Source organism: Liquorilactobacillus cacaonum DSM 21116 (assembly GCF_001436735.1).
GTDB lineage: Bacteria > Bacillota > Bacilli > Lactobacillales > Lactobacillaceae > Liquorilactobacillus > Liquorilactobacillus cacaonum.
The window spans coordinates 57,672-115,342 of record NZ_AYZE01000016.1; the positions used below are offsets into that span (position 1 = coordinate 57,672).

Annotated in this window: 52 protein-coding genes (2 of these 52 cut by a window edge); 40 read left to right on the top strand and 12 right to left on the bottom strand. The window is 34.0% G+C overall.

The features are described 5' to 3' along the window. The 6 genes from gatA to FC80_RS08360 form a co-directional block, all read left to right on the top strand. Window positions 1–260, top strand: partial view of an Asp-tRNA(Asn)/Glu-tRNA(Gln) amidotransferase subunit GatA gene (gene gatA / locus FC80_RS08335; protein ID WP_057829677.1) — the 3' end only. Its footprint begins 1,204 nt before the window's first position; 260 of the gene's 1,464 nt are visible here — the last part of the coding sequence; its start codon lies off the left edge, out of view; it ends in the stop codon at window positions 258–260. Continuing rightward, window positions 260–1,690 (top strand): Asp-tRNA(Asn)/Glu-tRNA(Gln) amidotransferase subunit GatB, encoded by a 1,431-nt coding sequence (gene gatB, locus FC80_RS08340; RefSeq protein ID WP_057829678.1) that lies wholly within the window; start codon window positions 260–262, stop codon window positions 1,688–1,690. Before gatA ends, gatB begins: the two co-directional genes overlap by 1 nt. A gap of 36 nt (window positions 1,691–1,726) precedes the next feature. Continuing rightward, window positions 1,727–2,767 carry a diacylglycerol kinase gene (locus FC80_RS08345; RefSeq protein ID WP_057829679.1) on the top strand — a complete coding sequence of 347 codons (1,041 nt, stop codon included), beginning with the start codon at window positions 1,727–1,729 and terminating at the stop codon, window positions 2,765–2,767. A 347-nt stretch (window positions 2,768–3,114) separates the two neighbouring features. After that, window positions 3,115–5,178 (top strand): MMPL family transporter, encoded by a 2,064-nt coding sequence (locus FC80_RS08350; RefSeq protein ID WP_057829680.1) that lies wholly within the window; start codon window positions 3,115–3,117, stop codon window positions 5,176–5,178. Between the two features lie 113 nt (window positions 5,179–5,291). After that, window positions 5,292–6,467: a sensor histidine kinase gene (locus tag FC80_RS08355; RefSeq protein ID WP_057829681.1), complete on the top strand. Its 1,176-nt coding sequence runs from the start codon at window positions 5,292–5,294 to the stop codon at window positions 6,465–6,467. After that, window positions 6,460–7,086: a response regulator transcription factor gene (locus tag FC80_RS08360; RefSeq protein ID WP_057829682.1), complete on the top strand. Its 627-nt coding sequence runs from the start codon at window positions 6,460–6,462 to the stop codon at window positions 7,084–7,086. Before FC80_RS08355 ends, FC80_RS08360 begins: the two co-directional genes overlap by 8 nt. Window positions 7,087–7,224: 138 nt before the next feature. Here FC80_RS08360 and FC80_RS08365 read toward each other — a convergent pair whose 3' ends face one another. Then, on the bottom strand, window positions 7,225–8,193 hold the full coding sequence (locus tag FC80_RS08365; RefSeq protein ID WP_057829683.1) for an alpha/beta hydrolase fold domain-containing protein: 969 nt from the start codon (window positions 8,191–8,193) through the stop codon (window positions 7,225–7,227). A gap of 238 nt (window positions 8,194–8,431) precedes the next feature. Between FC80_RS08365 and rlmD the strand changes: the two genes are divergently transcribed. The 9 genes from rlmD to FC80_RS08410 all read left to right on the top strand — a co-directional run bounded on the left by rlmD (window position 8,432) and on the right by FC80_RS08410 (window position 19,160). Then, a complete protein-coding gene (gene rlmD, locus FC80_RS08370) occupies window positions 8,432–9,805 on the top strand; it encodes a 23S rRNA (uracil(1939)-C(5))-methyltransferase RlmD (protein WP_057829684.1) in 1,374 nt (457 codons plus the stop codon). 193 nt (window positions 9,806–9,998) lie between these two features. Continuing rightward, window positions 9,999–10,835 (top strand): GIY-YIG nuclease family protein, encoded by an 837-nt coding sequence (locus FC80_RS08375; RefSeq protein ID WP_057829685.1) that lies wholly within the window; start codon window positions 9,999–10,001, stop codon window positions 10,833–10,835. Between the two features lie 412 nt (window positions 10,836–11,247). Continuing rightward, window positions 11,248–13,137 (top strand): BglG family transcription antiterminator, encoded by a 1,890-nt coding sequence (locus FC80_RS08380; RefSeq protein WP_083486960.1) that lies wholly within the window; start codon window positions 11,248–11,250, stop codon window positions 13,135–13,137. Next, window positions 13,130–13,600: a PTS sugar transporter subunit IIA gene (locus FC80_RS08385; RefSeq protein WP_057829686.1), complete on the top strand. Its 471-nt coding sequence runs from the start codon at window positions 13,130–13,132 to the stop codon at window positions 13,598–13,600. The genes FC80_RS08380 and FC80_RS08385 overlap by 8 nt, the downstream gene beginning before the upstream one ends. Then, complete coding sequence (locus FC80_RS08390; RefSeq protein WP_057829687.1) at window positions 13,597–13,911, top strand: PTS fructose transporter subunit IIB; 315 nt, start codon at window positions 13,597–13,599, stop codon at window positions 13,909–13,911. Before FC80_RS08385 ends, FC80_RS08390 begins: the two co-directional genes overlap by 4 nt. Before the next feature lie 2 nt (window positions 13,912–13,913). After that, on the top strand, window positions 13,914–14,951 hold the full coding sequence (locus FC80_RS08395; RefSeq protein ID WP_057829688.1) for a PTS fructose transporter subunit IIC: 1,038 nt from the start codon (window positions 13,914–13,916) through the stop codon (window positions 14,949–14,951). Between the two features lie 15 nt (window positions 14,952–14,966). Next, window positions 14,967–17,573, top strand: coding sequence for a glycoside hydrolase family 38 N-terminal domain-containing protein (locus tag FC80_RS08400; RefSeq protein WP_057829689.1), 2,607 nt, complete (start codon window positions 14,967–14,969; stop codon window positions 17,571–17,573). A 320-nt stretch (window positions 17,574–17,893) separates the two neighbouring features. Continuing rightward, window positions 17,894–18,442 carry a GNAT family N-acetyltransferase gene (locus FC80_RS08405; protein ID WP_057829690.1) on the top strand — a complete coding sequence of 183 codons (549 nt, stop codon included), beginning with the start codon at window positions 17,894–17,896 and terminating at the stop codon, window positions 18,440–18,442. 28 nt (window positions 18,443–18,470) lie between these two features. After that, window positions 18,471–19,160 (top strand): DUF6994 family protein, encoded by a 690-nt coding sequence (locus FC80_RS08410; RefSeq protein ID WP_057829691.1) that lies wholly within the window; start codon window positions 18,471–18,473, stop codon window positions 19,158–19,160. A 44-nt stretch (window positions 19,161–19,204) separates the two neighbouring features. Here FC80_RS08410 and FC80_RS08415 read toward each other — a convergent pair whose 3' ends face one another. Further along, window positions 19,205–20,116 (bottom strand): DMT family transporter, encoded by a 912-nt coding sequence (locus FC80_RS08415; protein ID WP_057829692.1) that lies wholly within the window; start codon window positions 20,114–20,116, stop codon window positions 19,205–19,207. Window positions 20,117–20,517: 401 nt separating this feature from the next. On the opposite strand from FC80_RS08415, the gene FC80_RS08420 reads away from it, so the two are divergent. From FC80_RS08420 to FC80_RS08435, 4 genes are read left to right on the top strand one after another with little or no spacing between them, the layout of a single operon-like run. After that, window positions 20,518–21,231: an AAA family ATPase gene (locus tag FC80_RS08420; RefSeq protein ID WP_057829693.1), complete on the top strand. Its 714-nt coding sequence runs from the start codon at window positions 20,518–20,520 to the stop codon at window positions 21,229–21,231. 20 nt (window positions 21,232–21,251) lie between these two features. After that, window positions 21,252–21,560, top strand: coding sequence for a bacteriocin immunity protein (locus tag FC80_RS08425; protein ID WP_057829694.1), 309 nt, complete (start codon window positions 21,252–21,254; stop codon window positions 21,558–21,560). Window positions 21,561–21,603: 43 nt separating this feature from the next. Continuing rightward, complete coding sequence (locus FC80_RS08430; protein WP_057829695.1) at window positions 21,604–22,353, top strand: CPBP family intramembrane glutamic endopeptidase; 750 nt, start codon at window positions 21,604–21,606, stop codon at window positions 22,351–22,353. A 22-nt stretch (window positions 22,354–22,375) separates the two neighbouring features. Continuing rightward, complete coding sequence (locus tag FC80_RS08435) at window positions 22,376–22,834, top strand: hypothetical protein (RefSeq protein ID WP_057829696.1); 459 nt, start codon at window positions 22,376–22,378, stop codon at window positions 22,832–22,834. A gap of 56 nt (window positions 22,835–22,890) precedes the next feature. Here the strand turns inward: FC80_RS08435 and FC80_RS08440 are convergent, their stop codons facing one another. Continuing rightward, window positions 22,891–23,817 (bottom strand): LysR family transcriptional regulator, encoded by a 927-nt coding sequence (locus FC80_RS08440; protein ID WP_057829697.1) that lies wholly within the window; start codon window positions 23,815–23,817, stop codon window positions 22,891–22,893. 117 nt (window positions 23,818–23,934) lie between these two features. Between FC80_RS08440 and FC80_RS08445 the strand changes: the two genes are divergently transcribed. The 4 genes from FC80_RS08445 (at window position 23,935) to FC80_RS08460 (ending at window position 26,412) form a co-directional block, all read left to right on the top strand. Next, a complete protein-coding gene (locus FC80_RS08445) occupies window positions 23,935–25,098 on the top strand; it encodes a cobalamin-independent methionine synthase II family protein (RefSeq protein WP_057829698.1) in 1,164 nt (387 codons plus the stop codon). Between the two features lie 120 nt (window positions 25,099–25,218). Further along, on the top strand, window positions 25,219–25,755 hold the full coding sequence (locus tag FC80_RS08450; protein WP_057829699.1) for a P-loop NTPase family protein: 537 nt from the start codon (window positions 25,219–25,221) through the stop codon (window positions 25,753–25,755). A gap of 151 nt (window positions 25,756–25,906) precedes the next feature. Next, window positions 25,907–26,215 (top strand): hypothetical protein, encoded by a 309-nt coding sequence (locus FC80_RS08455; protein WP_057829700.1) that lies wholly within the window; start codon window positions 25,907–25,909, stop codon window positions 26,213–26,215. Then, window positions 26,215–26,412 carry a helix-turn-helix transcriptional regulator gene (locus tag FC80_RS08460; RefSeq protein WP_057829701.1) on the top strand — a complete coding sequence of 66 codons (198 nt, stop codon included), beginning with the start codon at window positions 26,215–26,217 and terminating at the stop codon, window positions 26,410–26,412. Before FC80_RS08455 ends, FC80_RS08460 begins: the two co-directional genes overlap by 1 nt. A 184-nt stretch (window positions 26,413–26,596) precedes the next feature. On the opposite strand, the gene lpdD is transcribed toward FC80_RS08460, so the two are convergent. Genes lpdD through FC80_RS08475 form a run of 3 tightly spaced genes read right to left on the bottom strand, consistent with a single transcriptional unit; the run spans window position 26,597 to window position 29,048 of the window. Next, entirely contained in the window at window positions 26,597–27,007 is a 411-nt protein-coding gene (lpdD, locus tag FC80_RS08465; protein WP_057829702.1) for a prenylated flavin chaperone LpdD, read from the bottom strand. Between the two features lie 2 nt (window positions 27,008–27,009). Beyond that, window positions 27,010–27,567 (bottom strand): UbiX family flavin prenyltransferase, encoded by a 558-nt coding sequence (locus FC80_RS08470; RefSeq protein WP_057829703.1) that lies wholly within the window; start codon window positions 27,565–27,567, stop codon window positions 27,010–27,012. Then, window positions 27,564–29,048 (bottom strand): UbiD family decarboxylase, encoded by a 1,485-nt coding sequence (locus tag FC80_RS08475; RefSeq protein WP_057829704.1) that lies wholly within the window; start codon window positions 29,046–29,048, stop codon window positions 27,564–27,566. The genes FC80_RS08470 and FC80_RS08475 overlap by 4 nt, the downstream gene beginning before the upstream one ends. Window positions 29,049–29,166: 118 nt before the next feature. Between FC80_RS08475 and FC80_RS08480 the strand changes: the two genes are divergently transcribed. The 6 genes from FC80_RS08480 (at window position 29,167) to FC80_RS08500 (ending at window position 37,367) form a co-directional block, all read left to right on the top strand. Then, complete coding sequence (locus FC80_RS08480; protein WP_057829705.1) at window positions 29,167–30,063, top strand: LysR family transcriptional regulator; 897 nt, start codon at window positions 29,167–29,169, stop codon at window positions 30,061–30,063. Between the two features lie 44 nt (window positions 30,064–30,107). Further along, entirely contained in the window at window positions 30,108–30,263 is a 156-nt protein-coding gene (locus FC80_RS09515) for a hypothetical protein (protein WP_157055610.1), read from the top strand. A 400-nt stretch (window positions 30,264–30,663) separates the two neighbouring features. After that, on the top strand, window positions 30,664–33,876 hold the full coding sequence (locus FC80_RS08485) for a type I restriction endonuclease subunit R (RefSeq protein ID WP_057829706.1): 3,213 nt from the start codon (window positions 30,664–30,666) through the stop codon (window positions 33,874–33,876). 38 nt (window positions 33,877–33,914) lie between these two features. Further along, window positions 33,915–35,141 carry a restriction endonuclease subunit S gene (locus tag FC80_RS08490; RefSeq protein ID WP_057829707.1) on the top strand — a complete coding sequence of 409 codons (1,227 nt, stop codon included), beginning with the start codon at window positions 33,915–33,917 and terminating at the stop codon, window positions 35,139–35,141. Between the two features lie 26 nt (window positions 35,142–35,167). Further along, on the top strand, window positions 35,168–36,772 hold the full coding sequence (locus FC80_RS08495) for a type I restriction-modification system subunit M (protein WP_057829708.1): 1,605 nt from the start codon (window positions 35,168–35,170) through the stop codon (window positions 36,770–36,772). A gap of 10 nt (window positions 36,773–36,782) precedes the next feature. Further along, the gene (locus FC80_RS08500) at window positions 36,783–37,367 is read left to right on the top strand and encodes a restriction endonuclease subunit S (protein WP_057829709.1); all 585 of its coding nucleotides are present in this window, start codon (window positions 36,783–36,785) and stop codon (window positions 37,365–37,367) included. Here FC80_RS08500 and FC80_RS08505 read toward each other — a convergent pair. Beyond that, window positions 37,356–38,288 (bottom strand): site-specific integrase, encoded by a 933-nt coding sequence (locus FC80_RS08505; protein ID WP_057829710.1) that lies wholly within the window; start codon window positions 38,286–38,288, stop codon window positions 37,356–37,358. The genes FC80_RS08500 and FC80_RS08505 overlap by 12 nt on opposite strands. A 218-nt stretch (window positions 38,289–38,506) precedes the next feature. On the opposite strand from FC80_RS08505, the gene FC80_RS08510 reads away from it, so the two are divergent. Then, complete coding sequence (locus tag FC80_RS08510; protein ID WP_083486961.1) at window positions 38,507–39,256, top strand: EcsC family protein; 750 nt, start codon at window positions 38,507–38,509, stop codon at window positions 39,254–39,256. A gap of 198 nt (window positions 39,257–39,454) precedes the next feature. Here the strand turns inward: FC80_RS08510 and FC80_RS08515 are convergent, their stop codons facing one another. Then, on the bottom strand, window positions 39,455–41,092 hold the full coding sequence (locus FC80_RS08515) for a peptide ABC transporter substrate-binding protein (protein ID WP_057829711.1): 1,638 nt from the start codon (window positions 41,090–41,092) through the stop codon (window positions 39,455–39,457). A gap of 568 nt (window positions 41,093–41,660) precedes the next feature. On the opposite strand from FC80_RS08515, the gene FC80_RS08520 reads away from it, so the two are divergent. Then, window positions 41,661–42,149 carry a PASTA domain-containing protein gene (locus tag FC80_RS08520; RefSeq protein ID WP_057829712.1) on the top strand — a complete coding sequence of 163 codons (489 nt, stop codon included), beginning with the start codon at window positions 41,661–41,663 and terminating at the stop codon, window positions 42,147–42,149. Between the two features lie 136 nt (window positions 42,150–42,285). Here FC80_RS08520 and FC80_RS08525 read toward each other — a convergent pair whose 3' ends face one another. Genes FC80_RS08525 through FC80_RS08535 form a run of 3 tightly spaced genes read right to left on the bottom strand, consistent with a single transcriptional unit; the run spans window position 42,286 to window position 45,201 of the window. Continuing rightward, window positions 42,286–43,473, bottom strand: a complete 1,188-nt coding sequence (locus tag FC80_RS08525; protein ID WP_057829713.1) for an ABC transporter permease — start codon at window positions 43,471–43,473, stop codon at window positions 42,286–42,288. Beyond that, window positions 43,463–44,155: an ABC transporter ATP-binding protein gene (locus FC80_RS08530; RefSeq protein WP_057829714.1), complete on the bottom strand. Its 693-nt coding sequence runs from the start codon at window positions 44,153–44,155 to the stop codon at window positions 43,463–43,465. Before FC80_RS08530 ends, FC80_RS08525 begins: the two co-directional genes overlap by 11 nt. Next, window positions 44,152–45,201, bottom strand: a complete 1,050-nt coding sequence (locus tag FC80_RS08535; protein ID WP_057829715.1) for an efflux RND transporter periplasmic adaptor subunit — start codon at window positions 45,199–45,201, stop codon at window positions 44,152–44,154. Before FC80_RS08535 ends, FC80_RS08530 begins: the two co-directional genes overlap by 4 nt. A 268-nt stretch (window positions 45,202–45,469) precedes the next feature. Here FC80_RS08535 and FC80_RS08540 point away from each other — a divergent pair, with 268 nt between their 5' ends. The 6 genes from FC80_RS08540 (at window position 45,470) to FC80_RS08565 (ending at window position 50,839) form a co-directional block, all read left to right on the top strand. Continuing rightward, entirely contained in the window at window positions 45,470–46,291 is an 822-nt protein-coding gene (locus FC80_RS08540) for a DUF2785 domain-containing protein (RefSeq protein WP_057829716.1), read from the top strand. An 81-nt stretch (window positions 46,292–46,372) separates the two neighbouring features. Beyond that, window positions 46,373–46,771 carry a VOC family protein gene (locus FC80_RS08545; protein WP_057829717.1) on the top strand — a complete coding sequence of 133 codons (399 nt, stop codon included), beginning with the start codon at window positions 46,373–46,375 and terminating at the stop codon, window positions 46,769–46,771. 12 nt (window positions 46,772–46,783) lie between these two features. Beyond that, the gene (locus FC80_RS08550) at window positions 46,784–47,107 is read left to right on the top strand and encodes a hypothetical protein (RefSeq protein WP_057829718.1); all 324 of its coding nucleotides are present in this window, start codon (window positions 46,784–46,786) and stop codon (window positions 47,105–47,107) included. A gap of 288 nt (window positions 47,108–47,395) precedes the next feature. Beyond that, complete coding sequence (locus FC80_RS08555) at window positions 47,396–48,766, top strand: glutamine synthetase family protein (protein WP_057829719.1); 1,371 nt, start codon at window positions 47,396–47,398, stop codon at window positions 48,764–48,766. Window positions 48,767–48,794: 28 nt separating this feature from the next. Beyond that, a complete protein-coding gene (locus FC80_RS08560; RefSeq protein WP_057829720.1) occupies window positions 48,795–50,135 on the top strand; it encodes an APC family permease in 1,341 nt (446 codons plus the stop codon). Between the two features lie 14 nt (window positions 50,136–50,149). Beyond that, window positions 50,150–50,839, top strand: a complete 690-nt coding sequence (locus FC80_RS08565; protein ID WP_057829721.1) for a cysteine hydrolase family protein — start codon at window positions 50,150–50,152, stop codon at window positions 50,837–50,839. A gap of 145 nt (window positions 50,840–50,984) precedes the next feature. Here the strand turns inward: FC80_RS08565 and FC80_RS08570 are convergent, their stop codons facing one another. Further along, the gene (locus FC80_RS08570; RefSeq protein ID WP_083486962.1) at window positions 50,985–52,913 is read right to left on the bottom strand and encodes a heavy metal translocating P-type ATPase; all 1,929 of its coding nucleotides are present in this window, start codon (window positions 52,911–52,913) and stop codon (window positions 50,985–50,987) included. A gap of 170 nt (window positions 52,914–53,083) precedes the next feature. On the opposite strand from FC80_RS08570, the gene FC80_RS08575 reads away from it, so the two are divergent. The 3 genes in view from FC80_RS08575 to FC80_RS08585 are tightly spaced (at most 29 nt apart) and all read left to right on the top strand, a layout consistent with a single transcriptional unit that may run on beyond the window. Then, window positions 53,084–53,524, top strand: coding sequence for a CopY/TcrY family copper transport repressor (locus tag FC80_RS08575; RefSeq protein WP_057829722.1), 441 nt, complete (start codon window positions 53,084–53,086; stop codon window positions 53,522–53,524). Between the two features lie 29 nt (window positions 53,525–53,553). After that, window positions 53,554–55,626, top strand: coding sequence for a heavy metal translocating P-type ATPase (locus FC80_RS08580; protein ID WP_235807265.1), 2,073 nt, complete (start codon window positions 53,554–53,556; stop codon window positions 55,624–55,626). Between the two features lie 9 nt (window positions 55,627–55,635). Beyond that, window positions 55,636–57,671, top strand: partial view of a heavy metal translocating P-type ATPase gene (locus tag FC80_RS08585; protein WP_057829723.1) — the 5' portion only. The gene runs 223 nt beyond the window's last position; the window shows 2,036 of its 2,259 coding nt (coding positions 1–2,036); the start codon lies at window positions 55,636–55,638; the stop codon falls past the right edge of the window.

The following is a 57,671-nucleotide window of genomic DNA, read 5'->3' on the forward strand; positions in this document are numbered from 1 at the left end:
CACCAACTACTGCTTTTGGAATTGGTGAAGATATCAATGATCCAATTACTATGTATATGAATGATATTTTGACAATTCCGGTTAATTTGGCTGGGCTTCCAGGAATGTCTCTTCCGGCAGGGTTTGCAGATGGCTTACCAATCGGTATGCAATTAATTGCCAATCGTTTTGATGAAGAAACGATGTATCGTGCAGGTTATGCTTTTGAGCAAGCAACTGACTTCCATAAAGAAATTCCAACATTTGGGGGGCAAGACTAATGAATTTTGAAACAACAATCGGACTAGAAGTCCATATTGAGATGAAAACGAATTCTAAGGCATTTTCAGCTGCACCAGTAAAATATGGTGTTGAACAAAACACAAATACAAATGTCGTCGATTGGGGATTTCCAGGTGTTTTACCTACGATTAATAAGGGAGCACTTGAGTATGGTATGCGTGCGGCCTTAGCATTAAACTGTGAAATTACAAAAGATATTCATTTTGATCGTAAGAATTATTTTTATCCTGATAATCCTAAAGCATACCAAATAACTCAATCACAAACACCAATTGGACGTAATGGTTGGTTAGAAATTGAAGTCGATGGAAAAAAGAAAAAAATTGGGATTGAAGAAATGCATGTTGAAGAAGATGCGGGTAAAAATACACATAATCCAGATGGCTATTCTTATGTTGATTTAAATCGTCAAGGGACACCATTGATTGAAATTGTCTCGAAGCCGGATATTGCATCTGCTGATGAAGCATATGCTTACCTTGTTAGATTGCGTCAAATCATTCAATTTACTGGTGTATCAGATGTGAAGATGGAAGAAGGTTCAATGCGTGCTGATGTTAATGTGTCGGTTCGCCCAATTGGATCTGATAAGTTTGGGACAAAGACAGAAATGAAGAATCTTAATTCATTTGAACATGTCAGAAAAGGTACACAGTATGAAGCTAAGAGACAGCAAAGAGTATTGTTGTCGGGTGGAGAAATTCAACAAGAGACACGTCGCTTTGATGAACCAAGTGGTGAAACAATTCTGATGCGTGTCAAAGAGGGTGCAAGTGATTATCGTTATTTCCCAGAACCTGATATTCCACCAATCCATATTTCAAATGATTGGATTGAAGAGGTTAGGAAATCCATTCCAGAAATGCCAGATAAGAGACGTGAAAAATATGTAGTTTCTTGGGGAATCCCTGAATATGATGCAGGTGTTTTGACACAGACAAAAGAAATGTCAGATTTCTTCGAAGAAACAGTTGCAAATGGTGCAGATGCAAAGCTTGCGGCTAACTGGTTGATGGGTGAAGTCAATGCTTATATGAATGCTAATAAGTTAGAACTGTTAGATACAAAGTTAACTCCAGAACATTTAGCAAGTATGATTAAGCTAATTGAGGATGGAACAATTTCTTCTAAAATTGCTAAAAAGGTCTTCCAAGAAATTATTGCAAATAACAGTGATCCAAAGACTTGGGTTGAAGAAAAAGGACTTGTTCAATTATCAGATCCTACAGTTTTAGAGCCAATAATTGAGACGATTTTGGATAACAATGAGAAATCAGTCGACGATTTTAAAAATGGTAAGGATCGTGCAATCGGATTTTTGGTTGGGCAAATCATGAAAGAAACACATGGCAAAGCTAATCCAAAAGTGGTTAACAAGTTATTAATGGGTAGTTTGAAAAAAAGGTAATGAAAGTTTTTTGTGGATTTTGAAGGAGAGGTAGCGATGAAAAAGCGTTGTCGGATTATTTACAATCCAACATCTGGACGTGAGGCAATGCGCAATGATCTTGTTGAAATATTAGATATTTTAGAGAATGCAGGATATGAAACTAGCGCATATCGTACGACCGCCAAGCCAAATTCGGCACGTGATGAGGCAGAGCGTGTAGCACGCGCTGGGTTTAATTTGATTGTTGCAGCTGGAGGAGATGGAACGATTAATGAAGTTGTCAATGGAATTGCTCCATTGAAGCATCGACCAATGATGGGAATTATTCCAGCAGGGACTACAAATGATTATGCAAGGGCATTGAAGATTCCACGTGAAGATCCAATTGCTGCTGCAAAAGTGATTGCCAAGGGCAAAACTGTTAGCATGGACATTGGACAGGCTGATAAAAAGTTTTTTGTGAACATTGCAGGTGGTGGGCTATTAACGGAGTTGACCTACGGAGTACCCTCTCAGTTTAAGTCTCTTTTTGGCTATCTTGCCTATTTAGTTAAAGGAGCAGAGATGTTACCCCGAATAAAACCAATTAATATGCATCTGGAATATGATGGTGGGATTTTTAATGGGAAGGCTTCAATGTTTTTTCTTGCCTTGACTAATTCAATTGGTGGATTCGAGCAGATTGTTCCGGATGCATCATTGGATGATGGCAAATTTACTCTGATTGTCGTTAAAACAAGTAACTTGGTTGAGATTCTACAACTGATGACAATGGTCTTGAATGGTGGACGTCACATCAAAGATCCGCGAATTTTGTATGTTAAAACAGCTAAGGTTGTTGCTAAACCTGTGGATGAGAAAATGATGATCAATATTGATGGTGAATATGGTGGAGACGCACCAATGGTTTTTAAAGATCTTAAGCGACATATTCAAATATTTGCAAATATTGATAAAATTCCCGAAAATGCAATTACCTCATCTAGCACAGCTGAGGCGATTATTGCGGAGCATTTTGTAGCAGAAGTTGAGGATTTATCGGATAAAGATCTCAATGGTGATGGTATCATTGGTAATCCCACAAAGCAAAGTTAAGTTAAATAACTGGCAAAAAAATAATTGCAGTTATCGATTTTAATCTTTTTTTGTAGTTGAGCTAATATTTGTGGAAACCAAAAGCTAAAAGGCTAGGTCAAAGTTTAATTTTGACTTAGTCTTTTTATTATCTAAAAAACTAGTTGAATTTTCATGCTAAAAGTACATGAATATGAGAAGTTATATTAACTATGTACTTCTTAATAATTATTTAAGATGTTTGTTTGAATTTAATTTCTACACTGATTTTGCACTTTAGGGCAGAGCAAATGACACTTTGATGAAAGATTTCTTTGCGCAATCATTGTTAAAATACATATATTATGAAATTTAGGAGATAATAAACAATGAAGAAATTTTTTACCTGGTATAGTGAAAAAGTCACTAACAAGCCAAAACAAGTTTTGCTAGTTGGAATACTTGTATCTTTAATTATTATTGTAGTTGGTTTCTCATTCGGTGGGGCACTGTCCACAAAAACAATGAGTGTTGGATCAACACCAGCAGATAAGGCTGCAAAAATTGTGACAAAACATTTTGGGTCTGAGAGTTCAGGAGCACAGGCGCAAATTGTGTTGAAAGCAAAAAATAAGTTAAGTTCTACTTCAAATCAAAAAATCCAAAATGAGATTGAAAGTAGAGCTAGTAAAATAAAAAATGTAAAGATCGTAATGTCACCTGTAATGCTCAAAAATTATGCACAAGGGCAAAAAGTTGGATACTTTACTGTTATTTTTAAAAACAAAACGATTACTACCAAACAAACTAACCAACTAAAAGAAATTGCAAGAAAATTTGGATCCTCTCAACTTGAAGTTGAATTGTCTGGAGTTTCAAGTCAAATTGAAGTAAGCGAATTACCTGAAATTATTGGAATTATAATTGCTTTTATAATTTTGACAGTGACATTTGGCTCATTTATTATGGCAGGTGTCCCGATTTTATCTGCAATTTTGGGACTTGTAACTGGTTTAGGTGGAGTATTCTTTGTTACAAAATACTTTGAAGTTCAAAGCTATGATCTTGCATTGGCAGCCATGGTATCTTTAGCTGTAGGTATTGATTACGCATTATTCTTAGTGGCACGATTTAAAGAAGAGATAAGGAAAAATGAAAGAAAGCAGGCATTAAAAAATACGGTTACTAGTACGGCTCCGTCAGTAGTATTTGCAGCATCGACAATTATCATTGCGTTGCTTAGTATGTCAGCTTTAGGGATAGATTTTCTTGGAGTAATGGGAGCTGTATCAGCGTTAAGCGTACTCTTAGTAGTAATAATCACGTTGCTACTGGTTCCAAGCTTGTTATACCTAATTCCGATAAAAGCAAAAAGTACTGACCAACATAAAATTAGGCCTGCAGAATTTTTTGCGAAAATTGTGCATAAAAAACCTTGGATTACAATTGTTACTATGATTATTTTTATTCTTTTAGTATCAATTCCACTGAAAAATATGAATTTAGGGTTGCCTAATGATGGTTCTAAACAGAAAAATACAACGGAACGTCGGGCTTATGATATTAAGCAAAAAGCTTATGGAGCCGGGAATGATGCTGTTTTAGTTGCAGTGACAAGAAACAAGAATGAAAAATCAGGAGTTTCCTTAACTGAGAAAATAACTAAAATTAATGGCGTTAAGACAGTTGGACAACCAACACCTTCAGCAGATGGAAAATATTTGATGGTAAGTATCATTCCAAAGACAGAGGCTAATGATAATCGGACAAAAAAGGTAGTTCAAAATGTCAGAAATATTCAAGGCAAAAACTTAAATAAGGTAATGGTAACTGGCTCAACGGCTATGAATATTGATATCTCGAATAAGTTATTAGGTGCACTTCCAGAATTTTTAGGATTAATTACAATATTCACATTTATCTTGTTAATGATTGCGTTTAGATCATTTTTAATTCCGCTAGTGGCAGTTTTAGGATTTGTTTTGTCGTTAGCTGCAACATTAGGGGTAATTGTATTTACAGTCCAAGAGGGGCATTTTGAGGGCCTGTTACATTTGCCTGGGAAAACAGCCATTCTAAACTTTTTACCGGTTTTAGTAGTTGGAATTTTATTTGGCTTAGCTATGGATTATGAAGTGTTTCTAGTTAGTCGAATTCGAGAAGAATATTTAAAAACGGGAGATAATAAACAAGCGGTGTACGAAGGGGTTCGACTAAGTGGAGGATCTATACTTGCAGCAGCTTTAATCATGATTTCGGTTTTTGCAAGTTTCTCATTTACAGACGAAATTATTATACAGATGATGGGTCTTTCATTAGCATTTGGCGTGTTTTTCGATGCCTTAGTAATAAGACTGATTCTAGTGCCGTCATTTATTAGCGTATTTGGTAAAGCAAATTGGTATTTCCCTAAATGGCTTGATAAAATCTTACCAAAATTCAATATTGAATAGTTTGTTTTTTAAGTAGGTATGCCATAATATAAATGGTATACCTTTTTTTAGTTAGGGTAATAGGTATGATTTATTCTTGTGGATGATTAAGCGAATATTTTTAGGAGTAAAACATGGTTAAATATGATAGGAAAAAATTGGTAATTCCACTATTTGTGTGGCTATTGTTGTTATTTTTAACAACGCTGTATCTGTATGATAATTTGTATAGTCCAAAAAATTCAATTTATTTATTGGAAACCTTTGTTTTGTTAATAGTAATTATTGGTATCTATAGGTATCGGGTGAAAGCAGGGCTAACTTTAAAATTTGTATTATTAGTGTCAATATTTTATTTATTGATTTGTTTTTTGTATCAAATGGCAGCTATCATACTAATAATTGGGCTTTTTCCGTTGATTTTAGCTGACTATTATTTGTTCTATAAAAAAAAGCCTACTACAATAGTTGTGTTGACAATAATATTATTTGGCTATACTTTTTTGTTCTTAGACTTCTTTTTCCACCTTGTTAATACACTTATTAGTGTAGACGCGATAATATTGCTTACATCAATTCTAATTTATTATTCAAAATTAATTAGACAGTTAATTGAAGAACGAGAAAAGAATCAACTTTTAAATCGTCAGATGAATCAAGCTTATCATGGATTAGAGAAGATGGTTGTGGCACGTGAACGGAATTCGTTTGCTACACTTTTGCATGATACAGCTACACAAGACTTAATTGCAGTAAGCGTACAGTTAGAAAGTATTAATGGTCAGATTGATGAATTAGAAATAAATGATTTAAGAAAAAAAATAAGTAAAGTGAAGAATTTTGCTGATGATTCACAAAGAAATCTAAGAAAAAGTATAGCGAATTTAAAATTGATGACTGACAAAGTAAAAAGAAATGAAGAAGAAATATTACAGCCCATAATTAGCAGCTTTGAGCAAAAATATAATTTACAAATTATCTATGCATCAAGTAAGCAAAATTTACGGTTAAAAGCTGCTTTAGAAATTAGCAAAATTTTGACAGAGTGTTTAAATAATGTGGTACGTCATTCAAAAAGCGAAGAGGTAGTAGTTGTTTCGAAAATTGAAAATGATAGGTATAAATTAATTGTTACAGATTTTGGAATTGGAATGCAGAAGAATAAATTACATCAAAAGGTTAATCTTGGTTTAGAAAGTATTAGAAATAGTGTCAGAGATATGGGAGGAATTAGTAGAATCAGTAGTTCACCAGGTGAAGGAACTAGTATAATAGTGGAACTACCAAAGGAAGTGGCAACTAATGGCTAGTTATAAGATGATGTTTGTTGATGACCATCCGTTAATTGTTGATGGGATTGTTAATATTACAAAAAAAATTTCTGATGTTGAGGTAATTGCGACCGCTAATGATGCAAATGAGGCTTTGGAGTTACTTGATAAATTTGCAGAACAACTTGATATTTTGATATTTGATTACAGCATGCCAGGAATGAATGGCATTGAATTATTAAGAGAGATAAAAAAACGCAATTATCACTTTAGAAAGTTACTTTTGACAACCTTTGAAGATTCAAATGTCTTTGACATAATGTTACAAGATGGGTTAGATGGAATAGTTCTTAAATCGGCAGCAGTCTCTGAAATTTTAGGAACAGCTAAATTTTTAGTAGATAACCCTCAAAGTACAGTTGTTGGTACAGAGGTTAAGCAACTGGTTACAAGAAAAGAATCCCCGCTTTCAACACAAGATAGTGAAATCTTAATTTTGATTGCAACAGGACATCATGTTAAAGAAATTGCAAAAGAAATGTCATTTAGTGAAAGAACAATTAAGTATCATCTGACAGAAATTTATAGTAAGTTGGGTGCGGTTAATCGTGCACAAGCAGTGGCAATTGCAATTAGCCAGAATTGGATTCAGCTTTAACAAAATAAAAAGTCTTCTTATAATTTCAAGATAGGGCTGAAGCACCAAATCTGAAATTTAAAGGAGACTTTGTGATTGAGAAAAAATAGTGATTTTTTCGATTAATGAAAGATTAACTTTTTCAGTTAGAAATGTTAATTATTTAGTATTTTTTATGATATCAGTAATCATTTTTAATGATTGGCGGCCTTCTGGGATTGGGAGTAATGAAAAGGCATGCGGCATTTTGCTAAAATAATGAGTTGAAATCTCATAGCCATTTTCATCAGCCAGGTTCTGCAATTTTAAAACATCCGCATAAAAAATATCATAGCTACCTACGAATTGATAGATTGGTGGTAAATTGTCTAAGTTGCCGTAGATTGGACTAACTTTTGGATCTTTGATATCCAAATTGCCTGCGTATTCACTACCTTGGAAAGAAAGCTCCTTATAATCACCCAACAAGAAATCATACTTGGAGATGCTTTCGATTTGTGGATTACTATTTGTTATATCAAGCCAAGGGGATAATAGGACTGCTAATTTAGGCAATTTAATTTGTTTATCCCGCAAGATTTGGATTAATGACAAGACCATTCCACCACCAGCAGAATCGCCCATAAGGATAATCTCACTTTCACCGCTATCTAATAGTGTAAGGTAATTTTTCTCAATAAATTCGAGAGTTTCAGTTGCCTTATGGTGAGGTGCTTTAGGATAGACAGGCATGATGATTCGGGCATTATTGGCTTCAGAAATTGTTTTTAGTGTTTTAAAATGAAAGGGTGTTGGATCAGACCAAAAAGCACCGCCGTGTAGATAAAAAATTGTACATGTCGGATTTTTCCCAGATGGAATTCTTTCGAGTGTCTCATCGTAGCCAGGATTGTAGTCGAACTGATAAAGCTGTTTGGCATATTTTGGCAGCTGAAATCCGATTATACTTTTGGTGAATGCTTTATGATACTCTGCAGGATCATGAAAATTATGAGTTTTAATTACATGATTACCAATATCTTGCAATATAAGAGATGAGAGACTACGGTTTTCTTTAACTGCTTGGATTTTTTTTGCTCCTAGAACACCAAGTGTTAGTAATGTAGCGATTTTAGATATTTTGTTCATACAAATCCCTCCTAATGTTTATTAAGTTAAGAAAAGGTGTTCTTAACAGTCATGATACCTAAAATATCGAGTTAATACTACTAAGTAATCTTAAGGACTGCCAGCATTTTTTAGTAACCTGATTTAAGCCGGAAAAATGTATTTTTGATGTGTATAAGTTATTTATCTGTTGATAAAGATTGCACTTATTCACAATTCAGTATAGAGTTGTATGAGAAACATAAAAAAGGAGAAATAAATGAGTAAACCACCAGTTACAAAGAATCAGAAACTTACGTTGACAATCAGCGATTTGACATACCAAGGAATGGGTGTTGGAAAAGTTGAACACTATCCGTTATTTATAGAAGATGCCTTACCAGATGAAGTTGTGGATATCACAGTAATAAAGGCAAGTAAGAATTATGGCTTTGCTAAAGTTATCAACAGACATAATGACAGTCCACTTAGGACAGATGGAATTAACAAAACTTATACACAAACGGGGATTGCACCATTACAACATTTGAAGTATGATGCACAACTTGAATTCAAGCGGAATCAAGTTGTTGAATTATTGAAAAAATCGCATTTGGAAGAAATTGCGGTCGCAGATGTTTTAGGGATGGATGAACCAGCTCACTACCGTAACAAGGCACAAGTTCCTGTGCGGATGGTAAAAAATCAACTTGAAACTGGTTTTTTCAAGAAGAATAGTCACACCTTTGTTCCGATGGAAGATTATCTTATTCAAGATGAGCGAATCGATGAAGTTATTAAAGCTGTTAGAGATATTTTGCGTAAGTATCTAATTAGTGCTTATGATGAAAAAGAACATAAGGGTGTTGTCCGCCATATAATTGTTCGCCGTGGACATTATTCACATGAAGTGATGGTGGTGTTAGTAACTCGTGCGAAGAAGATTCCTGAATCAGATGAAGTTGTGGATGAAATTTTGAAAGCTTGCCCTGATGTAAAAACAATTGTGCAAAACATCAATCAAGAAAAGACAAATGTGATTTTGGGTAAAACAGAGAAAATTCTCGCAGGAACTGGGCACATCACAGATAGTTTGAATGGTATTAATTTTGAAATTTCAGCACATTCATTTTATCAGGTGAATTCAATACAAACCGAAAAAATTTATCAAAAGGTTGTTGAAGCTGCAGGATTAACCGGTAAAGAAACAGTAATTGATGCATATTGTGGGATTGGGACAATTTCCTTAAACCTAGCACAAAAGGCTGCAAAAGTTTATGGGGTTGAGATCATTCCTGAGGCTATTGAAGATGCTAAGAAGAATGCGGCTGTTAATAAAATTGGGAATGCTGTGTTTGAAGTTGGAACGGCCAGTGAGTGGATGACTAAGTGGGCAGAAGATGGTGTCAAACCAGATGTTGTTGTTTTTGATCCACCAAGAAAAGGACTAGAACCTGAAGTTATCAACAGTACTGTTGAGTTATCCCCAGAAAAGATTGTATATGTGAGTTGCAATCCAGCAACTTTGGTCCGTGACATCCAGTTATTCACAGAACAAGGTTATGAAGTAACTCAGCCAATTCAACCGGTTGATCAATTTCCAATGACAGTACACATTGAAAGTGTTACAGTAATGAAACGTAAAAAAGCATAGATGTACCAAGATCAAGATATGGAGCAGTTCTGGCAGATGCTGGGGCTGCTTTTTTTGTGGTAAAATAACGATGTTAGAGGTAATCGTAGAGTTGACAGCTTTTACACCGCGAGGTTGATAGATTGATTGTGGTATTTTCGATTACATTTACATGATATAACATATTATCGAGTTCTCGAGGGAGACAAGGATTATGAAGCAGATTTTTATATTTTCAGATATACAAAAAGATAATATTTCATATTTTGAACGTGAACCAGCCATCTTGATTTCAATGAGTCGTAATGATTTACCATATTTGAAAGAACAAGATTTTGCGAATTATCCTGCAGTCTATGTTTTGATTGGTGGAAATAAGCGATATGTAGGTCAAGCTGCTGGACAATCCATTTCACTTCGTTTATCTCAGCATTTTCTAAAAGAAGATAAAGCCTGGGTTGAATCTGTCTTATTTTTTGCAAGAGCAGATGGAAAAATGTCAAAAGCAGATACTGATTATCTCGAGAAACGATTGATTCAAGATTTTCAAGAAAAATCCGATTATGAAATGATGAATTCAACAGCTGGAAATAATTCATATATTGATAAACTTCAAAAGGCGAAATCGGACCAATTATATGATACGGTATTTGAAATCATTGATGAGATTGCAAATATTGATTTATTTGGTTCCTCTGAAGGTAACGAGATAACGATTGGTGAAATTAGCGCGAGTAGTCAATTTCAAATAGCATATGATGGCAAAATATTAAAATCAAAATCAGCTCGTAGTTTATTGATTGATTTTGTATCACAGTTATTTGTTGATGAAAAGTACAATGATCAATTACAGGAATTAATTGTTGATGAAACACCTTCATTTGCGATGATTCTAGGGCGCAAACCTTCCACATACAAAGGAAGAGCTAATTCTGCAATTGTTGCTGACGGTGTATGGGTTTATGCAAATTTCAATAAAAAGAATGTTAGAATCAAAATTGAAAAATTGGCTCAGCAGTTGGATATTCCAGTTAAAATTAAGTGGAATTAGTTTCTATCGAGCAGCCTTCAGTAATAATTTTGCTGAAGGTTTTTATATTTTTTGTCTATAGACTTGGTTGAGCTCACTTACATGCGTAAAAAATGGTAAACCAAAACATTCCCTAAGATTTAAAATATAGGTGTCAAAGCTAAATACTTAAAAATCGAAAGAAAACGCTAAAATTGGCGAATAGTTTAAATAGGCTTGCACATAAAAAATGATTATGCAAATACCCATATTGTTTTCAAACAAAAGCATAGAAGAAAAGTCATATATAATGAATATCTAAGAGATTTGCGAAAGGATAAGTATACAGAAGTAAAGATTTTGGGGGTGTACTAACGATAGTTCACTTTTATAAGTATGATTAAATTACTTGTTACGATAAAATGAAACCGTATTCAAAAAGGGGCGATGTTAAATGATAAGAAAGAAAAGTTTGGATGCAAAGGATCAAGAAATTTTGAATCAGATGTTAAAACAAAGGACAATTCATTATCAAAATATATCTGAAAGTACTGGGTATTCTAGAAAAACAATTGCTAATCATTTAAATCACATTGAAGAGTTTCTTGATGAATATAATATTGAGTTAATTAGAAAAAGGGGGAATGGTATACAAATAAAAGGTGATGTAAAGCAAATAAGTATGTTTAAAAAGGTGTATTTCGAAGAAGATGAATATACATTATCTTTATTGTCAAAGCTAATATTCTCTAATCATCCATTGAAAGTTCAAGAATTGGCTGATTTATTTTTTGTAAGTCGTACCCTAATTGAATCAAAAATTAAAAAGGTTAAACCGATACTTGATAGATATGGTATTGCAATTAAAATTCAAGGACATGAAGGGCTAATTGTTGAAGGAGCTTCTAAGCAAAAAAGAAAGTTTGCGGCGGATTTATTATATAAATTTTGGAATACGCAAAGTGATGAAGTAATTATCAATGAAGAAATACTGTCTAATATTCTTGATAAGAACTTGTTAGAAAAAATAATAAAGATTACTTCAGATTTTATAAAAAATTCTAAATTGAATTTTTCGGATTATGAAAAAGAGTCATTAATAATTCATCTTGCTATATCCTTTTCTAGAATTAGTGAAAAAAGTGAATTCAAAAAGATTAAAATACCTGGAGTTCTTAATAAAGAGACACTTTGCTTAGTTAAGAAATTAGAAAAAGGATTCAAAATTAAAATTCCAGAAGCTGAGAAGAATTACTTAGATATCCATATTCGCTCAGTGAAAGCAGGAATGAATGAAAAAATTGATACCGACTATAATTCTGAATTATCTGAGTTTTTAGAGCAAAATATCGATGAATATGATACCAATCTATTGAATGGATTGACGCTACATCTGACACCTGCAATTAAAAGAATTAATTTCGGATTAAGTATTAGAAATCCCTTGAAACACGAAATAAAAAAAAATTTTGTTAGAGCTTACGAGGAAGCTCTAAAGTTAAGCAATCTGATTCAAATAAAATATTCCGTTAGTTTTGATGATGATGAGGTTTCATATATTGCATTACATTTTCAAGCGTATTTTGAGAGAGAAAAATCAATTTTTAGTGTTTATCTGGTTTGTAGTTCAGGGCTAGGAACGGCACAATTGCTTAAACAACGATTATTACAAAATTTTGCGAATCAATTAGAAATTTTAAAGGTATTGTCCAATAATGAATATCAAAATTTGAGTATGGATGAAATAAGAAAAGCCGATTTAGTCATTGCAACCATTAATACAGTTAAGCGAGATGTACCGTTGATTGTTGTAACACCATTTTTAGATATTAGTGCAATTGGAGAAATAAAAGCAAGTTTAAGGAAAGTAACATATAGAAATAAAAAGTTTGGAATACGGAATTTAATCACGTTAGACAATATTATTATAAAAAATAAACCTGTTACTTTTGAAGATGCAGTTACCGAGATAAGTAAAATTGCTGGGAAGAAAAAAATTTCAAATATAGGTTTAAAAGAGGCTATTTTAGAACGAGAAAAAATATCATCGACTTTTTATGATGAAGTAGGGTTACCACATGCTACAAAGGAAAATGTTAAACAATCAGCTGTTTTTGTTTTTATTTCTGAAAAGGGTATCTATAAAGAGTATGAAAAAGTAAATGTTTTATTTTTCTTACTTTTGGCGGATGATGCTAAACATTTTATTAATGAATTTTATGAATTTTTGAATGATATAGTTACGAATAAAAAGAAAATTAAAAAAATTATTAAAGCTACAACAAAAGCGGAAGTTATACATGAATTGGAATCAATAGAAAAAGAGGGTAGTGAGAATGAGTGATAATATAAGTGAATTTATTTCTGAGAAAAATATTGTTCTAGATCTAAGTGCTTTAAATCAAGTAGATGCGATTAAAAAACTGGCAACTCTTTTGAAGGAAAATGGATATATTGATAATGCCTTTGCATTTCAGAGTGATGTTCTAGAAAGAGAGAAAGCGTCAACAACAGGAATTGGTAATGAATTGGCTATTCCTCATGGTAAGAGTAAACATGTTATTAGAACGACAATGATGTTTGCCAAAAATGAAGATGGAATTGAATGGAATTCATTAGATGGTTCTAAAGTAAAGAATATTTTTTTAATGGCTGTTTCATCAGCGGATAAAGGCAATGAACATTTAAAAATGTTAGCAAATTTATCTGGTAAGTTAATGGATGACGATTTTGTGGAGGCAATAAAGAAAGCTGATTCAAAAGAAAAGATATTAAAAATATTACAAAAAAGGGGAAATGAAAGATGAAAATAGTTGGAGTAACAGCATGTATAGCAGGAATTGCACACACATATATGGCGGCAGCTAATTTAAAAAAGTTTGCTAAAAAAGAAAATTGTGAGATTAAGATTGAGACACAAGGGGCAATGGGGATTGAGGATGAATTGACACAAGCCGAAATTGATGAAGCCGATGTAGTTATTTTTGCGGTAGACACAACTGTACAAAATGAAGACAGATTTGTTGGAAAAAAGATTTTAGAAGTTGGAACTTCAAAGGTTGTTAAAGATGGAAAGTCAACTATAGAAGATGCTATTAAGTTAGCGAAAGGAGAATGAAGATGGGTGGATTTAAAGGAGAAATGAAAAAATTAGCAGCATATTTTCAAACTGGTGTTTCGTACATGATTCCATTAGTTACCGCGGCAGGTTTATTGACGTCAATTGCAGTTATTTTCGGTGGAAATGGTGTTTGGAATGAAACATCAACTATTTGGGGAAATATTAGATTGCTTGGTCAAACCGGGTTGACCTTTATCGTTCCAATGATTGCTGCATATATTGCTTTTGCAATTGCAGATCGTCCAGGATTGGCTCCGGCATTCATAGTTGGATTAATTGCCTCAAAGATGGGAACGGGGTTTTTAGGAGGGATGCTAGTAGGCATTTTAGTTGGCTATAGTGCTAAATGGTTGAAAAAAATTCCAATGCCGGCAAATTTACAGTCTGTAAAATCACTGATTATTATCCCATTTTTAGCAACTCTTATAATTGGTCTCTTATTGATATATGTGATTGGTACGCCTATTCAGGGAATGACAACATTCTTGACTGCTTGGCTCAAGGGAATGAGCGGAGCAAACGCTGTATTAATGGCAGGAATTCTAGGTGCAATGATGGCTGTTGATATGGGTGGCCCTATCAACAAAATTGCTTATGCTTTTGGAATGGCTGCGTTCACTTCTGGAGGATATCAAGCAAGTACAGCAATGTTAATGGCGATTGGAATACCACCTCTTGGAATGTTTGTTGCTACATTATTGGGCGGTAGGAAACTTTATTCCGAGCAAGAAATTGAAAGTGGAAGATCCGCGCTAGTAATGGGAATTGTTGGTATTACAGAGGGAACAATTCCTTTTGCAGTTGCTGATCCTATTAGAGTTATTCCAAGTATCATTGTTGGAACTTCATTAGGATGTGCAATTAATGGTTTTTTTGGAACATATCAAAAGACTGCACTTTCAACAGTTATGGCAATTCCATTCTCTTCTAATTGGATACTTTATACTATCGCTATTTTGATTGGTGTTTTCACCGTTGCTATTTTGACCAATCTACTGAAAAAATTTACAAAAACGAGTGCTGAAGTAGAAGAATAATAAGGAGGCAAGCAAGTGATAAAAGCATATCTAGTAAACCATACTCACTGGGATAGGGAATGGTATTTTACAGTAATGGATTCACAAGTTTTGGCGGATCAGGTTTTTACAGAAATACTTGAAGAACTTGAAACACATCCAGAAGCCAATTTTTGTCTTGATGGGCAAACATCTATTCTTGATGAATATGTAAATACTCATCCTGAAAATTTATATAGAATACGAGAATTGGTGAAAGATGAAAGGCTATTTGTAGGACCTTGGTATACTCAAACAGATGCATTAATTCCTGATGCTGAATCTATTTTAAGAAATTTGTATATCGGTATAACTGAAGCTAATAAAAAATATGGAAAAGCAATGATGATAGGTTATTTGCCTGATACATTTGGACTTAATGCGCAATTACCGATGTTACTAAAACAAGCTAGAATAGATAGTATTCTTTTCTGGAGAGGAACCAATTTTGAGTCGCAAGTTTCATCTCCATATTTTAGATGGAATTCATTGGGGAAAGATGAGATAATCGCTGCTAACTTTCCTTTTGGTTATTTTACAGGTCAGATTGGACTAGATGCTAAAGAAAAAATGGATAGCTTCATCAGCGACAGATATGACCCAAATATCAAATTTTTACACGAACATGGTAATAATAACGATATTTTGATGCCTTCAGGAATTGATCAGATGAATATTGTCCATAACATTACAAAAACAGTAAAAAAGATTAATGAACAAAGTAACTTTGAGACAAAAATCAGTACCTATCAAGAATTTGTAGACATTTTGAGAACCAAAAATCTGCCGGAGTATAGTGGTGAGCTACGTCTACCGACATATTCAAGAATTCATAGAACAATTGGTTCAGTAAGACAATCAATAAAAAAACAAAATTTTGAAATCGAACGAAAAATTTTAAACCGTGTTGAACCTTTAATGATAATCGCTGAAAGTGTTGGAATAAAAGTTGGCAAAGGGATGCTAACACTGTTATGGAAAAAATTGTTAGAGTCACAAGCACATGATTCATTGGGCGGAAGTGTCTCTGATAATGTTGCTGAAGATATTATGCACAGATTTAAAGAAGCAAATGAGTTAGCAGATGGAATTGAAAACCTAATAAAGAAGAAAATAGGTGATTCCTTGAAGCTAAATAATAATGAGCTGCTTTTATTTAATACTACACCGCAAAATTTTGATGGGTTTAAGAAAGTAAGTATTATGTCCCGCTCGAAAAATATTAAATTTGATAATGTTAAATATCAATCAGTGAAGGTTAAGAAACATTATCCTATGAGAAAGCATGTTTTAAAAATGACAGAAAAGGGGAGAGAATATTTTGATGAACCCGAATATTTTTCATTGATATGTAAGATTAAAGTAAAACTCAAACCACTAGGCTATACAGTCATAAAATTCCATGATTTACCTGATAAAAGTGAAGAAGTTGCAAAAAATAAGAATAATTATATTGCAACGAATGATCTTAAATTTGAATTCACTAATGGAAAGGTGAATTTTGTCAATGGCGGTGAAGTTATCCTAGACTTTATTTCATTATTAGATTCTGGAAATGATGGAGATACGTATGATTATTCACCTATTCAAGGAGAAAAAGAAAAAGTCTTACCTTTTACTGAATGCCGTGTAATACAAGAAGATGGGGTATTTGAAAAATTAGTAGTTTGTGGTGAAGAATTTTTACCAGAGACACTTGAAAGCCGATTAAGTGAAAAGAGAGATAAGAAATTTGCATATCAGTTGGTCATATCACTTAATAAGATTTCACAGGAATTTTCTTTTAAGGTAATTTTTAATAATAATATTGAATCACATCGTTTACGTTTACGAATAAATCCCAATAATGAAATTTTAGGAGTTAAGGCAGGAATTCAGGGCGGAGTAATTAATGTTATAAATAAAAAAATCGATGAAGATTGGCGAGATAAATTTGATGAAAAACCTGTAAATATATATAACTTTGATAAATTATTGAATGTTAATGGTAGAAATGTCTCTTATAGTTTCTTCCCAAGGGGATTAAAAGAATTTGAATTTGACAATAGATATCTATATCTAACTTTGTTAGCTACAACTGGGCAATTAGGTAAACCAAATCTAGCATGGAGGCCTGGAAGGGCATCGGGAGACACTACAAATGAAGGACATATTATGATGCCTACTCCAATGGCACAGGAAAAAGGAAATTGGGAATTCACTATTGGAATGAAATTAAATAAAATAGATGCTGTGCACAGCGTACTGTCAAGAGAGATAAATGAAATTTTTGATCAAAGTGTCAGTTATCAAAAGCAGACGCTAAATCTATTTATAAATCGATTGGATAATAAGATTTGGCCAACAGAAGTTAGCTCGCAGGTTCCAAGAAGTCTATCTCTAGTGGCAATTGATAACGATTTGGTGATATCATCAATTTATCCATCAAGAGAGAGCAAAAAGTACCTAATTAGGATTCTAAATGATTCAGATGAAATATTAGATGTGGCAAACAAAATTAGTAGAGGGATAGAGAGGGTTGATTTATTCGAAAATAGGTTGGATGAAGGAACTGAGATAATGCCACATTCATTTGCAACTTTCAAACTCAGAAATAATATATAATTAAGTTCAAGGCTGTAATTCAAAATGTGTAATATCATTTTTCTAAAGAAAAATAAATTTCCGCTTATCTTTAATTATTTTAGTACATTGTAAATAATAGATACAACAGAAACTATTTTTTTAAAAGTGGTGGTGCGTTATATAGAATGCTAATTTAGCAGTCTAAGGGTTTCAGTCTAAAAAGTATGGAACTCATTAAAATTAGTGATTTAGTTTAATTGTAGTTTGAATTCAAAGAATATATATCATTCAGATGTTATGTTTAATTGCGAAAAGAGTGCTATAGTCTTGTTATCTATTAAGAAAAAAGGAGTCTTGACATGTTTACCTATCAAGTTGATAAAAGCCTTAGCTTGGCTTTACCTAATCCGCTCATTGATAGTGAGTCTATGTTTAATTTGATTGATGAAAGTCGCAAACAGTTAGAGCTATGGTTGCCATGGGTTTTTGCAATTCAAAGTATTGAAGATGAGAGAGCTGCCCTAGTAAGAAGACTAGAAAAATTTGGCTTAGCAACATCAATCAGTTTGATTATTGTTTATAAAGGAGAACAAGCTGGTTCAATTAGTTTTAATAGTTTCGAGAAATCTGATAATAGCACAGAAATCGGTTATTGGTTAGGAAATAAATTTGTAGGCAAAGGTATTATGCATCGTGCGCTAAAGGCAATGTGTCAGTTGGCTTTTGATGAATATCAAGTTAATAAGATAAAGGTATACGCTGCAATTGACAATCAAAGGAGTAATAAGGTAGCACAAAATGCGGGTTTTCATTTGGATGGGGTATTACGTGAGAATATCTTGTTAGCTGATGGTTATCATGATGAAAATTTATGGACATTGATAAAAAGTGAGTTGCAGGAGTGGTAAATTAGTCGTAGCGAGTAGGTTGAAAATTATGAGGGTATATAAACAAAACATTGAAAGATTAGCAATGTTTTTAAATAGTGAATATTTTTTAGCTCTAAAAAAACAAGACCCGAAAATTATAAATAATATTCTAAATTCTTTATATAAGGATCCTGATGCTGTTGATGAAGAATTATATGATATGTTGAGTAAAAAACATAATCTGGCTATTGGTAAAGACAAATGTAGCCTGATTCAAAACCTCAACGGTAAAGAAATAAGATTGGCAGCTGATATTATTTGTGGCTGGAAAGCGCTCCGAAATTTTGATGAACAAAATTTTTTAGTTAATTATGAATTAATCAGAAGTAGAATAGATTTACATTTTATTTGGCCAAAACATACATTACCAACAATAAATACTTTGAGATATAGTAGATATAAAGATAGGATAGATTATTTATTATACGATTTAAAATGTTATTTTACGGGTAAAGACACTCCAATGAGAAAGGCATATCAAAATAAAAGTACTAAAATATGGTTAATGCAATTTTCGAATTTCAAAGAGTTTATAGACAAATTGAAATTAAATAGATATGTTAATGATAATTATGAAGTATTGGATATCGGTACGCTGATGAACAACGTAGTTAAAGGCAACATCAGTGAATTGACAATCGCTATAAACGAATACACAAAATGTTTACTCACCCTAGTAAAATCGGGACGAATCTAATAAATTGCCATAAACATATTAAAAAAGCAAGTCAACGTGTTAAGTTAGCTTGCTTTTTTGAGTATTTTAATAATTTTTTCCAAGGGAAATGATTGGATTAGTGTCGCAATGATAATTAGTGCACCGCCAAGCAATGCAAAAATACTTAGATGTGTTCCTAAAAGAATAACTGTTAGAGCGGTTGCCACTAAAGGTTCAAATGCTCCAAGCATTCCGGTTGTACTTGAAGGAATGTAACGAATGCTTGCAAGAAAGAATAAATAGGCAAAAAGTGTTCCGCCAATGATAATGTATGCAATTAAACTCCATTCAAATATTGTGAGTTGGGGCCACGGAATAACAAAAAATACAGGTGCAAGGAATAAACCGCAAAAAAGCATTGAAACACCAGTGATTGGAAGAGTTTGATATTGTTTCATTAATTTTACGGGAATTACAACTTCCATCGCAGTGCAAAAAGCAGCAGCTAATCCCCAAACAATAGCATTAGCTGAAAGTGAAAGATGATCAATATGACCATTGGTAACAAGGATAATAGTTCCAAAAATTGCAACCAAAACAGAAACAACTTCAATTCTCTTTGGTAAAACATGTTTTACTAGCAGCATAAAACCAATAATGAAAAGTGGAGATAAAAATTGAATTACGGTGGCAGTTGATGCGTTACTGTATTGTACTGCCATGAAATAAGTGAACTGCGAACCACCAACACCAATAATGGAAAAAGGCAATAATTCTGGCCATGTTTTTTTATTTTGAAGCAGTGACTTCATTTCACCCTTAAATTTGAAATGTGACCATAAAGCTAGCAGAAAACCTGCACAAAGAAGACGCAAGGAGACAAGCCAAATTGAGTTGATTTGAGTGTGTTGATACAGATATTGTACGGCAACACCGGATGTTCCCCAAAAAGATGCACCAGTGATTGCTAAAATAATTCCGCGACGTTTATTCATAAGTAAGAATTTGCTCCATAAAAGATTGTATTGCATTTAGATTAGTAAAAGAAACAAAATGATTGTACATTATTTATCCTCCAAAGATTTGATTACCCATTACATTTTATAATAAAGTATTACGAAAATGAACATCAGTTTAAGTTAATTTATAGAATGAATTTGACTATAATTTAATTAGATTTTTTCAAATTAATTAGTATTAAAAAAATTAGCAATTTTGGCCTTATTATTGACAGATAGTCCATTGATTAAAAGAACAGAAGAACCTAGTCGTATGATAGAATTAGATGATAGTTGAAGTGATGAATTATATATCTTATCTGCAGAAAAATTTTATTTTAAATGAACTTAAATAGGACTGAATAGGCCTTTTAGCAAAAAATCGTGGAGTGATGAAAATGAATTCTAATTATATTAGGGAACTTGTGATTGACTGGAGTAAAATTGATGAGCAAAGTTATCTCAGAGATATTGAAGCTTTACGAGGTCAAACTAAAATTGAAATAAAAAAACCTGTAACCTTTTTTGTCGGGGAAAATGGTAGCGGAAAGTCAACCTTACTAGAGGCAATTGCAATCAAATACGGCTTTAATCCTGAAGGTGGCAGTAAGAATTATTCTTTTGCCACATATGATTCACATTCCGAACTTTTTAATGCGTTGCGGATTGGTAAAGGCGTTCGGCATGCTAAATGGGGATATTTTCTTCGTGCAGAGAGTTTTTATAATGTTGCTACAAAGGAAATGGAATATGCAGATATTTTGCATCCTTCCGAAAAATATCACGAAAAATCTCATGGTGAAGGATTCCTTGCATTGGCGCAAAAGCAATTCAAACCAAATGGCTTCTATCTTTTAGATGAACCAGAAGCAGCACTATCTCCGCAAAGACAATTGACACTTTTGGCATTGGTTAATCAATCAGTTATGCAAGGGTCACAATTTATTATTGTGTCACATTCACCGATTCTTTTAGGATATCCAGATGCACAGATTCTAGCTTTTGATGATGGAAAGGTGCATAATTGCAAATATGAAGAGACCAATAGTTTTCGAATAATGGAACTCTTTATCAATAATAGGGAACAAGTTTTGAATAAACTATTAGATTAATTTTAATCGGAGTGATGATTATGACTGAAAAAAACGATGAAAAAGTAAGCAAATTTTTAGACCAACTGAGTGTAGCATATGCGGACGAACAAATAAAAAAACAGCCAGATGCACAGCAATTTATTTTAGAAAGTGCACAAGAATTAGAGAAAACGCAAAACTGTGATTTGGTTGCAAGTAAATTGGTAAAAAAGATTGTAATGTATTATTGGCCACATAAAAATGATTTTCCTGAAGCATTGATTACGCTGCATAAACAGGTTAAGGGCTATGCGGTTAAGTATGATGCGATTGCGACGACTGCTTTGATAATGCCTATTTGGTTTTAATTAGTATAATCTCAAAATGTTACGGTTAAGAAAGGTTGGTTTGATGAATTTAAAAGCAGTAAAAAAAACAGGTGGAATTTGGATATTACTTATGGTGATATTTTTACTAATTCATTTTTTCTATATAATTGTGCAGATTAAGTCTGATAATCGTGTAATTGTGGATGATGCTTTATTGGTTGCATTATTTTTGTATTTGAATACAAGATTCTTTCATCTGAAGTTGCTTAACATAAAGAAATTATCACTTGGTGAGTTGTTAAGAATAAATAGTTTCCCACTTGTTTTATATTTCTTTTATATTGTGGCGATACTTCAGTACTTGCCTTTGACTAATTTTGCGAATTTCTTAGACTCCATTTTATTGGCACTTTCAGCAGCCGTTTTTGAGGAAATTTTTTTCCGTGGGCTTTTAATTAATAGCTTTTTAGCGAATGCATTGCAAAACTATCGTAGTTATTTACAAGCAATCTTATTCAGTAGCTTTTTGTTTGGTGTAACACATATGATCAATCTTTTTGGGCAATCATTGTCGGCGACCTTATTGCAAGCAACCAATGCATTTGCGATTGGAATGATGTTGGGTGCAATTTATTTGCGCACGGGGAATTTGGCATGGACCATTTTATTTCATTTCATGTTAGATTTCACTGGAATTTTAGTCAGTGGAACGATCATAACTGCAACACCAACATCTCAAAAAACGGTTGCTGTTTTGATAATTGATGTACTGTATATTGCTTTGGGTTTACTTTTAAGCAGAAAATCGCAAATTTTAAAGCAAAGGTTGTAAGGGTAAGGAAAGAGGGATTCTGATGAGAATTAATATGTTGGAAGTCTTGTTAGTGCTAATTGTTGCTACAAAACTAACTGCTTTTCATATCACACATAATTTTGGAATTATGCTGTTTTTTATTACATTTATTGTCGGAATTTACGGATATATCAAAGAAAAAGCTAATAATGAAAGAATGTTCGGTGCTGAACCAATCAAGAAAAATAAAAAGAAAGCAATTTATTTTTCGAGCGATGACAACAGACAACAAGCTAATTATTATGAAGATATTGTAACAGAACATCTTGCTCAAGAAAGTGTCAAAGAGCATTATAGGCATCAAGAAGAGATGGAAGAAATTCAAGAAGATCCGCAAAGTATACACAGAAGTGAACAGCTTGAATATCATAATGATTTTAATGACGAACGCTACAATGATGATTACGGTGATGATTATCATGATGGATACTATGATGACTCAAATGGTGACAACTACTAACAAATACTAAGTTTGATTAATGTTTTGGAAAAATGATGAGTTGAACCACAATCTGATTATTCTACAATTATTTTAAACCCATACCCGCGAATATGTTGTTTTAGTAGATTCAAATAATCATTAGCAGTATCACTAAGTTCAATTTTTTTGTGCTTTAAATAACCAAGTGTCATATTGTCAGTGACATCTAGTGGAATTGCAACGATCTTTTCATCATTGAGCTCGCTACTAATAATGCCAGAACTGATTGTGTAACCATTCAGTCCTACCATTAAGTTGAAAATTGTGGCACGATCACTAATTTGAATCCATTTTTTATGTTTTAATGTGCTCAGAATTTCTTCTGAAAAATAAAATGAATTAGTATCACCTTGCTCATAAGAGAGATATGTATAATCTTCTAAGTCGGCAAGAGTGATACTTTTTTTATTCGTTAGAGGATTATCACGGCCAACAAAAACATGTGGGTGTGCGACAAATAAAGGAACAAATTCAAGGCCTTTTTCAGCAATCAAACGTGTTAGAACAGTTCGATTAAAGTCATTAAGATAGATTACCCCAAGCTCGCTTCTAAAAGTTTGAATGTCATTTAAAACATTTTCTGTTTGTGTCTCTCGGAGAGTAAAGTTATACTCATCTTCACCAATTTTTTTAACTAGTTCAACAAATGCATGTACAACAAATGCGTAGTGTTGGCCAGAAACGCTAAATACTTGTTTACGAACTGCATCTTTACCAAAACGTTCATTTAATAGACTAACCTGATCAAGAATACTACGAGAATAATTAATGAATTCCCGGCCTTCAGCTGTTAATGTGATTCCCAATTTACTACGATAAAAAAGTTGAATTTTGTATTCTTTTTCAAGTTCTTTCATTGCTTGCGATAGTGAGGGCTGGCTGATAAATAGCTGTTTCGCTGCTTCATTCATTGAACCGGTCTCAGCAATTTTTTCAAGATAATGTAATTGTTGGATGCGCATAAGTCTTCTCCTTATTGTTATAGGTAATGCCTATTATATCATTAAATAAAAAAGTATTATCTAACAATGAATAACTTTGTTAAACTGTATCCAATGAAAAAAATAGGAGGTTGGACAATGACAGTTGATAAATTCCAATTAGTGGGTTCATTATTAAGGACACCAGAATTACTTGAATATAAGAATAGAATTGAACACCGAGATGACATAAAATATCCATTCTATAGTGACTTCGCAGGTTACAAAGAAACAGAGTCTAAAGCAATCAGTAAGGTAATTCAGTCACAAATTGAACATAATCTGAGTGTAATTACCGATGGTGAATATTCAAAATCAATGTGGCATCTTGACTTCATCTGGGGATTCAAGGGAATCGAACGATATATTGCTGATCATGGATATACATTTAAAGATCATGATGACAGTGTTTTTGAAACTCGTAAAGATATTGGCATCAAAATTACTGAACCATTATCTGGTAAAAATCATCATTTTATTGATATTTTTAAAGAAATTAAGGAACAAGCTCAAGGCAGAACAGTTAAAACTACTGTATGGGGGGCAGCACATGCGGTTACTGAATTATCTGTCTTTGATGGCCTTTTTGGTGAAAATCAAGTTTACAAAACAAAAACAGACTTAAAAGATGGTGTAATCAAAGCCTATAAAGAGTTTTTAGATGACTATAAAGCTGCAGGTGGAGAAATTGTTCAATTTGATGATTGTTTGTGGGAACTTTTTGCTGATGACAATGAGAGTAGTTTCTTTTCCGATGGTGTGCATGGATTAGAAGATCTAGCAGATGAATTTGTTGCAATCAATAATGCAGTTGTCGATTATGGTCACAAGTTAGGTTTGAAAATCTGGACACATAATTGTCGTGGTAATTATGAGAGTCGCCATGCCGCAGGTGGTTCATATAATGCAATTGCAGAGAAATTTTTACGTGATCAACACTATGATCGTTTCTTCCTAGAATGGGATGACGATCGGGCAGGGGATATTTCGGCACTTGAAGTTTTACGCAACAAAAAAAATGTTGAAGTTGTTTTAGGATTGCTTTCAAGTAAGACGAATACATTGGATGATGAGGAGCGTGTCTACCGTTTATTGGATAAGGCTAGCAAAATTATCTCTAAGGAGCGTTTGTTTATTTCACATCAATGCGGTTTTGCATCATGTGACTCGGGTAATGAATTGACGATTTCACAACAATGGGCCAAAATTACACAAGGACAAGAAATCGCTAAGAATTTTTGGAGTACCGCAGTAGTCGATTAAGTAGCATAAAAAATTAAGAACTCAACCAATTTTAGGTGGGTTCTTGTTTTTTTGTTGCAGATAAGATAATTGATTATAATTAGTGAATAATAAAAATTAAGTATATAAGAGGAGGGCTCGATGAAAATAGTAATTATCGGTAATTGCGGAAGTGGTAAATCAACTTTGGCTAAGCAACTTAGGACACAGCTAAATTATCCATTATTACAGCTTGATAATTTATGGCATCAAACAAATTATTCGGCTGAAGCAAAAAAGTGGTTTATTCAAGAACAAACTAGTTTTATGCAACAAGGTAGTTGGATTATAGACGGAAATTATCGTTCAACAATGAGTTTACGCCTTCAACAAGCAGATGTAATTATATGGTTGAAGGTAAATAAAGTTAGAGCTATTTTACGAATTATCAAGCGTTCATTGTTATTTAGGATAAACAAGAAAACACGGCCAGAAATGCCAAATCAATTTAGAGAACATTTTGATCGCGAATACTTGGACTTTTTGAAGTTTGTGTTTTCTTATGACGAAAAAAAGGTTCTTGAATTAATTAAAGCTAATAAAAAAAAGCAAAGCACTTTATTGATTATTAAAAAACAAGCAGATAAGAAAAAAATTGCCAGTTTGATAATGAAGAAGGAAAGTGTTTTACTTCAGTAACCTGAATAAATTAGTTTGATTGCTAGATTATCTATGTATAGCTAATTTCATAAAGTAATAGTAAGAATGTTGGTTTGTGTAAATATATTTTTGACAATTTTAATTGACAATTTGTAAAATATATTTTACATTTATTTAGGGGGTGATTCAGATGAATGTAATTATAAGTTGGATAATTAATATTTTGCTAGGAATTGTTATCATTAGTATACTTTCGATATTTGTTGGAAAAAATCCGGTGACAGATAAGAAAGTCGAAGAACTTGAACTGGTTATTAGAACGCGAGCGATAGTATATTCATGGATTTGGCTAATGATAACTTTTGCTTTTGACTTGATTACTAGGATATTTAAAAATAATGGCGGATATTCATCACAATGGGATTCGTTATTTTATATCTTGCTTGCTGTGATAATTTACGGTGTTACATATCTAATTAATAAAAGGAAGTATGCTTAGTGCGCAATAAGATATATGAATACCGAGTCCTTAGACGATTGTCACAACAACAACTTGCTGACTTGTGTCAAGTATCGCGCCAGACAATTAATGCAGTTGAAAAAGGAAAGTATGCTCCGTCACTAGAACTAGCCTTTAGACTGGCAAAGGTTTTTCAAACAACGGTGGATGAATTGTTTCAATATGATGGTATATAAATAAAAAGATGTTGGATAGAAGGTAATTTTCAATCCAACATCTTTTTATTTGTAAACATCTGATTTTTATATCTATCATAGGAATTTTAAGGGGTAGTAAATTCAATAATTTAATTCTGATAAGAGTTTGAATTTTAGCTAATTGTCTTAATAATAATCCTTAATTTCTTATGATTGATAGACTTTATCTAGGATTTTCATAACTTTGATAGTATTTGGGCTTTTGGGCTGCAACTGGGTGCTCAGTGAGCCATGCTTGTATTTGCCTTCCTAGATTTATAGCCATAGGTTTAGATGCAGCAATCTGAGCTTTGGTAATTTGATTTACATGTACTCCTGTAGTAATTGTACAGTTACCAGGTAAACAAGGCTGGATGATACCAGCAATATGTTCACCAATATAGTTATCTTTGTGTTTTCGTCCATCATGACTTGGAAATGCAAAACTATATGGAGCATCATTTTTTGTCAATGTTACTACACCACCAATATGAGGATTGGTTCCGCCTGTAACAACAATTAATAAATCTTCACCAATTATGGTTAAATTTGCTGAGATTGTATAATTTTCTTGAGTTACGTTAAATATTGGCATATTTAAACATCTCCCCAACGTTTAGCATCTACCTGTTTAATTCCAAATGCATCAAGGATCTTCATTGTTTCATGATCTACCAAATCTTGGATTGTTTTTGGACTATTATAAAAGGCAGGGATTGGCGGAATAACTTGAACCCCTAATCTAGCTAATTTAGTCAAGTTTTCAAGATGAATAGCACTTAATGGAGTTTCGCGAGGAACTATGATAAGTTTTCGCTGCTCTTTTAATGTAACATCGGCAGCACGTGTCACAAGATCTTCACCAAATCCACATGCAATACTTGCAATTGTTTTCATGCTTGCTGGAATAATTACCATGCCATCATGTAAGAATGAACCACTTGCAATATTGGCGCTTTGATCGCGATAACTGTAGGTGTAATCAGATAATGCATTGAACTGCTCTAAGGTATACGATTCTAATTCCAAGTTTTTTTTACCCCAAGCACTTATGACAACGTGAGTTTCAACATCAAGATTTGATAATTTTTTCAAAAGATCGTATGCATAAATTATACCTGAGGCTCCTGTTATGCCGACTACAATCCTTTTCATTCTGGATCACCATCTGTTTGTAAATATTTTTTCCAATCAGCGACTTCCATGAATTTGGCACGTTCAAATTGATCCTTCATATCAAATGGAACAGTTCCATCAATTATTAATTTTGATGACATACCTTGAGTTCGAATGGATTTTGGATCGTATGCCGGACGTTCTGATGGGTCAAGTGGATGATTACGCATTCCAGGAAGCACTAGGATATCCTGATCAGCTTGGAATCTTGTGTTAATCGTCCACATTACATCATTCATATCAAAAATATCCACATCTTCATCTACCAAAATAACGGTCTTTAGTTCTTTAAAGGAAGAAAATGCTAGTAGGGCGGCTTGTCGTTGAATACCTTCATCAGCTTCATTTTCTTTTCGTATTTGCATAATAGTCATGAGCTTGCCACCGCCTGCGGGTGGATTATAAACGTTAAGCACTTTGCCTGGAATCGCACGATTAACTAAGTCTAAAATGCTAGCCTCAGTTGAAATTCCAGCCATGCTAACATGTTCTTCAGATGGCCCAATAACACTTTGCATGATAGGGTGTTTTCGATGAGTTACAGCCGTGACTTTTATAACTTGAACAGCGGGATTAGCGGTACCATTGTATCCTGGGAATTCAGGCATAGCTTTACCAGTGTTCGTGTTGATGTCTTCTTGAATTCGCTCGTTTGGCATAATATAGCCTTCCAAAGTAAATTCAGAACGTGCAATTGCATTTTCATCTACTGTTAATGCCTTGGTCAGACCTACTGCTTCTTGTCTAATAGCCCCTGCAACTCCTAGTTCGTTGTAACCTAAGGGTGTTGTGGGTGGTTCGAATGTGCAGCCAATTGTAATGGCAGGATCTAAACCGATGTTAATTGTGACAGGCATAGGTTTATTTTGTTTTTCGTATTCTTCGGCGAAAGCCCCGAGATGACGACCACCAGGCATAATATAAATTCCTAATTTATCTTTATCTTCTATAACCATCCGGTGAATAGTGACGTCAGACATAGTTTTATCAATATTTGAGCCTAGGACCACACCTACAGTAATATATGGGCCTGCATCTTCTGGGGTATTTGTTGGTGCAGCTACTAATTTGCGAATATCAAAATCCGGGTCAGTTGCTTTATGTACAACTTCATGCGCAGGAGCATCTTCTACCATAATTGGTGGAATAGGGGTTGAAACAGCATTGTTTAGGAATTTGCCTAAAGTGCGATAATCATTATGAAATATTGCTCCAACTCGTTTGCGACTTGCCATTAAACCGATTAGGACCCTAGTATCAGGGAATCCTTCGATATTATTAAACATCATGGCAGGACCTTCTTGTGTTGGACGCATAACTGTTCCTCCAGCACCAATGTAACGATAAACACCAGATAATTCAGCATCTGGGTTTACAGCAATATTTGTTTCATGGTATTGACCTTTTTGTTCTTTTAGTTCAGCTAATACTTTACGTAAATCATACGGGCTAGCCATCATTTTGCTCCTCCTATATTTAATTGGTTTTCTTCTATCAATATAAATTGATTTATACTAGCAAACCAATCAAATTTCGACTAACATTATGCTAATATGGAATAATAGCAGGAGGGGTTTTATGAATATTGAAGATCTTTATAACTTTATGATTCTTTACCGTACCCGTAATATTTCTGATGCGGCTACACAGTTAAATATTACACAATCGGCGTTGTCTAAACGATTAAAGAATATGCAAGATGAGCTGCAAGTACAGTTGTTTTCAACTAGAAATAAACGTCAATTAACGATGCTTGATAGCGGGGAGGTTTTTTTTAGATACGCGCAGTCAATAGTAACCCAATATGAGACAATGAAAGGCGAACTGCAAGATTATCAGAAATTACAACGTGGCTTTCTTAAAGTCGGATGTATTCCAGTTGTTGAACAATATAGTCTAGCAATTAAAATGCGCAATTTTATGAATGAGTTTCCCAAAATTGATATTGCTTTTTCAGAATTTGAAGGTGAGACTTTATTGGAGAAATTAAGTACTGGCAAAATTGATGTTGGAATTTTACGCGACATACAAGGAAAGCAGTTAAATGATTCGCAATTTGAGTTTGTAGATTTAACCGATGATGAACTTTTTGTTGTATTAGATAAAAATCATCCTTTAGCCAAAAAAGATGTGCTGAGAATTCAAGATCTGAAAGATGTAGATATTGTTACGCTAAATCCAGGTTCAGGGGTTTATGAATTAATCCTTAATAGCTATAAAAAAGAAAAAATTAGCACGAATGTCCGCTTTGTCTCTCCACATATCGAATCGTTACTGGCGACAATCCTAAATACTAATGAAGTAACTTTGTTATTTTCCAAATCTGTAAAGCCTTTTATGACATCAGATTTCGTCATGCGACCGCTAATCCCCTCAGTTATTAGTCATCTCCAGTTAGTTTATCCTAGAGGTGATGCTTCACTTTTAAGAAAAAGTTTTATAAATTATTTCACTGGAGTTAATATGAAAATGTGATAGGATAATTATTCTTCTTTGATAACAATAGAGGTAGTAAGTTAGTGATTTTTGTTGAAAGTCGCTTTTTTGTTTCAACTGTAAAAAATAGCTTCAAATTTCTTGATTTGGTAAAGAAAGAAGAGAAGATTTTTCCGTTTGATGATGTTGGATATTTAATTTTCGAAAATTCTAATAGTTATTTTTCAAAAAAAGGTTGAACGTTTTTTGGAGTATGATATAGAAATCCTTTTTTGTGATTCAAAACATTCTCCTGTTGCTATGATTTTCTCAGTATATGGACAAAATTAAAGATTGAAAAAGTTAAAAGTCAACGGAAATTGTCGAGTAAAGCGCATTGTATTTGTTACCAGATGAAGTTAATGATGGACAACTTACGATACTTGGTTCAGAAGGACTTAGAACAATTAGACGACCACAATTGCTATTTTTTTAATTTTAAAGGACACAAAAATAAATTCACAAAAGGTTTTTTAATTGATAGTATATAAGATATAAATATTAAGATGAAGAAATGAGAGTTAAGCGAATCCAAAATTTTTGTAAAATCGTGATGACGGTTCTTAAAAGATAGATAAAAAATGGGGGAAATAAATTAGGATGAATGAACTTCGTTTTGAAAGTGAATTGATTCAATACATAACAAGTGGCACAATTACTAGACCGGAGCATCTTGAAGGAATTAGTAATTCTAACATTAATGAAAATACTGTTGATTACGTTGTTAAGACAAAGTTGTGGAAGTTCGAAAAGGACATTAAGACAACAGATCAATTATGGAATAATTTTAAATTGATATTGGAACAACATAACCAAGATAAGCTAAGTCAACCTCTATCAATAACTGAATTCAATCAAGTTAAGAAGATTATTTCAAGTTTACAAACTCCGTATGAAGCTGGACAGTTTCTCTATGGATTAAATGGAGTTTCACAAGTTGAAGTTGATCTAGATGAAGGTCAACATGTCTTTTTGACTGTATTTGATCAAAAACAAATTGGGGCAGGGAACACTATCTATCAGGTTGTTAACCAAATTGAACGTTCACCTGTAATTACGGGTAAACAAAATCGACGTTTTGATACAACATTATTAATCAATGGGTTGCCAATTATTCAGATTGAAGAAAAACGGGATACGCATGATGTGAATGAGGCATTGAATCAGATGCACCAGTATATTGGTGAAAATCAGTACCGCGATATTTTTTCAACTTTACAAATTTTGGTGGCAATTACTCCAAATAATGTAAAGTATATGGCAAATACAACTTATGAAAAATTCAATAAAGATTTTGCATTTAATTGGCAACGAAAGAGTGATAATAGTATTGTACGAAATTGGAAAGAATTTGCAGATTCGATGTTATCTATTCCAATGGCACACCAAATGGCAACTAATTATATGATTTTGGATGGTACAAAAAACAAGCAAATGTTAAAAGTAATGCGTCCTTATCAAGTATATGCAACGCAAAATGTCATTGAGAACTTGAAAAAGGTCGACTTTGAGCTTGGAACTAATAAAGTTGGTTATATCTGGCATACAACTGGTTCAGGTAAAACTATTACAAGTTTTAAAACAGCTTGGCTAGCAAGTCGAATGCCTAAAGTTGCTAAAGTTGTCTTTGTTGTCGATCGAATTGCTCTGACTAAACAGACCTTTGAGAATTATAAAGCCTATGATCCTGACGCTGGTGAGGATTCAATTGGTAGTAGTGTGCAAGACACTAAGAAGACAACCGAATTAAGTCGACAATTGAAAAGTAAGGATAATAACATTATTGTTACTTCTGTTCAAAAACTTGATACATTAGTAAAACGCAAAAATTTCAAGTCTCCAGATAAAAATATTGTTTTTATTGTGGATGAGGCACATCGCTCAACTGGGGGAGCTTCATTTGATAATATTCAAAAAGCTTTTAAAAAATCTGCATGGGTCGGTTATACTGGAACACCGATGTTCGATGAAACGACTAAGGGACTTAGGACTGAGGACATCTTTGGGCAACTACTTCATGCGTATACTATTCGTGAAGCAATTGCTGATCGTAATGTTCTTGGATTTAAAGTTGATTTTGAAACAACTATTGATGAACAACATATGAGAGAAGAATATCTGCCAAGTTTTTATCGTAAACGCTATCCGAAATGGACTGATCAGCAAGTTCAGGACAAAGTATCTAATTTGTCTCAATCAGACATGGATGATGCTGTTGAACCAAGTTTCTATGATGAAAATCCTAAACACGTGCAAATTGTAGTGGAAGATATTTTTAAGAATTGGCGGAACCGTTCAATTGAAGGCAAGTATAATGCCTTGTTTACAACACATGTGGGTGGTGGTAAGGCAAGTACACCAATGGCTATGATGTATTTCAATGAGTTTCAACGAGTTAATGATCTTAATCGAAAAAATGGTGGCCAAATTCTCAAAGTAGCGGTCACATTTAGTCAGAACACATCAAATAATGATAATATGATAACTACAAATCAGGGATTACACGAGGCAATAACCGTATATAATAATGAATTTGGTACATCATTTGGGATGGATGATGTTTCTGGTTATACCCAAGATGTTACATCACGATTGAACAAATCAGCAATAGACGGTAAGTTCCTAGATATTGTGATTGTTGTAGATCAGCTACTAACAGGTTTTGATGCACCAGAGCTTAATACACTTTATGTTGATCGGACGCTAAAGGGAGCAGGACTTATTCAGGCCTATTCACGTAGTAATCGTATTGCGGACATGCAATCTAAGCCATGGGGAAGAATTGTTAATTATCGTTGGCCAACTCAAAATGAAAAACTAATGAATCAAGCACTGGCAGTTTACGCTAATAAAGACTCTGCTTTACTTACTGATGAAGAACGTAGTCACCAAAATGTTGCAGATGGAATCACAGCACCTAGCTTTGAAGATACATTCCAAAAAATGAAAGAAACAGTATCCAAAATTGCTAGTCTAACCAATGAATTTCAGCAATTACCTCCCTCAGAAAAACAAAAAGATTTTATGCTTGATATGTTAAGAGATTACAATACTGGAATGGCAAAACTTAAACAGTATAAGCCGGAAGAAGTTAACGGGCAACCAGTTGGGTTTAATTATGATAGTCCAGATGAACTAGTTGAGCAATTAGGAATGACTTCTGAACAAGAAGTAATGCTGACTACAGTACTTACAAATGAACTGAAAGACCATATTTCTAAAAAAAGAAAGATTCCACTATATCAAATTGACTTAAAAATGACACATGTAAAAGATGTCAAGATTGATTATGATTATTTGACTGAATTGGTTGAAAAACTATTGAATCAAGTTCATGAAGGAAATAATGAAGAAGCAAAGGCAACACAAGAAAAAATCCGACAATTCGCTAATGGACTAGATGATCGTAATTATGCAACGAAGATTGTTAATGCGGCGTTAGCAATTATTAAGGGGCATTTTCCATTGCCAGAGTCTAATTTTAAGTATCCAGCAAATTTGGAAGACAGTGAATTAATTATTCAGCAAGCTAATAATGTAAGCATAGATCGTTTATTCCTTGATTTTCGTAATAAGTGGGGAATTACAGACGTTATTACCAGTGCGCAGATGCGTGTAATGTTTAGCCACCATCGCTATGAGCAACAAGATTTGGATGATACTGGACAAATTCGAGAAATTATCGCACAAGCAAGTGCTAGGTATAAAGAATTGGCGCTAGATGAAACTGTCCAAAAATTAACTAAGATCAAGTATCGTAATGCGTTGCGAGAAGCTATCTATGAGGTAGCTGATGAAATGGTGGGCAGCTAGATAAGCTAATTAATTTTAAAAAGTTGGAAGGATAAACAATGAAAAATATTGAAATTGGTATACCCAAGCTCAGATTCCCAGGGTTTACAGGAGCTTGGGAACAGCGTAAGTTAGGGGAATTATTTAAGCCATCAAGAAATAAAAATAATAACGGTCTATATAATCAAAAAGACATTTTAGCAGCTTCGTTGGGTACAGAGTTGATTCCGAAAAGAATATTTTTTGGCTTGAAATCAACCAAAGAATCAGTAAAAAATTATCGTGTAGTTAAAAATGGCGATCTAATTTATACAAAATCTCCAATAAAAGGATTTCCAAACGGAATCGTTCGAACAAACAAAGGTAACGTGGGAATTGTTCCTTCGCTCTACTGTGTTTATCAAGCGCAAAAGGAAATCAATACTAGTATTATTCAATTATATTTTGAAGACAAAAATAGATTGAATTTTTATTTATTTCCACTTGTAAATGTTGGGGCACGAAACAATGTTAACATTACAGATTTAGAATTCTTAGACGGAATAGTCAAAGTTCCTAAATCAATCGAAGAACAAAAGAAAATTGTTGACTTCATAGAACATTTTAATAAAGCTATTACTCTTCATCAACGTAGGTTAGAACATTTAAAGAAAATGAAAATTGGATTACTTCAGAAAATGTTTCCAAAAAATGGAGAGGGTGTTCCTGAATTTCGTTTTCCAAGTTTTACAGATGCTTGGGAACAGCGTAAGTTATCAGATTTATACAAGAAAAATCTAGAACGTAATAAAGGACAGTTTGGAGTGGATAAAACTATTTCAATCGCTACAATGCATTTCAAAACAGAAGGTAATGGCGCATCAGAGGCTTCTCTTTCAACATATAAAGTTTTGCGTAGAGGAGATATTGCATTTGAAGGACACACAAGCAAGAAATTTGCGTTTGGACGCTTTGTCTTGAATGATATTGGAAATGGCATTATGTCACCACGCTTCACAACTTTAAGGCCAACAAAAAATATGCCTAGTGAATTTTGGAAACAGTATATTCATTACGAGCCAATCATGCGTTACCCGATTGTTCATTCGACTAAACTTGGAACAATGATGAATGAGTTAGTTGTAGATGAATTTCTGCACCAATCAGTTGTAGTCCCAATTTTTGGTGAACAACAAAAAATTGGTACCTTCTTCAAACAACTCGACAATCTCATCACCCTTCATCAGCGTAAGCTAGATCACCTGCAATCAATGAAAAAAGGATTATTGCGACAAATGTTTGTCTAACATAAATTATTAAGGAGATTAAGAAAATGGCAGATAATAATTTACAAACCATTACTAGTAAACTCTGGGCAATGGCAAATGAACTTCGAGGAAACATGGATGCGGGAGAATTTAAAAACTATATTTTAGCATTCATGTTTTATCGCTATCTTTCTGAACATCAAGAAGAGTACTTGGTAACAAATGGCGTGATTGATGTTCCTGGTGATTGTACGGCAAATGAAGCCTATAAAGCAGAAGCGGTAGGGGATGATTTAGCGGAGTATTTAGCTGATATTTCATCAACGCTTGGATATGCAATTGCACCAGATAATACTTGGGTTTCATTAAATGAAAAGATTGATAATTCGCAAGTTATTCCAAGTGATTATCAGACCATCTTCGATAACTTTAATAAGAATACTGAGTTGAACAAAGATGCAGTACAGGACTTCAGTGGTGTCTTTAACGATATTAATCTTGGTGATTCTCGCCTTGGGGCTTCTACCACTGCTCGAGCAAAGTCACTTAATAATATTGTGAGATTGGTTAATGATATTGAATATAAGTCAGAAGACGGTAAAGATATACTTGGAGAAATCTATGAATACTTGATTGGTCAGTTTGCTGCATCTGCTGGGAAAAAAGGCGGTGAGTTTTATACACCTCACCAAGTAAGCAAAATTTTGGCCAAGGTTGTAACAAATGGATTGACTGAAGCAAATGAATCATTTAGTGTTTATGATCCAACTATGGGTTCAGGCTCACTACTACTTACAGTTGGTAATGAATTACCACATGGTAAGAAGGCTGGAGCGATTAAGTATTATGGGCAAGAACTCAATACTACAACCTATAATTTGGCTCGTATGAACTTAATGATGCATGATGTTACATTTAATAATATGAATTTAAATAATGCTGATACATTGGAGAGCGATTGGCCAGACGGACCAGATGAAAAGGGAATTGATCGTCCAAGATCATTTGATGCAGTTGTTGCAAACCCACCATATTCTGCTAAGTGGGATAATGATGAATCCAAGTTAAAGGATCCTCGCTTTAGTGATTATGGCAAGCTTGCACCAGCATCAAAGGCTGATTATGCTTTTGTACTACACAGCCTGTATCATTTGAACAATAGTGGTTCAATGGCAATTGTGTTACCTCATGGTGTCTTGTTCCGTGGAGCTGCTGAGGGAAAGATTCGCCAGACCTTGATTGAAAAAAATTATTTGGATACAATTATTGGTCTCCCTGCAAATCTTTTTTATGGAACAAGTATTCCAACAGTAATTTTGGTTTTCAAGAAGAATCGTAATAATAAGGATGTTCTCTTTATTGATGCTTCAAATGATTACGAAAAAGGTAAAAACCAAAATCTATTAACTGATGATAATATTAATAAGATTATTGAGACATTCAAAAAACGTGAAGATGTTGAAAAGTACGCTCACGTTGCAAATTTGGAAGAAATCAAAGAAAACGAGTTTAATTTAAATATTCCGCGCTATGTTGATACATTTGAGGAAGAAGAGACTGTTGATTTGGATGAAGTTCAAAAAATGCTTGCTGAAGATGACAAAGAAATTGAAAAATTAGAAGAAGAGATTAAGAAACAACTCAAGTTATTGGGCGCTTATCGAGAATAATTAATATTACATGACAAGTCAGGATGAATATCTTGGCTTTTTTTCTTACGATTGGGAACAGCGTAAGTTGGGGGAATATGCTAAATATCGTCGTGGTTCATTTCCACAACCATACGGAAATAAGAAGTGGTATGGCGGTAAAGATGCTATGCCATTCGTTCAAGTTGTAGATGTGACTAACCAACTAACTTTAGTTGAAAACACAAAACAGAAAATTAGCAAATTAGCTCAACCCAAAAGCGTATTTGTTCCAAAAGGCAGGGTTGTAGTTACATTACAAGGAAGTATCGGACGTGTGGCAATCACGCAGTATGATTCATTTGTAGACCGCACTTTGCTGATTTTCGAAGGCTACGAAAAAGAAACTGACGAACGATTTTGGGCATATACAATTCAGCAAAAATTTGAGATTGAAAAACTTAAAGCTCCTGGTGGAACTATTAAAACAATCACCAAAAAAGCCCTTTCGTCATTTGTTGTTTATTTTCCGAAATTTGAGGAACAACTGAAGATTGGTTTATTTTTCAAACAGCTTGACGCCACCATCGCTCTTCATCAGCGTAGGTCATTCTCAAAGACCTTTTTAGTTACTTAAACCTGACAAAGATCGCATAACAATGTCAACGTCTTTGTTCTCTAACTCTGCAATAATATGTAGATATGTTTTTTGTGTTGTTGTCATACTAGCATGTCCTAAACGACGAGCTACACTGGCTATCGACACTCCAGCAAAGAGTAATAACGAAGCATGAGTATGTCGTAAGCCGTGAATAGTAATCACCGGAATATCGACATTTTTGCAGTGCTTTTCTAATTTCTTATTTGGAGTGGAATTCCAAATCTTTCCTTTTACAAATATTGGCTCGTTTTCTGGTAAACCCTTAATTAATTCAGTGAATTGAATAACTGTTTGCCAATCGATTTGAATTTTGCGGTTGGATGAGAGATTTTTGGTCGGTAAAAATCCAGTATCATTTTTATAATCCCAAGTTTTATTAACAGTGAGTGACTGATGCAAAAAATCAAAATCTGCAGGGGTCAAAGCAAGTGCTTCAGAAAATCGCATCCCGGTTTTGGCTATTAGAAGTATCATCCAATCCCAATTGAGTGTAGTACTTAAATCTAAATCGGTAAGTAACTTATGAACCTCAAATTGATTTAAGAATTTTTGTTTTTTAGGTCGGGGCGTTTTTCCTTTAATGATAGCTTTGCGTGTTGGGTCTCGAGCTAACCATCCTTCATCAACTGCATCCAAAATTGCAGCTTTTAACTGATGATGAAAATCCATTGTTGTTTGACGTTCGTGAGATCGTGCATACTCATTTAGTAATTGTTGGTAAGCTGTTCGATTGAGCTGGCATATCTCGAGATTAGGGATTAGTTTTTCTAACCATTGTTGAGTCATCAGATACTTTTGTAAAGTTACCTTTCGGATAGCATCTTCCTTATAGATTCGAATCCAACGTGCATAGTACTTGTAGAAGAGTTCGTGTTTCGTATTTTTAGTTTCAGACATTTTAATTGCTCCTTTTATTATAGTTTTGAGAGAATGCCCCACGCTGATGAAGAGGAATTTAACTAAGAAAGGAGAAAATGTAATTGATAAAAATAAATTTATACAAATATATTTTATTATAGTTTATAATTGTGATAATTATCAGGTTATTTGTAGAGTAAGCTAATTTTGTTAACTACTAGTTAAGTTAAACTAAAAAATATTTAGGGTGGGCGATTATGGAAATTTTTGATAAAACTGGAAAATTAATATCAAATATTGGAAACATGGGAGAAAACATTAAAAAAACTTCGGTTCAAGCAACGGAAGTATCACAAGAAAAAATGTTACAAACGCTTGATTGGGCGTATGACAAAACTTTAACTGGTTTGCCAGGGCAAAAGGATATTCATAAGTTAGTTGATGACTACTTAAAACGTTATGATGTTGAAACCGCAATTGATAAGCTAATTTCTTATCAGACAACTAAGGCTGCTACATCTGGGTTTGTTACAGGGTTTGGTGGTATATTAACTCTACCAGTCACAGTCCCTGCAAATGTGTCCACAGTTATTTTATTTCAAATGAGGATGATTGCTGCGATTGCTTTGTTACGTGGATATGACCTTAATAGTGATCAGGTTCAAACTTTTGTGTATGCTACTTTAGCCGGTACATCAGTAGCTGATATTATGAAGAAAACAGGGGTAGTTATAGGTAACAAAATGCTTCTTGGGGCAATCAAAAAAATTCCAGGTAAGACTTTGGTGAGAATAAATCAAGCAGTTGGTTTTAGGTTAATAACAAAATTTGGAACGAAAGGAGCTATTAATTTATGGAAGGTTGTCCCGGTTGCAGGCGCGATTGTTGGTGGGGCGTTTGATAGTGTTACTACTAAAAGTATCGGGAAACTTGCTAAGAATACGTTTACGATTAATGGAATAAATATTGGTGATGGTGAAATCATTAATAAAGAGAATATTAAATAAATATAAAATGGATTGGTGAAGAAATGTTAAGAATATTAAATGCAATAATACGTCTTATTGTACAAAACTTAATACTTAAATTTTTAAATTAAATGGTGCAATCTTATAAAGTTAACAAAGCTTTATAAGTTTCAAATCATATACGCAAAAAAACCATGGTTATCGTTTTTACACCATGGTTCTTTGCTTTTTTAAATGTTATTTAATATACGTATACTTGTAATTCCACTGCGTTCCAGCGGTATTATGGATAATTCCTTTTACATCTGATTTTTGTAAATATGATGTAACTTGTTGATAGATTGGTGTTACACCTTGATCTGAGTTATAGATTTTTGCTGCTTGGACCAAATCATTCCAGCGTTTTTTTGTATCATTAGCATCTTCATTTTGAGCTTTTTTAATCAATGCATCATATTTCGCATTTGAATATCCTCCATAATTATAGGAAGTTCCAGTTAATGGAATTTGTAAGAAGGTGATTGGATCGTTGAAATCACCGCCCCATCCAGATAAGTACAAGTCAAAGTCGCCATCTTGTGCACTTTGGAGAGCATTGTTGCTAGGAACACTACGAACGGTAATAGTTAGACCTTTGAGGACTTTTGTATATTGAGATTGCAAGTATTGTGAGACAACACTGCTGCTGCTGTCATCATTTGAGGATAGCAGTGTTAATTTCAAATTTTTTAGTCCAGTTTCTGCCAACCCTTTTTTCCAGTATTCTTTTGCAAGTTTTTCATTGTAAGTCACAGTATTTTTAACTGCCTGTTCCTTAGAGAAATCTTGACCTGTTGTTGGATCTTTTGCAAGCCCAGAGGCTACAAAGCCAGTTGGAATGTAAGAACCATCACCTAAAACTTTCTTAGTTAGGACTTGGCGATTGATTGCTAAAGACATTGCAAGGCGGATATAGCGGTTATTTAGTGCTTTATTTTTATCAGCATCCTTGTCTTTAAAGTTATAAGCTAAATATGAGATATAAGAGTATGGATAAGATTTAAATTCCTTTGTACCTTGGTAATTTTTGACCTGCTGGTTTGATAGTGGCGTCATATCAAGCTTGTTTTGTTGATATAATTCATGACCTGTTGTTGGGTTTTCAACGACAGTATAATTAATTTGATGTAGTTTTACCACTTTTTTATCCCAGTAATGAGTGTTTTTGACAAATTTCCAGTTGTTGCCGGTTCCGTTCCATGCCTTGATTGTGAAGGGACCAGAGTAAACCATATATTGTGAACGTGTACCATATTTACTGCCATATTGCTCAACCACTTTTTGGTTTTGTGGTCCAAACAATGGATAAGCCATTAAAACTTTGAAGTATGAAATAGCTTTGTCAAGTTTGATCACAACAGTTTCTTTATTTGGTGCACTGATTCCAATCTGATTAGCTGATTTTTTTCCTGCGATAATTGCGTCTGCATTTTTAATCCCACTAAATAAATAAGAATATGGTGATTTAGTCTTTGGATTTATTGTTCTACGCCACGAATATACAAAGTCTTGTGCGGTTATTCGATCACCATTACTCCAATAAGCTTTTCTAATTTTGAATGTCCAAGTTTTACCATCCTTGGAGACACTACCAGACTTTGCAAGCCCAGCGGTTGTCGTCCCATTTTTCCCAAGACGATAGAAGCTTTCAAAGACATTGCCAGTTTGGCCAAAACCAGTTGATTTTGAAATATCAATGGTGCTTAGAGGTGCAGTAGCACTTAGGTTTAAAGTTTGTTTTGTTCCATTACTAGTAGCTTGTTTGCCACAACCTGCTAGCAATAATAACAGACCTGCAAATAAAGTTGACATGATAAGAGTTTTTTTGAAATTCATTTTTTGTCCCCCGTTTTTTTAATTAATCAGATGTATGTAGCAAAAAAGTTATAAGTCTACATGGCTGTTCCACCCCTAGAACTCCCACGCCAACAAATAAGCCAGACAACAATTTTATGATACCGAACTCGTGACATGAGTTTATTCCCCCTTTTGAATTAAAAAAAGCCCCGCAAATTAATGCCGGGACGATTGATAGTCGTGGTACCACCCAAATTCATCATGAAATAACTTCATGATCTTAATATTACACAGCTAGCATAGCAATGTATCTGACGGTATCGAGTCAACACGTATCACGAGCTTGCACTTGTGATAAAACTCCAGATTCATCTTCACTAAGTTCTTGATGCTGTTCTTTCACTATCAACAGTCGCTATTTATCAAGTAGACTCAGTTACTCTTTCCTTCAACGTCCATATCTCTTATTGATTCAATAGTATAAATAAAAGATAGGTCTAAGTCAATGTAAATTTTATCTAGGCAATGCTTAGGGAGACTAAAAAAGAACCTGATTTGTTCCAAGTAAGTTATAATTAGTTCAAAATATTTGTTATGGGGGAGTATCATGGGAAAAGTAAAAATCGTCGGGAAAATTATAAAAACAACAGGGAAGATATTTGCACCAACTGTGACAGAACAAGCTACAAAATTTGTGCGAAAACAAATCGACAAGCGCGATGGGTATGTCAAGATTCCAGATGTTCTTTCAATGCCACTTGATGAAGCAATTAAGGTTCTTGAAAGTTACGGGTTTCAAACAGGAAAGATGCAAGTCGAAGCACATCCAAAGTATGCTACAAAAAAAGTCGAAGTTGTATTGAGAGTTGCACCAAGAGTAGGAACCAGTGTTGCCCCGGGGACTTTTTTAAAGTTAGAGTATGCTGATGAGACAACTATTTTGAATAGCAAAGAATTATTAGAAGAAAAAAATAGGGTGAAAGCTAATAAGAAACAAAAACAGCAAGAAACAGTTAAAAATGTGGGGGAAAAATCAAAAAAAATCGTGACTAGCATTGGAGAAAAGGCCCATATAATAAAGCAAAATAATAAGTAATCAGCAAAATAGAGGTTGAAAAATGTACTAAAAATGTACTAATGAAGAAAGCCAAAGAAAAAAGCCTTATGAAGTTGGATCCATTAAATGGACACTCACATACTTCATAAGGCTTTTCCCTGTAAAGGTCATACTCTTATCTTAAAATATCAATTAAGTTCCTTTTTGATGCTTGTGTTGCCGGCAATAGCCCAAAGATGATTCCAACAGCCGAAGAGACTCCAAATGCGAGCAAAAAATTGCCCAAAGTCACAATTGCATGAATATGATATGGAATGAGCAACGAAATCATTGAGGAAAAGCCCCAACCAATCAAGAATCCAACTAATCCGCCTCCAACAGTCAGCATGATTGACTCCATTAAGAATTGCCAGAGAATATTCTTCTGTGTTGCACCAACAGCAAGCCGAATTCCGATTTCTTGAGTTCGTTCCGAAACAGAGATATACATCATATTCATCACACCAATTCCTGCGATAAAAAGTGAAATTCCAGCAATTGCACTGATAAAGTAAGTTAAGACATCCATTACGGTTGAGATGGATTTAAGAAGCGCTCCTTCATCAAAGTAAGAATAGTTACCGGCACGCCGATTTTGCCCATGTTTTTTAAGATAACTCACAACTTCATTAGTCACCTTTGAAGCTCCATAGCCCTTTTTGACTGTTAACTTCAATGTATTAGCACGGTTAATAGTTGTTCCAGAATAATATGTTTTTTGTGAAAGTAAAAAATTGACGCTGTACTTATCATAGCCAGATGGTTTGAAGATACCTTTAACGCGATAAGAAATACCATTGATCATGATAGCAGTTCCAAGAGCATTTTTAGCGTTTCCATAGACTTTTTTTGCAAGTTTACTACTCAACAAAATAAGGTGTTGGTCAAGTGCTAAGTCGGCTTTTGAAAGATTGCGGCCATATATCAAGCGGCTACTAGACATTGGTGATTTAAGCAATGACAAGCTAGTACCTACATTTGAGTTCCCCACAGTAGCAGAATTAATTGAGATATTATTAGTGTCTTTTTTGAATTCTACATGTGAAAGCTCCCGTCCAAATTGTTGCTTAACTTGACTCACATCTGATGTCGTAAAGCCACTGCTAGCACTTTCTTCACCATCATAACTAATTTCAGTAGTTTGTTCCCCAGAATTACTAGTCTGAAACTCTGAAATCATTTTCTGTTTTACGCCATTTCCAAGAGCAATAATTGTAATAACAGAAGCAATTCCGATAATAATACCAATCATTGTTAGTAAGCTCCGCCGTTTATTGGCCAAAAGCGATCTGAAAGCAACTTTGAATAAATCACTAAATTTCATTTTTATGTACCCCCGAATCCGAGGTCAAGTGACCATCCAAAATAGTTAAAAGTCGATCCATTTGTTGTCCAACTTGGGGATCATGAGTCACTATAATGATAGTAGTCTTATTAGTTGTATTCAAATCTTTAAAAAGTGTCATGATTTCTTTTGATGTTTGGCTATCGAGGGCTCCAGTTGGTTCGTCGGCAATTAAAAATGTCGGATTTCCAATGATTGCTCGTGCAATTGAAACACGTTGTTGTTGTCCACCAGAAAGCTGTGTTGGTACACTTCTTTCGTAACCGGCAAGACCAACCTTTGTCAGTACATCGGACACTTTTTTTCTAATTGTTTTTTTCTTAAAGCCCGCATACATTAGCGGTAAAGCAACATTTTCGGCAACACTCATATTCTGAATTAATTTAAAATTTTGAAAGACAAAACCGACATTTTGGTTGCGCAGAGTAGTCAGTTTTTTGTTATTATACTTACTAATGTTTTCATCTTTGAAAATATAATCACCTTGATATTGACGATCTAAGAAGCCAATAATATTAATTAAGGTAGATTTACCTGAACCAGACTGTCCCATAATTCCGACAAATTCTCCTTGCTCAATTGTCAAAGAAATATCATGAAGAATATGGACCATTTGGTTGCCTTGACGATAGAATTTATTTATCTTCTCTAGCAATATCATTTTGGCCACGACTCCCCATTTTTTAATTTTTTGTCGGGATTTGTTATAACTTTGTCACCTGCACTAATACCAGAAGCTACAACATAAGTATCATCTTTTTTGGTACCATGGACTAACTTACTATATATTTTTCTGTTTTGAACAATGAATACTTTTCCCTTGTAAAGACTAGATAGTGGAATAACAATTCCCGGTTGAGCAACAGTCATTTCAACCGTTTGCCCATCAATAAAAGTATTGCTATCTACATTAGCATAGACATCGTACTTTGAAGTAGAGCTGTTTGTGTTTGTAGGATGAAGGGATACAAGTGAGATAACTGTACTTTGTTTTTTCCCGGTTGCTACTGCCTTAATCAAAACAGATGATTCATTTTTAACTTTTGAATAATCATATTCAGAGACTTGGACAATTGCTTGCATATCTGATGAAATAAGATTAATCTTGGCATTGCCACTATCATCATAAGTGAGAGTAATGTTGCCTGCAAATGGGGCTGTGGTACTTGGAGAGACTTCTTTGGTAATTTGGTTAATTTTTGTTTGTGTGGTAGCGATACTTGAGTTTAAATCTGCAAGATCGTTATTTGCACTAGTAACGGCATCTTGTGCGTCACTGTAACCATCGTCGGTTTTATTCATTTGATTTAGAGTTGTTTTAGCTGATTGAAGTTTTTGTGTTGCTTGTGTTTGATCACGTTGATCTTTTGCTAAGGATGTCTTAAGGTCAGTTAGTTCTGTGGCATTTGACTGATTATATGTAGTGAATAGAACTTGACCTTGCGTAACTTGTTGACCATTTTCAATTTTCATTGCTGACAATTCTTTGCTAGTAACAGTGTAGTCACGTTCTTGTATTGGACTTACATGACCACTTAATGTTAGTGAAGTGACTTTTTGAGCTTTTTGTGTTACATATTCACTAGTTTGTTCACTTTTAATGTTATTATGTATATGATTTTTAACAACTATGAAAACGCCACTGAAGAAAATTAAAAGTGAAGCAATAACCCCGATAACAATTGCAATGATTTTCCATTTTTTCATCTATGATGCACCCCTATATAGTTTGTATCTTTAGATGATAACATATATTTAACTGAAAAATATTTGTTTTTTAATATATAACGAATTGCAATAACTTTATTTATTTCTGTATTAAAAGTTTCATATATTTTTAGTAAATTAATATATTTTTTACGAACATTGTCAATTTGGTTGCAAAAAATAATACTATAATACATAGATAGAAAAAAATAGTTTCAATTGATAAGAATTAGGAAAAGTTTATGAATAATAATAAAGGGTGAAATAAGTGCAAAATGAATTGGAGAAATTATTAGAATTACCAGCAATCAAAATAAATTTTAAAGATGACCAAGTGAAATTTATGTTGGAAAATATTGGTGATCCAAATCCACAATTAAGAGATGATATAATTTATACTCTTTTTGCTAGAGGGTTTTCTGAAGACCTTTTTAGTGATTCTCAAAAAAAGTTAATTATCGATTTTTATATTAAGGATCGAGGCTTATTTAAGGGAATTGATGGTGCCAAATCTGATAAGATTTTTGTGAGATCATTTAGCGCACTTTTGGGAACAATATTGCTTGATTCTGATAGTCAAAACCCAATTTTTACAGATAATCAACGTCTGATTATTTTTCAATGGTCCTTTGAATATGTCACTAGAGAAACGGATTTTCGAGGATTTATACCTGCAAAAGGATGGGCACATGGAATTGCACACGGAAGTGATTTACTAGGAGCAGCATTGGGACATAAGAATTTTAAAAGTATCGGAATTAAAAATATTTTTAATCCAATTGAAGCAATTATTTCGAAATTAAAAAAACCATTCTGTGATGAAGAAGAAACAAGAATTGCTTATGCATATTTATGTGCAATTAGAGCTGACACCATTTCCGAGGAAATGTTTATTAAATTCATTGATATGTTCGATAATAAATTGTGGAAGCAATACGAAAGTTTAGTAGATAGTTTAGAGTCATACTATCAATTAGTTACATGGTTTCGTATTATGCAGAATTGGTATTTTTTTCTAGTTGACTATCCAAAAATCAAAAAAAATGTGGAACTAAAAATTCTAGACTATTATAAAAAGATGGGATATTAGGCATTTTTATTTGGCTCTTTGTAATGATAATTATTGGATATTTGATTTTTTAAATTTTTAGTAGTATATAGGGACGTGAATATGAAAAAAACGGGAATGATAAGCCATATTGAACTTTACGTTAGTGATTTAAAGAGAACTTCTAGTTTTTGGGAATGGTTGCTAGTTAATAAACTTAACTATCAGCTTTATCAAAAATGGAATCAAGGGGTGAGCTTTTCTCTTGGGGACACCTATATCGTTTTTGTAGAAACTAAGAAAATAACTCCTAATTACAATAGAACAGCGGTGGGATTGAATCATCTAGCTTTTTATGTTGATTCTTCAAAGATAGTTGATGAGATACGTGAGGAAGTACACGAAAAAAATTATATGGAGTTGTATGCAGCAAAGTATCCACATGCAAGTGGTAATAATAATTATGCATTGTTTTTTGAGGACCCAGATCGAATAAAAGTTGAAATTGTCTATGAAAAATAGGAGGAGCCAATCTTGAATAATAAGAAATTAAAATTATTGGATATTGGAATGTTGCTTTTAACGATTGTTATTTTAATTGGGGCACTTTTTAGTAACCCTGACAATAAGTGGATGATGAGTCTAATATTTATTTCAGTTTTAATTCTTTTAGGGATAGGAACTTATCGCTATTGGATTACTTTCCCAGAATATAAGGGGAGAAATTCACCAATTTTCTTACCAAAAATCTATGGATTAGGGTGGGCGATAAATCCAAGGAATCCATTTGGAATGGTAGTTGTAGGCATATTATTTGTTGTGATTATCACGGCTTTTGTGAGTGCGTTAATCAGGTAGATTTTGTAATGGGTGTATAAGCAAAAAATGATTATAGTTAAAAATGTTAAAATTATAGGATGATTAAGTTTAGATTAAAATAAAAACTTGCAAGAAAAAGATGGAAAATAAAATAATTACCATCTTTTTTTATTTATGTTAACTACTTATGAATAATTATTGATAATTAGCTGTTTTAATGTATAATTATCTGAAACTTATATTTAACATGAACTGCACTTATGCAACTTGGTAAAGTGTATCTAGGTAAGTGTTTGTTAGTTATTCAAAGTGGTTGGGAGGATTTAAATGAGTGAACAAAATGTGCAAGATATCGCCAAAGCGCAAGCATTTATCGCGGCTAACAATATTAAATTGATTGAATTTGTATACGTCGATTACAATGGAATCGCGCGGGGAAAGACAATTACAGTTAAAAAACTAGGAAATCATTTAACAAGTGGAATCGGGATAACAAGGGCAATGTTTGGCATGAATTCACATGATCAACTGCAAGATATCATGGGGATGACTGCAGTGGGTGAAGTTCGACTGATTCCTGATTTATCTACCTTGACACTTGTTCCTAGTGTAAAGCAAGTTGCAACAGTAATGTGTAATCACTATAAGACTTCAAGAGAAATATATGAGGCAGATCCAAGATGGCTATTGCAAAATGTGCTCAAAAAATATGAAAATCTAGGATTAAAAACTATTGGAACGTACGAAAATGAATTTATTTATTTTAAACAAAATAATGAAAAAGAGTTTGAAGTAATTGATGAACATCCTTGTTTCGCTATGAATGCCACTGATATTTTTTATGAGATGCTTCCAGATATTTTAGAAACATTAGAAGATAGTGGAATAGATGCAGAGCAATATTATCCAGAAGCAGGCTTTGGGCAACATGAGCTCTCAATGGCGCCTACTGACCTGCTTAGTGCTGCTGATAATGAGATGCGGTTCAAAAGAGTTTTACAGACAATCGCAAAGCAACGTGATTTACTCGTAACTTTTGCACCAAAGCCGATATTAAAAACAGAAGGTAATGGTGGTCATATTCATTTATCGTTGTGGAACATTAAAGATGAAAAGAATGCACTTTATGATGCTAATGATGAAATGAAGTTAAGCCAATTGGGTAAATACTTTGTTGGCGGATTGCTCAAACACATTAAAGCAGTTGTGGCTTTGACGTGTCCGACGGTTAATTCTTATCAAAGATTACAACCAGGTGAATGGAGCTCTGCCTACGCTACATACGGGCAAGATAATCGAGAAGCAGCAGTCAGAATTCCTTCAACTTATTGGGATAATCAAGAAAACTCAATGAATATTGAGCTGAAAGCCAGTGATGCATCTGCAAATCCATATCTTGCAATTGCTGGGATTTTAATTGCAGGTCTTGATGGAATTGAAAACAAGATTGAGCCAGGTCAACCAGTTGATGTTGACCCTGCAGCATTATCGGATAAGCAAAGAGAAAATATGGGGATAGTTCAACTTCCTACCACACTTTCAGAAGCAATTGAAGAGTTAGTAAATGATCAGTACTTTAAAAAAGAAATTCCTAACAAGTTATTAGAGGCATATTATAAAGTGAAAAAATCAGAGGTTAAACTATATGAGGGATTTGCACCTGCTAAAATTGCGGAAATGCATCGGTTAATTTACTGATAATGAACTTAAAATGAGGGGTATAAAGATGAAAGAGCAAAAAAAATTATCATTACTTGAAGTTTTTGGGCTATCAATTGCGGTTGTTGCACCTACTGGAGCAATGGCATTTAATACAGCGGGCACAGCAGCAGCTACAGGTACAGCAGTTCCATTAGCATTTATTTTAGGAGGTCTGGGGATTTTTTTCGTTGGAATTTCATTTGTAGAATTAGCGCATCACATTCCTGGAGAAGGTTCTGCGTATGCATATAATGCAAAAGCATTTGGTGAACGAATTGGGTTTTTATCGGGGTGGGCATTAACACTGACATATATTGCATTTACTGTTGGATGTGTTAGTATTTTTTCGAATTTTGCTGATGTATTTTTTAAACATTTTGGATTAAGCTTGCCCATACCGGTATATATTGTTGTTGCATTAGCTGCAGGATGGTGGCTAAGCCATAAAGGAATTGAATTTTCTACAAGATTTGCTTTAGTTTTGGAATTGATTTCAGTTGCAGCCTTGGCAATATTGGCTTTGGTAATTATTTTTTCCGGAGGTGCTCATGGAAATTCTATGAAGCCATTTAGCCTATCAGGAACGTCAATTAGTGGTCTTGGAACAGGGATGGTTTTTGCGTTACTATCATTTGCTGGCTTTGAAGGTGCTGCAACTGTTGCGCCCCAGGCTAAAAAGCCAAATAAGGCTATTACTGTTGCAATCTTAGGGACCGTCATTTTTGCAGTTATCTTTTATGTTGTTGTTAGTTATGCTCAAGTTATTGGATTTGGAACAGGTAATATCTCTAAGTTAGCAAATTCAGCTGCACCTCTTAATTATTTAGCTACTAAATATGTTGGAAGCTATATGGCGGTATTCATTGATTTTGCGAGCTGCACAAGTTTTTTTGCTTGTTATCTGGGGGCAATGAATGCAGCAGCTTTTATGATGAAGGCATTGGCAAATAATGGCTATCTCACGGCTTGGTTTTCTAATGACAAATCGCTAAATACTACCCCTACTCATGCACTAGACACAGTTTCCTTAATTGCATTAGTTGCATACGCGATTTTTGGATTAAAAGTCGGCCCAACCAATTTTTATAATTATTGCGGAACTTTAGGAACAATTTCATTGTTATTGGTGTATGTTATGGTTAATCTTGGAGCGATTAAATATTTCACAACTCATCGAGAACATTTTTCTTTTTGGAAACACCTGATTTCTCCAATCATAGGTACAATTGTTTTGATATATCCGATTTATAGCAATTTGTGGCCAGTGCCAGCTTTTCCAATGAATTTATTCCCGTATATTGTTGTTGCTTGGATTTTAATTGGGCTGATTCTTTCTGGTAAAAAAAGAGAAGTCAAGCTTAAATAATGGAGGATTTTTAGATGGAAGACACGTTATATTACTCTACAAATAGTAGTGGGGACTTTGTATATCCAATAAAAAAAGAAAGCACTATTTTATTGGTTGTAGACATGCAAAATGAATTTGTTCTTGATGATTTTGGTGATGCAGCAAAATTCAAAGAAGAAGGTACTTACGCTCAATGGATTCCTTTTTACGAAAGAATAAATCAAATAGTAATTCCCAATAATCAGAAACTGTTATCGGTATTTCGCAAAGAAGACATGCTTGTTTCATATGCTAGAATAGCAAGCTTTAGGACTGACGGTCGTGATAGATCTCCAGTGCAACGTAGACCAGGCTGGAATAATATATTGTTGCCAAAATCGACTTATGGTTCACAAATAATTGATGCACTAAAGCCAATGGAAGAAGACATTGTCGTCGAAAAGTCAACAGACAGTGTCGTTAACGGGACAGCATATGTACAACTATTAAATAATCTTCAAGTTAAGACAGTTATCGTAACTGGAGTGGTGACAGATCAATGTGTTGCAACTTCTGTTAGAGATTTAGCAGATCGAGGGTTCAATGTCATCGTGGCTGAAGATGCATGTGCAGGAGCCACAATGGACGTTCATGAGGCCGAGTTAAAAATAATGAATCATATTTATTGTGATGTGATGTCAACTGCTGAGATTGAGAAGTTAGTTGGCGAGTTGAATGAATAACTTTTAAAATAGCGATGGTAGATCAAGAAATAAAAATTGATCTATCATCGCTATTTTTATTTGAATAAGAATAAAGTGAATTTCAGTACTGAAAATGTTATACATAGCTAGAATCTTATTAATTTATATAGTTATACAGTATAAATTAATATTCTAAAGCTTTTTTAGACACACCAGTTTTTTCTTTAAGAGGGGCCATAGGAGTTGGTGGATTATTATCATAGTTAGTTGTGAGCAATCTAAGGGTATTTATTACTGTAAGTAATGTTACACCAACATCAGAGAAAACTGCTTCCCACATCGTTGTTATTCCTAAGACACCTAATCCAAGAAAAATTAACTTAACAAGAATTGCCAAAGTAATATTTTCAAGAACTATCAAACGTGTTTTTTTGGCAATTTGCAAAACTTTTGCAATCGCTAAGGGATCATCTTTCATTAATACAATATCAGCTGCTTCAATTGCTGCGTCTGATCCAAGTCCCCCCATGGCAATTCCAATGTCGGCGAGCGCAAGAACTGGAGTATCGTTTAATCCATCGCCAACAAAAGCTACTTTATTATTCGTTTGTTGTTTAATCTTGGATAATTCTTTAACTTTATCTTGGGGTAATAATTCAGCTTTTACATCGTCAAGGGCTAGTTGCCTTGTTACAGCAGTAGCTATTTTGTAATTATCACCAGTTAACATGATATTTTTTTTAATTCCAGCCTTCTTTAATTCCATTAGCATAGCAATTGTATTGGTTCGAATTGTGTCAGCAACTTCAATTGCGCCGTAGTAATTATTTTTGTCTGCAAGATAGACAAGTGAGCCTATAGTAGGCAGTGGCAAATTATGTGATAAATTTAGTTGTTTCATTAACTTAGCAGAACCAACAAAGTACTGTGTATTATTGATGTAGCCAGATACACCAAGTCCTACTAGTTCTTTAATGTCATGGGCAGTGAATTGAATGTCATTAGCTGTGTTATAAGAAACAATGGACTTAGCAATTGGATGCGGTGAGACACTTTCTATAGCGGCGATGAGAGCTAATAATTTATCTTTTGAAATTTTTTGATTAGGAATAACTTGATAAACAGAAAATGCCCCTTTGGTGAGTGTTCCTGTTTTATCAAAGACAAATGTGTCAACTGAATTTAAAAGCTCAAGATAATTACTGCCTTTGATTAAAACCCCATTTTTTGAAGCTGCTCCAATTCCACCAAAATAACTTAATGGGACAGAAATAACGAGGGCACAAGGACATGAGATTACAAGAAACATTAATGAGCGATAGAGCCAGGTTTCGAGTGGTTGAGATAGTAGGACTGGAATTACTGTCAGCAATATAGCCAGAAACACAACAATTGGTGTATATATTTTAGAAAAAGAAGTTATAAAGGTTTCTGTTTGTGTCTTTTTATTTGAAGCTTCTTGGACTAATTGCAAGATTTTTGAAACTGTTGAATTTTTATATTCTTTTTTTACGAGTAACCGTAAGGGTGAATTGGTAACAATTGTACCACTAAGAACATAATCATCTGTAGTAACAAAATTTGGTTTGCTTTCACCAGTTAAGGCCTTGGTATCAAGATATGCGGCTCCAGCAACAACTATAGAATCAACAGGAATTTTTTCACCTGGATTAACAATAATATGATCATTAATTTTTAGCAGTTCAGGTTTGATATCTTGTGTCTTGTCGTTAATAGATAAGTGAGCTATATTTGCACGAATACTGAGCATGTCAGCAATTGAATTTTTTGATTTTGCTATAGCAGCGTCATTAAACATCTCGCCTATTCTGTAAAAAAGCATAACTGCGATTGCTTCAGGATACTGGGCAATCAAGAAAGCACCAATTGTAGCGATAGTCATCAAAAATTCTTCACCAAAAAAATCATGGTTAAAGATATTAATTACAGCATTCTTTATAACACCAAAGCCTACTAGTAAATAAGAAAGAAGATAGAGTACTAGTTGTATAAAGGCAATTGGTGAAATTTGAGCACTTATTAACAATAAAATGCTAATCAAAATTAAAAAGATCTGCTGCCTGCTTTTTTGGTTAGTAAAATAAATTTTCATGGGTATCGCCTCCAGATGGTAATTTATAAGTTTGAATAAATGAATATATGTTCATATATAATAATATGAAAAAGGAGTTCCGTTGTCAAATTAATTATTGTTGACAATTGTAAACTTAAATAATATTATTAGCTTGTGGTTACAAATGTAAATCAAGAGGAGGGGAATTAATGAGTGAAATCAATGCAACTAAAATGAGCCCGGCAGAATGGGAACTAATGAGAATTATTTGGACAAAAAAAGGTGCAAGTAGTTCTGAAGTGATTGAACTGATGCAAGAGAAACGTTCATGGACTGAATCAACAATTAAAACTTTGTTACGCAGATTAGTTAGTAAGAAAATGTTAACGACGCATAAGGATGGTCGAAAATTTATTTACCATCCAACAATCAAAGAAAAAGATGCGATGAACGAAACAGTTAGTGAATTGTTCGAACACCTATGTAACATGAAAAAAGGACAAGTGATAATCAATTTGCTGTCCAAATTAGAACTAAGCAAAAATGATATTCAAAAAATGCAAGAGATATTAGTAAAAAAAGAACAATTTGCTCCGAAAATGGTTAGTTGCGATTGTTTACCAAAAGAAATAAAAGATGGTTGTTGTTAGTGTAAGTAATTAGAAAGTGGGGGAGTGGCATGAAAGATAATAAAAAAATAGAGCATGACATGTCGAAAATGGATCACAATAAAATGAATCATGAGATGCCAGAAATGGATCACAGCAAAATGAATCATGAGATGTCGGGACATATGCACCACATGGGTGATTTTAAGAAGAAGTTTTGGTTATCATTTGTTGTTTCACTTCCTATATTTTTACTTTCATCTTTTATGGGATTAAAGTTACCTTTTAATTTTTCATTTACAGGCTCAGATTGGCTAGTACTTGTTTTAGCAACGTTCCTTTTTTTCTATGGTGGGCAGCCATTTTATACTGGAGCATGGCAAGAATTAAAAGAAAGAACTCCAGCAATGATGACATTGATTACGATGGGAATAAGTGTAGCTTATATTTATAGTCTTTATGCATTTGTTATAAATCATTTTGTTTCTGGGGCAGCTCATGTAATGGACTTTTTTTGGGAATTAGCAAGTCTCATTGTTATAATGTTGTTGGGCCATTGGATTGAAATGAATGCAACAATGAGTGCAGGAAATGCAGTTGAAAAGATGGCGGCGCTATTACCTGGAGAGGCCCATCTACTTGGACAAAATGGTCGAACTCAAGATATCAAGCTAGAAGATCTTGAAGAGGGACAAGTCGTTAAGATTCTTGCGGGTGAAAAAGTACCTGCTGATGGTGAGATTATTAGTGGAACAAGTGCGGTAAATGAGGCTTTAGTTACTGGTGAATCCAAAGCAGTAAAAAAGAGATTGGGCGACAAGGTAATCGGTGGTTCTCTTAATGGTGATGGAACTTTAGTAGTTAAGGTAACAGGCACTGGTCAAAGTGGATATCTAGCCCAAGTTAGTAAACTTGTAGGACAAGCACAACAAGATAAATCAAAGGCTGAATCAGTTGCTGATCGAGTATCAAAGTGGTTGTTTTATGCAGCTCTTTTGGTTGGAATTATTGCATTTTTAGTTTGGTTAAATCTTGCAGATATGAGTACAGCACTTAATCGAATGGTAGCTGTGTTAGTGATAGCATGTCCACATGCTTTGGGCTTGGCAATTCCATTAGTTGTTGCTAGAAGCACTTCTTTAGCTGCTACAAATGGATTACTTTTACGCAATCGAAAGGCACTTGAACAAGTAAAAAAGCTTGATGTTGTTCTGATGGATAAAACTGGAACTCTAACAGAAGGTATATTTAAAGTAAATGAAATAAAAAGTGAAAACAGTCAATATACAAAAAATGAAGTCCTTGAATTGATGGCACAATTAGAAACAAGTTCAAGTCACCCACTAGCAACTGGTATTTTGAATGAGGCAAAGAAAAACAACTTAGATATTAAATCTGCTTCAAATGTACAGACACTTAAAGGTATAGGTGTGACTGGATTAATAGCTGGCAAAGAGTACCAACTTGTAACTGCTAATTATTTGAAGAAAAAACAAATTGATTTTAATCAGAAGCAATTTGATGAATTAGCACAAAAAGGTAATTCAATTAGTTATCTAATTAGTGATGAGAAAATAATTGGTTTGATTGCACAAGGTGATCAAATAAAGAATGAATCCAAAACATTTATTGAGCAGTTACATCAAATGGGGATAGAGCCTGTAATGTTAACTGGGGACAATGAATTAGCTGCAAAAAAAATTGCTACTCAGCTTGGGAAAATAACTGTAAAAGCGGAGCTGAAGCCAGAAGATAAAGAAAGAATTGTTAGGGAATATCAAGAAAAAAATCATCATGTGATGATGCTTGGCGATGGAGTCAATGACGCTCCTAGTTTAGCACGAGCGGATATTGGAGTAGCAATTGGGGCAGGGACAGATGTTGCGATTGATTCAGCAGATGTGGTCTTGGTAAAGAGCAATCCTAAAGATGTTTTGAATTTCTTACACTTAGCTAAGGCAACTAATCGCAAAATGGTCGAGAATTTATGGTGGGGAGCAGGATATAATATTCTTGCCTTACCTTTAGCAGCGGGATTACTTGCTGGATTCGGATTTGTTTTAAGCCCGGCTGTTGGGGCGATTGTGATGTCATTATCAACAGTTATTGTTGCTATCAATGCAATGACATTAAGGATAGATTGATGGAGGTGAGTGACTACGAAAAAAGAAGATTATGCAATTGATGGGATGGTTTGCGCCACGTGCTCGTTAACGATTGAAAAAGCAGTTGGCAAGTTGGCAGGAATAAATGATGTGAGTGTGAATTTAACAACCGAAAAAATGAATGTGGCATATGATTCTAGCAAACTTGATGAACAAAAAATCATAGCAGCTGTAGTAAATTCGGGCTACGGGGCAAAGTTATTGACCGGAGCAGCAGATGAAGAAGAAAGACGAACACTTGCAAAAACAAAACAAATAAGTAATTTATGGAATCACTTTATTTATTCAGCAATATTTATTATTCCATTATTGTATGTTGCGATGGGCTCAATGTTTGGACTGTGGGTACCTGGATTCATGAATCCAGATGCTAATCCAAAGATATTTGTAGCAATTGAACTATTACTTGTTTTGCCTGTAATTGTTTTAAATCGTGATTATTTTAGAATTGGGCTGAAAGCTTTGTTTAAAGGACATCCAAATATGGATTCATTGGTTGCTCTGGGATCAGGAGCCGCTTTTATATACAGTTTATTTGGAACCGTCATGATTTTTGGAGGTAACTTTAGTTACATCAACCAATTATATTATGAGGCAGCTGGAACAATTCTTACGTTAATTACACTTGGTAAATACTTTGAAATACTTTCAAAGGGCAAAACTTCTTCAGCAATAAAAAAGCTCTTGAATTTGGTCCCCAAAACTGCCAATGTTTTGATTGATGGAAAAGAACAGGAAGTATCTCTTGAGAAGCTAAAACTAAAGGATATTGTAATAGTACGACCGGGGCAAAAGATACCAGTAGATGGAGTAATAATTGAAGGGAAATCAAACGTTGATGAAGCTTTATTGACGGGTGAAAGTATGCCAACGAAAAAAGGTCAGGGAGATACGGTAATTGGAGGAACTTTAAATCAAACTGGAATATTTAAATTAAGTGTTACGAAAGCTCCAAATGATACGGTTTTATCACAGATTGTAAGATTAGTAGAAGATGCGCAATCTCAAAAGGCGCCTATCGCTAAAATAGCAGATCGCGTTTCAGCAATTTTTGTTCCAACTGTGATTGTACTAGCTTTAATGGCTGGATTAGCGTGGTTCTTGATAGGCCATGAGTCATTTAGCTTTTCATTGACAATTATGATTGCTGTATTGGTGATTGCTTGTCCGTGTGCACTTGGATTAGCAACGCCAACGGCAATAATGGTAGGTACTGGTAAAGGTGCAGAGAATGGAGTCTTTTTTAAGAGTGGTGTATCACTTGAAACACTTAAGAATATTGAAACAGTTATTTTAGATAAGACAGGTACAATTACAACAGGGAATCCTACAGTTACAGATATTTTGTCCTTTGGTGAATATTCAAAAGATAAGTTAATTAGTTTTGCAGCAACTGTGGAGGATAATTCACAACACCCGCTCGCAAAAGCAATTTTGGAATATGCAAGAAAACGAGGTATAAAAATTCTACCATCCACAGATTTTCAACTGATTGAAGGAATGGGAATTCAAGCAACAATACAAGACATCCACGTTAGTTTAGGTAATACAAAATTGATGCAAGAAAGTCAGATTGACATTTCTGAAGTAGTTTTTCAAGCTGATGAATTTGCGAGTCAAGGGAAAACACCATTGTTGGTTGCTGTTGACTCACAAATAGCAGGCATCATTGCAGTTGCAGATCCTATAAAAAAAACCAGCCAAAAAGCAATCATAAGGTTAAAGAAGGCAGGACTTAACGTGTTGATGATAACAGGTGATAATGCTAAGACAGCAGCAGCGGTAGCTAAACAAGTTGGAATAACTGAAATAAAAAGTGAAGTTATGCCAGCTGATAAGTCAAAGTATGTAAAAGCTTTGCAAGGAGAAGGAAAATTAGTTGCAATGGTTGGTGATGGGATAAATGATGCTCCTGCTCTAGCACAAGCTGATGTTGGAATTGCCATTGGTTCTGGTACAGATGTTGCAATAGATGCTGCAGATGTTGTATTGATGCACAGCGATTTAGCTGATGTTGAGGTGGC

What these genes read in the sequence shown, in the direction of transcription:
- FC80_RS08440 (WP_057829697.1), bottom strand. Translation starts at nt 23,817, where the DNA reads ATGCGCATCCAACAATTACATTATCTTGAAAAAATTGCTGAGACCGGT.
- FC80_RS08500 (WP_057829709.1), top strand. Translation starts at nt 36,783, where the DNA reads ATGACAAGTCAGGATGAATATCTTGGCTTTTTTTCTTACGATTGGGAA.
- FC80_RS08345 (WP_057829679.1), top strand. Translation starts at nt 1,727, where the DNA reads ATGAAAAAGCGTTGTCGGATTATTTACAATCCAACATCTGGACGTGAG.
- FC80_RS08390 (WP_057829687.1), top strand. Translation starts at nt 13,597, where the DNA reads ATGAAAATAGTTGGAGTAACAGCATGTATAGCAGGAATTGCACACACA.
- FC80_RS08350 (WP_057829680.1), top strand. Translation starts at nt 3,115, where the DNA reads ATGAAGAAATTTTTTACCTGGTATAGTGAAAAAGTCACTAACAAGCCA.
- FC80_RS08360 (WP_057829682.1), top strand. Translation starts at nt 6,460, where the DNA reads ATGGCTAGTTATAAGATGATGTTTGTTGATGACCATCCGTTAATTGTT.
- FC80_RS08385 (WP_057829686.1), top strand. Translation starts at nt 13,130, where the DNA reads ATGAGTGATAATATAAGTGAATTTATTTCTGAGAAAAATATTGTTCTA.
- FC80_RS08555 (WP_057829719.1), top strand. Translation starts at nt 47,396, where the DNA reads ATGAGTGAACAAAATGTGCAAGATATCGCCAAAGCGCAAGCATTTATC.
- FC80_RS08470 (WP_057829703.1), bottom strand. Translation starts at nt 27,567, where the DNA reads ATGAAAAGGATTGTAGTCGGCATAACAGGAGCCTCAGGTATAATTTAT.
- FC80_RS08570 (WP_083486962.1), bottom strand. Translation starts at nt 52,913, where the DNA reads ATGAAAATTTATTTTACTAACCAAAAAAGCAGGCAGCAGATCTTTTTA.
- FC80_RS08475 (WP_057829704.1), bottom strand. Translation starts at nt 29,048, where the DNA reads ATGATGGCTAGCCCGTATGATTTACGTAAAGTATTAGCTGAACTAAAA.
- FC80_RS08485 (WP_057829706.1), top strand. Translation starts at nt 30,664, where the DNA reads ATGAATGAACTTCGTTTTGAAAGTGAATTGATTCAATACATAACAAGT.
- FC80_RS08530 (WP_057829714.1), bottom strand. Translation starts at nt 44,155, where the DNA reads ATGATATTGCTAGAGAAGATAAATAAATTCTATCGTCAAGGCAACCAA.
- FC80_RS08380 (WP_083486960.1), top strand. Translation starts at nt 11,248, where the DNA reads ATGATAAGAAAGAAAAGTTTGGATGCAAAGGATCAAGAAATTTTGAAT.
- FC80_RS08450 (WP_057829699.1), top strand. Translation starts at nt 25,219, where the DNA reads ATGAAAATAGTAATTATCGGTAATTGCGGAAGTGGTAAATCAACTTTG.
- FC80_RS08435 (WP_057829696.1), top strand. Translation starts at nt 22,376, where the DNA reads ATGAGAATTAATATGTTGGAAGTCTTGTTAGTGCTAATTGTTGCTACA.
- lpdD (WP_057829702.1), bottom strand. Translation starts at nt 27,007, where the DNA reads ATGCCAATATTTAACGTAACTCAAGAAAATTATACAATCTCAGCAAAT.
- FC80_RS08355 (WP_057829681.1), top strand. Translation starts at nt 5,292, where the DNA reads ATGGTTAAATATGATAGGAAAAAATTGGTAATTCCACTATTTGTGTGG.
- FC80_RS08445 (WP_057829698.1), top strand. Translation starts at nt 23,935, where the DNA reads ATGACAGTTGATAAATTCCAATTAGTGGGTTCATTATTAAGGACACCA.
- FC80_RS08535 (WP_057829715.1), bottom strand. Translation starts at nt 45,201, where the DNA reads ATGAAAAAATGGAAAATCATTGCAATTGTTATCGGGGTTATTGCTTCA.
- rlmD (WP_057829684.1), top strand. Translation starts at nt 8,432, where the DNA reads ATGAGTAAACCACCAGTTACAAAGAATCAGAAACTTACGTTGACAATC.
- FC80_RS08425 (WP_057829694.1), top strand. Translation starts at nt 21,252, where the DNA reads ATGACTGAAAAAAACGATGAAAAAGTAAGCAAATTTTTAGACCAACTG.
- FC80_RS08430 (WP_057829695.1), top strand. Translation starts at nt 21,604, where the DNA reads ATGAATTTAAAAGCAGTAAAAAAAACAGGTGGAATTTGGATATTACTT.
- FC80_RS08365 (WP_057829683.1), bottom strand. Translation starts at nt 8,193, where the DNA reads ATGAACAAAATATCTAAAATCGCTACATTACTAACACTTGGTGTTCTA.
- FC80_RS08375 (WP_057829685.1), top strand. Translation starts at nt 9,999, where the DNA reads ATGAAGCAGATTTTTATATTTTCAGATATACAAAAAGATAATATTTCA.
- FC80_RS08420 (WP_057829693.1), top strand. Translation starts at nt 20,518, where the DNA reads ATGAATTCTAATTATATTAGGGAACTTGTGATTGACTGGAGTAAAATT.
- FC80_RS08490 (WP_057829707.1), top strand. Translation starts at nt 33,915, where the DNA reads ATGAAAAATATTGAAATTGGTATACCCAAGCTCAGATTCCCAGGGTTT.
- FC80_RS08520 (WP_057829712.1), top strand. Translation starts at nt 41,661, where the DNA reads ATGGGAAAAGTAAAAATCGTCGGGAAAATTATAAAAACAACAGGGAAG.
- FC80_RS08415 (WP_057829692.1), bottom strand. Translation starts at nt 20,116, where the DNA reads ATGAATAAACGTCGCGGAATTATTTTAGCAATCACTGGTGCATCTTTT.
- FC80_RS08565 (WP_057829721.1), top strand. Translation starts at nt 50,150, where the DNA reads ATGGAAGACACGTTATATTACTCTACAAATAGTAGTGGGGACTTTGTA.
- FC80_RS08495 (WP_057829708.1), top strand. Translation starts at nt 35,168, where the DNA reads ATGGCAGATAATAATTTACAAACCATTACTAGTAAACTCTGGGCAATG.
- FC80_RS08405 (WP_057829690.1), top strand. Translation starts at nt 17,894, where the DNA reads ATGTTTACCTATCAAGTTGATAAAAGCCTTAGCTTGGCTTTACCTAAT.
- gatB (WP_057829678.1), top strand. Translation starts at nt 260, where the DNA reads ATGAATTTTGAAACAACAATCGGACTAGAAGTCCATATTGAGATGAAA.
- FC80_RS08525 (WP_057829713.1), bottom strand. Translation starts at nt 43,473, where the DNA reads ATGAAATTTAGTGATTTATTCAAAGTTGCTTTCAGATCGCTTTTGGCC.
- FC80_RS08510 (WP_083486961.1), top strand. Translation starts at nt 38,507, where the DNA reads ATGGAAATTTTTGATAAAACTGGAAAATTAATATCAAATATTGGAAAC.
- FC80_RS08455 (WP_057829700.1), top strand. Translation starts at nt 25,907, where the DNA reads ATGAATGTAATTATAAGTTGGATAATTAATATTTTGCTAGGAATTGTT.
- FC80_RS08480 (WP_057829705.1), top strand. Translation starts at nt 29,167, where the DNA reads ATGAATATTGAAGATCTTTATAACTTTATGATTCTTTACCGTACCCGT.
- FC80_RS08505 (WP_057829710.1), bottom strand. Translation starts at nt 38,288, where the DNA reads ATGTCTGAAACTAAAAATACGAAACACGAACTCTTCTACAAGTACTAT.
- FC80_RS08560 (WP_057829720.1), top strand. Translation starts at nt 48,795, where the DNA reads ATGAAAGAGCAAAAAAAATTATCATTACTTGAAGTTTTTGGGCTATCA.
- FC80_RS08575 (WP_057829722.1), top strand. Translation starts at nt 53,084, where the DNA reads ATGAGTGAAATCAATGCAACTAAAATGAGCCCGGCAGAATGGGAACTA.
- FC80_RS08580 (WP_235807265.1), top strand. Translation starts at nt 53,554, where the DNA reads ATGAAAGATAATAAAAAAATAGAGCATGACATGTCGAAAATGGATCAC.
- FC80_RS08395 (WP_057829688.1), top strand. Translation starts at nt 13,914, where the DNA reads ATGGGTGGATTTAAAGGAGAAATGAAAAAATTAGCAGCATATTTTCAA.
- FC80_RS08545 (WP_057829717.1), top strand. Translation starts at nt 46,373, where the DNA reads ATGAAAAAAACGGGAATGATAAGCCATATTGAACTTTACGTTAGTGAT.
- FC80_RS08410 (WP_057829691.1), top strand. Translation starts at nt 18,471, where the DNA reads ATGAGGGTATATAAACAAAACATTGAAAGATTAGCAATGTTTTTAAAT.
- FC80_RS08515 (WP_057829711.1), bottom strand. Translation starts at nt 41,092, where the DNA reads ATGAATTTCAAAAAAACTCTTATCATGTCAACTTTATTTGCAGGTCTG.